52 protein-coding genes and 1 pseudogene (1 of these 53 cut by a window edge) are annotated in these 56,836 nt (G+C 72.4%); 16 read left to right on the top strand and 37 right to left on the bottom strand.

Going from position 1 to position 56,836, the window contains the following annotated elements; translation table 11 throughout:
* From ABZS42_RS24090 to ABZS42_RS24060, 7 genes and pseudogenes are all read right to left on the bottom strand, one after another.
* Positions 1-917 carry the 5' portion of a right-handed parallel beta-helix repeat-containing protein gene (locus ABZS42_RS24090; RefSeq protein ID WP_355148809.1) on the bottom strand. 757 nt of this gene lie to the left of the window's left edge, so only the first 917 of its 1,674 coding nucleotides appear in the window; it begins with the start codon at positions 915-917; its stop codon lies beyond the left edge, outside the window.
* A gap of 46 nt (positions 918-963) precedes the next feature.
* Positions 964-1,851, bottom strand: coding sequence for a DUF72 domain-containing protein (locus tag ABZS42_RS24085; protein WP_355148807.1), 888 nt, complete (start codon positions 1,849-1,851; stop codon positions 964-966).
* A 49-nt stretch (positions 1,852-1,900) separates the two neighbouring features.
* Positions 1,901-2,299, bottom strand: coding sequence for a TraR/DksA C4-type zinc finger protein (locus ABZS42_RS24080; RefSeq protein WP_355148805.1), 399 nt, complete (start codon positions 2,297-2,299; stop codon positions 1,901-1,903).
* Between the two features lie 180 nt (positions 2,300-2,479).
* A complete protein-coding gene (locus ABZS42_RS24075) occupies positions 2,480-3,154 on the bottom strand; it encodes a uridine kinase (RefSeq protein ID WP_355148803.1) in 675 nt (224 codons plus the stop codon).
* 30 nt (positions 3,155-3,184) lie between these two features.
* Positions 3,185-3,793 carry a winged helix-turn-helix domain-containing protein gene (locus ABZS42_RS24070; RefSeq protein ID WP_355148801.1) on the bottom strand — a complete coding sequence of 203 codons (609 nt, stop codon included), beginning with the start codon at positions 3,791-3,793 and terminating at the stop codon, positions 3,185-3,187.
* A 283-nt stretch (positions 3,794-4,076) separates the two neighbouring features.
* Positions 4,077-4,560 (bottom strand): annotated as a pseudogene (locus ABZS42_RS24065) (rhodanese-like domain-containing protein).
* Positions 4,561-4,752: 192 nt separating this feature from the next.
* Positions 4,753-5,130, bottom strand: a complete 378-nt coding sequence (locus ABZS42_RS24060; RefSeq protein ID WP_355148799.1) for a signal peptidase I — start codon at positions 5,128-5,130, stop codon at positions 4,753-4,755.
* A gap of 138 nt (positions 5,131-5,268) precedes the next feature.
* Here ABZS42_RS24060 and ABZS42_RS24055 point away from each other — a divergent pair, with 138 nt between their 5' ends.
* Positions 5,269-6,225, top strand: a complete 957-nt coding sequence (locus tag ABZS42_RS24055; protein WP_355148797.1) for a DUF3500 domain-containing protein — start codon at positions 5,269-5,271, stop codon at positions 6,223-6,225.
* A gap of 160 nt (positions 6,226-6,385) precedes the next feature.
* On the opposite strand, the gene ABZS42_RS24050 is transcribed toward ABZS42_RS24055, so the two are convergent.
* From ABZS42_RS24050 to ABZS42_RS24030, 5 genes are all read right to left on the bottom strand, one after another.
* Complete coding sequence (locus ABZS42_RS24050) at positions 6,386-6,880, bottom strand: DUF2231 domain-containing protein (protein ID WP_355148795.1); 495 nt, start codon at positions 6,878-6,880, stop codon at positions 6,386-6,388.
* A 96-nt stretch (positions 6,881-6,976) separates the two neighbouring features.
* Positions 6,977-7,717, bottom strand: coding sequence for a GAF and ANTAR domain-containing protein (locus tag ABZS42_RS24045; RefSeq protein ID WP_355148793.1), 741 nt, complete (start codon positions 7,715-7,717; stop codon positions 6,977-6,979).
* Between the two features lie 179 nt (positions 7,718-7,896).
* On the bottom strand, positions 7,897-10,188 hold the full coding sequence (gene secA2 / locus ABZS42_RS24040; RefSeq protein ID WP_355148791.1) for an accessory Sec system translocase SecA2: 2,292 nt from the start codon (positions 10,186-10,188) through the stop codon (positions 7,897-7,899).
* 80 nt (positions 10,189-10,268) lie between these two features.
* Entirely contained in the window at positions 10,269-11,357 is a 1,089-nt protein-coding gene (locus tag ABZS42_RS24035) for a zinc-binding dehydrogenase (protein WP_355148789.1), read from the bottom strand.
* Positions 11,350-12,360: a Gfo/Idh/MocA family oxidoreductase gene (locus ABZS42_RS24030; protein ID WP_355148787.1), complete on the bottom strand. Its 1,011-nt coding sequence runs from the start codon at positions 12,358-12,360 to the stop codon at positions 11,350-11,352. Before ABZS42_RS24030 ends, ABZS42_RS24035 begins: the two co-directional genes overlap by 8 nt.
* Positions 12,361-12,582: 222 nt before the next feature.
* Here ABZS42_RS24030 and ABZS42_RS24025 point away from each other — a divergent pair, with 222 nt between their 5' ends.
* The 5 genes from ABZS42_RS24025 (at position 12,583) to ctaD (ending at position 18,381) form a co-directional block, all read left to right on the top strand.
* Entirely contained in the window at positions 12,583-13,566 is a 984-nt protein-coding gene (locus ABZS42_RS24025; protein WP_355148833.1) for a glucosyl-3-phosphoglycerate synthase, read from the top strand.
* 106 nt (positions 13,567-13,672) lie between these two features.
* Positions 13,673-14,830, top strand: coding sequence for a glycosyltransferase (locus tag ABZS42_RS24020; RefSeq protein ID WP_355148785.1), 1,158 nt, complete (start codon positions 13,673-13,675; stop codon positions 14,828-14,830).
* 161 nt (positions 14,831-14,991) lie between these two features.
* The gene (locus ABZS42_RS24015; protein WP_355148783.1) at positions 14,992-15,453 is read left to right on the top strand and encodes a DUF4383 domain-containing protein; all 462 of its coding nucleotides are present in this window, start codon (positions 14,992-14,994) and stop codon (positions 15,451-15,453) included.
* Positions 15,454-15,535: 82 nt separating this feature from the next.
* Complete coding sequence (locus ABZS42_RS24010; RefSeq protein ID WP_355148781.1) at positions 15,536-16,264, top strand: ATP-binding protein; 729 nt, start codon at positions 15,536-15,538, stop codon at positions 16,262-16,264.
* A gap of 113 nt (positions 16,265-16,377) precedes the next feature.
* Positions 16,378-18,381 carry a cytochrome c oxidase subunit I gene (gene ctaD, locus ABZS42_RS24005; RefSeq protein WP_355148779.1) on the top strand — a complete coding sequence of 668 codons (2,004 nt, stop codon included), beginning with the start codon at positions 16,378-16,380 and terminating at the stop codon, positions 18,379-18,381.
* A gap of 100 nt (positions 18,382-18,481) precedes the next feature.
* Here the strand turns inward: ctaD and ABZS42_RS24000 are convergent, their stop codons facing one another.
* The 4 genes from ABZS42_RS24000 to ABZS42_RS23985 form a co-directional block, all read right to left on the bottom strand.
* The gene (locus tag ABZS42_RS24000; protein WP_076473059.1) at positions 18,482-19,618 is read right to left on the bottom strand and encodes a SigB/SigF/SigG family RNA polymerase sigma factor; all 1,137 of its coding nucleotides are present in this window, start codon (positions 19,616-19,618) and stop codon (positions 18,482-18,484) included.
* A 245-nt stretch (positions 19,619-19,863) separates the two neighbouring features.
* Positions 19,864-21,276 (bottom strand): hypothetical protein, encoded by a 1,413-nt coding sequence (locus ABZS42_RS23995; protein WP_355148777.1) that lies wholly within the window; start codon positions 21,274-21,276, stop codon positions 19,864-19,866.
* A 282-nt stretch (positions 21,277-21,558) separates the two neighbouring features.
* The gene (locus tag ABZS42_RS23990; RefSeq protein WP_355148775.1) at positions 21,559-23,319 is read right to left on the bottom strand and encodes a thiamine pyrophosphate-binding protein; all 1,761 of its coding nucleotides are present in this window, start codon (positions 23,317-23,319) and stop codon (positions 21,559-21,561) included.
* Positions 23,312-24,436 (bottom strand): Vms1/Ankzf1 family peptidyl-tRNA hydrolase, encoded by a 1,125-nt coding sequence (locus tag ABZS42_RS23985; protein ID WP_355148773.1) that lies wholly within the window; start codon positions 24,434-24,436, stop codon positions 23,312-23,314. The genes ABZS42_RS23990 and ABZS42_RS23985 overlap by 8 nt, the downstream gene beginning before the upstream one ends.
* Before the next feature lie 143 nt (positions 24,437-24,579).
* On the opposite strand from ABZS42_RS23985, the gene ABZS42_RS23980 reads away from it, so the two are divergent.
* Positions 24,580-25,128: a hypothetical protein gene (locus ABZS42_RS23980; RefSeq protein ID WP_355148831.1), complete on the top strand. Its 549-nt coding sequence runs from the start codon at positions 24,580-24,582 to the stop codon at positions 25,126-25,128.
* 69 nt (positions 25,129-25,197) lie between these two features.
* The gene (locus ABZS42_RS23975; protein ID WP_355148771.1) at positions 25,198-26,058 is read left to right on the top strand and encodes an alpha/beta hydrolase; all 861 of its coding nucleotides are present in this window, start codon (positions 25,198-25,200) and stop codon (positions 26,056-26,058) included.
* 20 nt (positions 26,059-26,078) lie between these two features.
* On the opposite strand, the gene ABZS42_RS23970 is transcribed toward ABZS42_RS23975, so the two are convergent.
* Complete coding sequence (locus ABZS42_RS23970; RefSeq protein ID WP_355148769.1) at positions 26,079-26,420, bottom strand: DUF3817 domain-containing protein; 342 nt, start codon at positions 26,418-26,420, stop codon at positions 26,079-26,081.
* Between the two features lie 184 nt (positions 26,421-26,604).
* On the opposite strand from ABZS42_RS23970, the gene ABZS42_RS23965 reads away from it, so the two are divergent.
* Entirely contained in the window at positions 26,605-28,083 is a 1,479-nt protein-coding gene (locus ABZS42_RS23965; RefSeq protein ID WP_355148829.1) for a glutamate--cysteine ligase, read from the top strand.
* A gap of 200 nt (positions 28,084-28,283) precedes the next feature.
* Here the strand turns inward: ABZS42_RS23965 and ABZS42_RS23960 are convergent, their stop codons facing one another.
* From ABZS42_RS23960 to ABZS42_RS23950, 3 genes are all read right to left on the bottom strand, one after another.
* Entirely contained in the window at positions 28,284-29,231 is a 948-nt protein-coding gene (locus tag ABZS42_RS23960) for an ion transporter (RefSeq protein WP_355148767.1), read from the bottom strand.
* Between the two features lie 124 nt (positions 29,232-29,355).
* A complete protein-coding gene (locus tag ABZS42_RS23955) occupies positions 29,356-30,528 on the bottom strand; it encodes a zinc-dependent alcohol dehydrogenase (protein WP_355148765.1) in 1,173 nt (390 codons plus the stop codon).
* Between the two features lie 28 nt (positions 30,529-30,556).
* Positions 30,557-31,513: an SRPBCC family protein gene (locus tag ABZS42_RS23950; RefSeq protein ID WP_355148763.1), complete on the bottom strand. Its 957-nt coding sequence runs from the start codon at positions 31,511-31,513 to the stop codon at positions 30,557-30,559.
* A gap of 292 nt (positions 31,514-31,805) precedes the next feature.
* Here ABZS42_RS23950 and ABZS42_RS23945 point away from each other — a divergent pair, with 292 nt between their 5' ends.
* Positions 31,806-32,534: a hypothetical protein gene (locus ABZS42_RS23945; RefSeq protein ID WP_355148761.1), complete on the top strand. Its 729-nt coding sequence runs from the start codon at positions 31,806-31,808 to the stop codon at positions 32,532-32,534.
* A 156-nt stretch (positions 32,535-32,690) separates the two neighbouring features.
* Here the strand turns inward: ABZS42_RS23945 and ABZS42_RS23940 are convergent, their stop codons facing one another.
* The 6 genes from ABZS42_RS23940 to glgX all read right to left on the bottom strand — a co-directional run bounded on the left by ABZS42_RS23940 (position 32,691) and on the right by glgX (position 39,861).
* Positions 32,691-33,884 carry a hypothetical protein gene (locus ABZS42_RS23940; RefSeq protein ID WP_355148759.1) on the bottom strand — a complete coding sequence of 398 codons (1,194 nt, stop codon included), beginning with the start codon at positions 33,882-33,884 and terminating at the stop codon, positions 32,691-32,693.
* Between the two features lie 189 nt (positions 33,885-34,073).
* Positions 34,074-35,084 (bottom strand): mechanosensitive ion channel domain-containing protein, encoded by a 1,011-nt coding sequence (locus ABZS42_RS23935; RefSeq protein ID WP_355148757.1) that lies wholly within the window; start codon positions 35,082-35,084, stop codon positions 34,074-34,076.
* 365 nt (positions 35,085-35,449) lie between these two features.
* Positions 35,450-37,192: a malto-oligosyltrehalose trehalohydrolase gene (gene treZ, locus ABZS42_RS23930; protein ID WP_355148755.1), complete on the bottom strand. Its 1,743-nt coding sequence runs from the start codon at positions 37,190-37,192 to the stop codon at positions 35,450-35,452.
* On the bottom strand, positions 37,189-37,512 hold the full coding sequence (locus ABZS42_RS23925; RefSeq protein ID WP_355148753.1) for a hypothetical protein: 324 nt from the start codon (positions 37,510-37,512) through the stop codon (positions 37,189-37,191). The genes treZ and ABZS42_RS23925 overlap by 4 nt, the downstream gene beginning before the upstream one ends.
* On the bottom strand, positions 37,479-37,673 hold the full coding sequence (locus ABZS42_RS23920; protein WP_355148751.1) for a hypothetical protein: 195 nt from the start codon (positions 37,671-37,673) through the stop codon (positions 37,479-37,481). The genes ABZS42_RS23925 and ABZS42_RS23920 overlap by 34 nt, the downstream gene beginning before the upstream one ends.
* A 70-nt stretch (positions 37,674-37,743) precedes the next feature.
* A complete protein-coding gene (gene glgX / locus ABZS42_RS23915) occupies positions 37,744-39,861 on the bottom strand; it encodes a glycogen debranching protein GlgX (protein WP_355148749.1) in 2,118 nt (705 codons plus the stop codon).
* A 323-nt stretch (positions 39,862-40,184) separates the two neighbouring features.
* Between glgX and ABZS42_RS23910 the strand changes: the two genes are divergently transcribed.
* A complete protein-coding gene (locus ABZS42_RS23910) occupies positions 40,185-41,582 on the top strand; it encodes a glycosyltransferase family 4 protein (protein WP_355148747.1) in 1,398 nt (465 codons plus the stop codon).
* A 341-nt stretch (positions 41,583-41,923) separates the two neighbouring features.
* Here the strand turns inward: ABZS42_RS23910 and ABZS42_RS23905 are convergent, their stop codons facing one another.
* From ABZS42_RS23905 to ABZS42_RS23890, 4 genes are all read right to left on the bottom strand, one after another.
* A complete protein-coding gene (locus tag ABZS42_RS23905; protein ID WP_355148745.1) occupies positions 41,924-43,207 on the bottom strand; it encodes a citrate synthase in 1,284 nt (427 codons plus the stop codon).
* A gap of 158 nt (positions 43,208-43,365) precedes the next feature.
* Positions 43,366-45,342: a sulfatase-like hydrolase/transferase gene (locus ABZS42_RS23900; RefSeq protein WP_355148827.1), complete on the bottom strand. Its 1,977-nt coding sequence runs from the start codon at positions 45,340-45,342 to the stop codon at positions 43,366-43,368.
* A gap of 166 nt (positions 45,343-45,508) precedes the next feature.
* Entirely contained in the window at positions 45,509-46,933 is a 1,425-nt protein-coding gene (locus ABZS42_RS23895) for a class I SAM-dependent methyltransferase (RefSeq protein WP_355148743.1), read from the bottom strand.
* 12 nt (positions 46,934-46,945) lie between these two features.
* On the bottom strand, positions 46,946-47,095 hold the full coding sequence (locus ABZS42_RS23890) for a hypothetical protein (RefSeq protein ID WP_175649291.1): 150 nt from the start codon (positions 47,093-47,095) through the stop codon (positions 46,946-46,948).
* A 187-nt stretch (positions 47,096-47,282) separates the two neighbouring features.
* Between ABZS42_RS23890 and ABZS42_RS23885 the strand changes: the two genes are divergently transcribed.
* Positions 47,283-47,684 (top strand): VOC family protein, encoded by a 402-nt coding sequence (locus ABZS42_RS23885; RefSeq protein ID WP_355148741.1) that lies wholly within the window; start codon positions 47,283-47,285, stop codon positions 47,682-47,684.
* Positions 47,685-47,706: 22 nt separating this feature from the next.
* Here the strand turns inward: ABZS42_RS23885 and ABZS42_RS23880 are convergent, their stop codons facing one another.
* The 4 genes from ABZS42_RS23880 to ABZS42_RS23865 all read right to left on the bottom strand — a co-directional run bounded on the left by ABZS42_RS23880 (position 47,707) and on the right by ABZS42_RS23865 (position 51,009).
* Positions 47,707-48,396, bottom strand: a complete 690-nt coding sequence (locus tag ABZS42_RS23880) for a helix-turn-helix transcriptional regulator (RefSeq protein WP_355148739.1) — start codon at positions 48,394-48,396, stop codon at positions 47,707-47,709.
* Between the two features lie 70 nt (positions 48,397-48,466).
* Positions 48,467-49,933 (bottom strand): HAMP domain-containing sensor histidine kinase, encoded by a 1,467-nt coding sequence (locus ABZS42_RS23875; RefSeq protein WP_355148825.1) that lies wholly within the window; start codon positions 49,931-49,933, stop codon positions 48,467-48,469.
* Positions 49,934-49,958: 25 nt separating this feature from the next.
* Entirely contained in the window at positions 49,959-50,699 is a 741-nt protein-coding gene (locus tag ABZS42_RS23870; RefSeq protein ID WP_355148823.1) for a response regulator transcription factor, read from the bottom strand.
* A gap of 79 nt (positions 50,700-50,778) precedes the next feature.
* Positions 50,779-51,009, bottom strand: a complete 231-nt coding sequence (locus ABZS42_RS23865; protein ID WP_355148737.1) for a hypothetical protein — start codon at positions 51,007-51,009, stop codon at positions 50,779-50,781.
* Positions 51,010-51,215: 206 nt separating this feature from the next.
* Here ABZS42_RS23865 and ABZS42_RS23860 point away from each other — a divergent pair, with 206 nt between their 5' ends.
* Together ABZS42_RS23860 and ABZS42_RS23855 are read left to right on the top strand one after the other, a co-directional pair.
* Positions 51,216-52,160 (top strand): serine/threonine-protein kinase, encoded by a 945-nt coding sequence (locus ABZS42_RS23860; protein ID WP_355148735.1) that lies wholly within the window; start codon positions 51,216-51,218, stop codon positions 52,158-52,160.
* A gap of 154 nt (positions 52,161-52,314) precedes the next feature.
* The gene (locus ABZS42_RS23855) at positions 52,315-52,740 is read left to right on the top strand and encodes an OsmC family protein (RefSeq protein ID WP_355148733.1); all 426 of its coding nucleotides are present in this window, start codon (positions 52,315-52,317) and stop codon (positions 52,738-52,740) included.
* 8 nt (positions 52,741-52,748) lie between these two features.
* Here ABZS42_RS23855 and ABZS42_RS23850 read toward each other — a convergent pair whose 3' ends face one another.
* Positions 52,749-53,612, bottom strand: coding sequence for an endonuclease/exonuclease/phosphatase family protein (locus ABZS42_RS23850; RefSeq protein ID WP_355148731.1), 864 nt, complete (start codon positions 53,610-53,612; stop codon positions 52,749-52,751).
* 381 nt (positions 53,613-53,993) lie between these two features.
* On the opposite strand from ABZS42_RS23850, the gene ABZS42_RS23845 reads away from it, so the two are divergent.
* Positions 53,994-54,845 (top strand): hypothetical protein, encoded by an 852-nt coding sequence (locus ABZS42_RS23845; RefSeq protein WP_355148729.1) that lies wholly within the window; start codon positions 53,994-53,996, stop codon positions 54,843-54,845.
* Positions 54,846-54,868: 23 nt separating this feature from the next.
* On the opposite strand, the gene ABZS42_RS23840 is transcribed toward ABZS42_RS23845, so the two are convergent.
* Both ABZS42_RS23840 and ABZS42_RS23835 read right to left on the bottom strand, forming a co-directional pair.
* Positions 54,869-55,393 (bottom strand): ATPase, encoded by a 525-nt coding sequence (locus ABZS42_RS23840; RefSeq protein ID WP_355148727.1) that lies wholly within the window; start codon positions 55,391-55,393, stop codon positions 54,869-54,871.
* A gap of 185 nt (positions 55,394-55,578) precedes the next feature.
* Positions 55,579-56,025, bottom strand: coding sequence for a response regulator (locus ABZS42_RS23835; protein ID WP_355148725.1), 447 nt, complete (start codon positions 56,023-56,025; stop codon positions 55,579-55,581).
* A 283-nt stretch (positions 56,026-56,308) separates the two neighbouring features.
* Here ABZS42_RS23835 and ABZS42_RS23830 point away from each other — a divergent pair, with 283 nt between their 5' ends.
* Positions 56,309-56,773, top strand: a complete 465-nt coding sequence (locus tag ABZS42_RS23830; RefSeq protein WP_355148723.1) for an STAS domain-containing protein — start codon at positions 56,309-56,311, stop codon at positions 56,771-56,773.
* Positions 56,774-56,836: the final 63 nt, after the last annotated feature.

Below are 56,836 nucleotides of genomic sequence, written 5' to 3'. Positions count from 1 at the left end.
ACCACCGAGATCGCGCCCTCCGCGGACATGTTCTTCGCCGAGATCTGGCCGTTCAGCACGGTGTTGTCGGCGATCACGACGTCCTGGCACGATTTCGCGGCGATCGCGGAGAACCCGCAGGCCTCGAAGTAGTTGCCGATGAATCGGGCGCCGAGGGTCATCGGATAGGTGTGCAGAGCGGCGATGTCGTTGTTCGCGCAGTGCTGCCCGATCCCCCAGAACCAGTTTCCGATCGCCTCGATGGTGGCGCCGGTGCCAAGTCCGTTCGGGTAGTCGGTGACCGGGGCGAAGAAGATGCCGCCGGGCGCGCCACCGGTCAGCGCCGGCGTGGTGGTGCCGATGAGGGTGTTGCGGTTGAACCGCATCATGCCCTTGCGGCCCGGCTGTGCGCCGTCGACGCAGACCGCGCACGTCCAGTGCTGGTACTCGCCGTCGTGCTCGGCCATGTCCGCGAACCTGCAGTCCGACACGTCCAGGTGGCCACCGAAGTTCCTCGCGTACACGGCGCACGCCTGCGATCCGGTGAACCGCACGTTTCGCACCCGGACCTCGCAGCCCGCCGGCAGATCGCAACGCAGCAGGTAGCGACGGTTTGCGCCCTGCCCGGCGTGGTTGCCGTCCACACTGCCGCCGGTGAGGGAGAAGTAGGGGCCACTGATCACGAACAGGTGGCTCGTCGAGCCGGTGCGGTGCTTGAGCGTCGCCCCGTCCTCCAGCACGATCCGCGTCGTGCCCGCAGCGGTCACCGTGTTCACCACGTAGGTGCCGGCCGGGACGAAGACCACTGACCCGGCCGCGGCGGCGAGCGCCGCCGTGAACGCCGCCGTGTCATCGGTGGTCCCGTCACCGACTGCGCCGTACGTACGCACGTCGACGCCGACCGAGCCGAGGATATCGAAGTCCGAATCAGCAGACATAGCCAGACCTTAATGGCTGCCGGCTGCGCCGTACACCGCCGCGACCTCAATTTCCGCCCGTGTTTGCACTGGTCAGCATACGTGCCAGGGATTCCGCGTTGCGTTGCGCATAGTCGCGGTAGCAGTTGTTCATGAGCACGTGGGTCTGCTGGGCGGAGTCGGCCAGCTCCCGCAGCTTCGGCGCCCAGTCACGCAACTCCCGTTCGGAGTAGCGGTAGCCGAACTTCTCGTGGATGTCGGTGCTCGTCCACTTGTCGCTGTGCCCGTGGAATCGCATCACGGCCAGGTCCGCGGTGGCCGCCAGCACCGGCGGCACCGACGAGCGGTGTCCCTGGGGCATGTCCACGCTGACGTACGGCAGGCGGTGCCGGCGAAGGAACTCCAACGTCTCGTCCCGGTTGTCCCCGTCGAACCAGGAGGCGTGCCGGAACTCGTACACCGGTCGCAGCGGCGCGCAGCGTTTCGCGACCTCCAGCAGGTACTGCTTGTTGTCCCGCTTGATGGTGAACCAGGGCGGGAACTGGAACAGTAGCGCACCGAGCTTGCCCGCGTCGACGAGCGGGTCGAGCGCCGAGAGGAACCGGGTCCACACCTCCTCGTACGCCTGCGGGGTCAGATCGTCGGGATACACGTTGCGCTTCGCGGTCTGCGGTCGCAGGTCCTTGTACAGGGCGCTGACCCTGGTCGGATGCCCGGTCAGCAGGCTGAACGCCTTGACGTTGAAGGTGAAGCCGGCCGGGGTGCGCTCGGCCCAGAGCCGGGCCGTCCGTTCGGCCGGCGGGGAGTAGTAGGTGGCGTCCACCTCGACCAGGGGAAACTGCCGGGCGTAGTACGCCAGCCGCTTCTCCGGCGTGTCGGCCGTCTGCGGGTACCAGCCGGAGTCCAACAGGGTCCGGTCGGTCCAGGAGGCGGTGCCCACCTTGATGTCACCCATGGGTGGAGTTCACCGCGCCTCGGACCGACCGGCAACCGTGAGGTCCTCGTCAGGCCGCCCGCCGCTCGCGGGTCTGCTTGCAGGAGACGCAGGTGGTGGCCGACGGGAAGATCTCCAACCGCTCCACCGGGATCGGCGACGTGCAACCCTCGCAGAAGCCGTAGGTGCCCTCCTCCAACCGGGCGAGCGCGTGCTCGTACTGGGCACGACGATCGAGGATGGTGCGCAGCAGCGACTGCGCGGTGTCCCGCTCGGCGGTCTTGGTGCCGCTGTCGGCCTGGTCGTCGCCGGCGGTGTCGCCCACCTCGACCAGCCGCAGCACCTGACTCTGCAGTACCGCCTGCTCGTACTCCGCGGTCAGCTCGTCGTAGCGCGATTGGAGGGACTGCCGGATCTGGCCGACCTCCGCCTCGGTCCGACCCGTTCCTACCGTGTCGTGGACGAGCATGGCTGCCCTGCCTTTCCTGGCCTCTGGTCAACCGGGGGCCCGGCGCACGGATGCCCCGGTCACGGTCGCGTCCGACGCACGGGCGATGACCCGTGCTCTGTGAGCCGGGCGAATACCCGCCGGATCAGGCGATCAAACCGGTGACTTACCGGACACCGGCGGCCGTTCGGGGCGCCGTCCTCAGCCGAGCTGGACGTCCTCGACGAGGGCTGGGTGGCGGGGGTCGTCGAGGCGTACCACGACGTCGGCGAAGGACGCCGGGTCGACCTCGGTCGCGTACCTGTCGAACGCCGGCAGCGTCCACAGCTGCTCGGCGTCGGTGCGCCGGCGCAGCGCCGCCGGGGAGAGCACCAGGTGGACGGTGACGTCGAAGGGCAGGCCGCCGCCGAGCAGCAGCGGACCGCTGACCAGCAGCACGCCGCCGGGCGGCAGTTCGACGTACGCCGCCCGGCTGGCTCGGTCGGCCGCCGCGTCCCAGAGCGACGGCAGTACCTGACCGCTGCCCCCGGTCCCGGCCGGGTCGAGCACCTCCCGGCGCAGGCCCGCCTCGTCCACCCAGCCCGCGTAGTAGGCGTCCGGGTTCGTACGGCCGTGTTCGAGCCGGACCGAGGCGGGGCGCAGGAAGTTCTCGGCACGTACGTGCAGCACCGGCCGGCCCCGGGCGCGCAGCGGGTCGACAAGCGCGGCGGCCAGTTCCTCCGGTCGCGCGGCGTCCGGGCCGTCGACACCTACCCGCAACCGGCCGGGTGGTACGGCGGCGGGCTGGTCGGCCGGTTCGAGACGGGCGGCCTGCTCGGCCAGCCGGTCGGTCAGCTCGGTGACGAGTCGCTCGGGCGAGATGGGGCGGATGCGCACGCCGACCATCCTGCCCGGTGGCCGGTGCGGTCAGCCGCTGCGGTCGAGGGTGACCCGGGCGTCGTCGGCGAGCCGGTAGCCGACCCCGTAGACCGTGGTGACCAGCGGCACGTCCACGCCGACCTTGCCGCGCAGCCGTCGGACGTGCACGTCGACGGTTCGTACGCCGGCGTGTTCGTAGCCCCATACGGCGTTGAGCAGTTGCAGCCGGGTGAAGACCCGCCGCGGGTGGGCGACGAGGTGCAGGAGCAGGTCGAACTCGAGGCGGGTCAGCGGCAGCGGCTCGCCGTCACGCAGCACCGAGCGCGACGAGGCGAGGATGTGCAGGGTCGGGACGGCCGCGGCGAGCGCCCGGGAGGCGGCACGGTCGGCCGGTACGTCGACCCGTCGATCGACGGCGGGGGCCGGGACGCTGGACACGGTGACCTCGCCCCGCTCGATGAGTTCGCGGGCGGCCTCGAGGAGCCGGCGAGCCGGCGGGGTCAGCGATTCCTCGCACGTCAGCGGGATGGAGAGGGTGACGGTGAGCACCGGCGCGGGGGTGTTCGCCGGGCGGCGCTGCCCGCCCGGGGGCCGGCCGGGAACCGCGGGTTGGGCCGTATGCCATCCGGCGCGCGACGAGGCGGGGCTGACCGACATGGTCCTCCTTGGCTGGTCGGGGATCTCCCCACGGCCCGGGACGCCGCCTTATCGATGCTTCCCGGCAGCCGTGCGAGGGTCAAGAGGCCGCTACGTTGCATGAATGTGACATTTGACGAACACATCGGAGCCGAATGCTCGCTCTGCGTACGAGGCTTGATGATTACAGCAGAGCCGTCCGGATGACCCGATACGGGGGGTGCCCGTCGGGTTCACATTCGACTTCCGCGCCGCGCCGGGCCGAGGAGTGCCGGCTTGGGCGCGTTCCCAAAGGGACCGACCGTCACGCCAGTGGGACAGTGGCGGTGATCGGTGGCCGAAGCGGCGACCGGGGCACCGGGGCCGGACCGAGGGCGGACAGACCGGCGAGACGCCAGGCGACGAACCCGCCGACGACGTCGGTGGCACGCCACAGCCCCAGGTCCTGCAGCGCGGCGGCCGCGAGCGACGAGGCCGAGCCCTCCTGACAGAGGATCACCACCGGCAGGTCGTAGCCGACCGCCTGGGGCAGCCGAGTGGCACAGCGTGGATCGAACCCCCACTCGAGGACGTTGCGTTCCACGACGAGCGAGCCCGGCATGGTGCCGTGCGCGCTGCGCGGCGGGCCGGATGTCGACCAGCAGGGCGCCTGCCCGGTACGCCAGGTGCGCCCGCTCCGGGTCGAGCCGATCCAGCCGAGCCCGGGCGGTGGCCAGGATCTCGTCGATGCTCCGGGCGCCGGGTGGCGGCACCGGGGTCGGACGGTCCGTGGCGTGGGGCTGGTGCATTCGGGCTCGTTCCGTTTGAGGACGGCTCCGCCGTACGGGAGGCGGAAGCGACGAACGGCCGGCCGAGGCCGCCGTGAGACCGAGCGGTCGGCGGCATCGAGGCACGGCGGCCACCGGACGACCGACCGGGTCGACCGCGCACCGGGCGGCGACGGTGAGCGGGTCGGGACAGGCGTCCGCAACCGCGGACGGTCAGCGCTGGACCGGCGACTCCACCCGGTAACCCGGCACCGACGGCCAGCGGACGGTGAGCACCACCGACTCCTGCTCGGCGTACCAGGAGTGGTCGACACCGGGACCCCACACCACGTAGTCGCCGGGCGAACCGAGCACCACCGTGCGGTCACGCAGCTCGACCCGGAACCGGCCACTGATCAACACCAGCAGGGCCGTACGCCGCTCTCCGGTCGCCCAACGGGCACGCGTCTCGCCCCGCGGGTGCACTCCCCACTTGACCTCGACGTCGGTGCTGTGCCGGACCTCGTCCGGCGGCATGAAGTGCCCGAGCAGCCAGCCACCGTTGGTGGCCCCGTCGACCCCGGCGTTACCCACGTAGACCGTCTCGTCCATCACCCTGTTCCCCCCACGCGCGCCGCAGACCGTATCAAGAGCGACGGCACCGACAACTGGGGCCGGTGCGACGGATGGACCGGCGAGCAGGCGGGGCATCCGCGAGCGAGCCGCGATCCGGCCGGGTATACATGGGCGGTGGAAGACCCGCTCCCCGAACAGATGCGTACGGCCGCCGGCGCGCTGCTGACCGCGCTCGACGAGCCGGCGAGGGCCGACGCCTCGTACCGCTTCGACGACACCGACGCCCGGCGCTGGCTGGAGTACCGCCCCCGGCCGCGGCCAGGCGTGTGCCTGGACGACCTGGACCGGTTGGGGCGCAAGGCCGCGCACCGGCTGCTGGCCACCGCTCTCAGCCCCGCCGCGTACGCGCAGGCGATGGCGATCGTCGCGCTGGAGGAGGTGCTGGACCGGGCCGAGGGGTGGAGCCGGGGCCGGCACAGCGGCGACTACTGGGTGGCCGTCTTCGGCGACCCGGCACGCGACGACCGCTGGGCCTGGCGGTTGGAGGGCCACCACCTGTCGGTCAGCATGACCGTGGTGGACGACCAGGTCTCCCCCGCCCCGATCTTCTTCGGCGCGAACCCGGCAGCCGTCCGCCACGCCGGGCACCCGGTCTCCCGCCCGCTCGGCGTCGAGGAGGACCTGGCTCGGGCGCTGCTGGACGCCGTGGGCCCGGCCGCGCGTGCGGCGGCGATCATCGCCGACGACGCGCCCGACGACATCATCAGCGCCACCCGTCCCCGGGTGGACGGCCAGTTGACGCCGCTGGGCGTACCGGCGGACCGGCTCGGCCCGACCGGCCGGGCACTGCTGGACCAACTGCTCGCGGTCTACCTGGATCGGCTCCCGCCGGAGCTGGCGATCCGCGAGGCACGCCGGCTCGACGGTCGCGAGCTGCACTTCGCCTGGGCCGGCCCGACCTGTCCCGGCCGACGACACTACTACCGGATCCAGGGCGACGACCTGCTGATCGAGTACGACAGCACCTCCGACGACGGCAACCACACGCACACCGTCCTGCGCCGCCCGGCCAGCGACTTCGGCCACGACGTGCTCGCCGCCCACCACGCCGACGCCCATTCACGAGGCTGACCACACGCCCGTCAGCGGGCGGGTCAGCCCCGGTGGGCCTCGATGAGGAGGCGGCGGGCGGGCGCGATGAACGGGCCGTCGTGCCGGATGCGGCGGTGCAGCGCGCAGCTCGTGGCGACGGTGCCGCCGGGCCGCCGGGCCGCCGGAGGACGATCCCGCGTCAGGGTCGGGGGCGAATGATCTCCGTGCCGGCCCCGGACACCCCGCCCAGGGCGTCGAAGGTCTTCGCCTCGGCCCGGCCCTCGTCGAACCGGCGCACCAGCCGGGCGCCGAGCCGTACCCCCACCGCGCCGATGGCGAGCGCCACCAGCTCGGTCCCGAGCAGCACGGGCGACGCGCCGTTCTGCGGGGCCCGGATCAGACAGGCGAGCAGGAACAGCCCGGCCATCGCCAGGTTCACCAGGTTGAAGGCGATCGCGGTGTGCCGGGTGCGATCACCGGGCACGTCCCACAGGTCGACCATGCCGGCCACCGCGGCCAGGGCGGCGGCGACCAGGGCGGCCACCACGCTCCAGTAGCCGACCTCGCCGAGGAACGCCGGGCCGCCGAGCACGTCGGCCAGGTCGAAGATGACGGCGCTCACGAAGAGCCCGTACGGGAACGTGACCAGCATCGGTTGGATCGGGTGCCCCTGGACCCGCAGCCGGCTCTGCATCGTCGCCTCCCCGGTCGGACGATTGGTGAGCCCAGGGTGCTACCCGGGCGCACGCGGGGTGAAACGACGCGAGACCGAGGAAAGGTACGAGGCCGCTCAGTTCTCCCGGGCCCGGGAGACCGTGCGGACCAGCCGCTCCGCCACCTCCCGCAGCGGTATGTCCAGCGAGGCGGCGGCGCTGCGCAGCACCTCGAGCGCCTCCTCCGCCGGACAGCCGCGCTGGGTCATGATCACTCCGATCGCCTGCCCGACCACTCCGCCGTCCAGCAGGGAGGCGTCCCGCTCGTCGGCGACCTCGATCTGCCGCGCCCGGTCCCGGACCGCGGCCAGCAGCAGGCCGGCGTGTTCCGCGAGCAGCATCGCGGTGAGCTGGTGCTGGGTGGTGAGCACGTCGGTGGCCCCGGCGTACAGGTTGATCGCGCCGAGCACCTGGTCGTCGACGTCGAGCGGGGCGGAGATCACGCCGTGTACCCCCAGGTCGACCGCGCGGGGCGTCCAGTCCGGCCAGCGCCGCTCGCGGCCGAGGTTCTCCGACAGCACCATCTCCCGGCGCCGGATCGCGTCCATCGACGGCGAGTCCGGGCCGTAGCGGAGGTCGTCCAGGCCGGCGAGCTGCGGGTCGGAGGCCGCCGCGCCAGCCGGCTGGCCGGCACGCAGCGCGGTGAACCCGCAGAAACTCACCCCGGCCACGGCGTCCCGGGTGATCCGGACGAGCGCGCCCAGAGCCTCATCGAAATCGGTCACGGCTATCAGGCCTGCGGTCAACTCCCGCAGCAGCGCGGCAGTCTCCAGCACGCCGACGGTGGGCACCGCCGGCTGGTCGGTGTCGAGGTTCACGGGCGTGCAGCCCCCGCCCCACGGCCTGTCACGGCACGCCCGGCCGGCGCCATCACCTGTGTCATGTCTGCTCACTCCCGAGTCATCGGACCCGCCCTACTACCCGGCGTTACCTGGGTCGAAACGGGCTGAAACGCAGGTCCGGCCGGCGATGTCGGCGCCGGCCGGACACCGCGGCGTCAGCGGGAAGCGCCGGTGAGCCGACGCCCGACGGAGGCGATCAGCCGGTCGAGTTCCGAGCCGAACGGGTTGTCGTGCACGAGGTACGTCCAGGTGGCGCTCGGCCGCATGAGCTCCGCCTCGTCCGGCTCCCAGTCCTCATCGAAATCGGTCTCGGTGAAGGTGGCGATCGTACGCGCCTCGATCTCCGGGACCAGCTCGTTGAACGCCGGCACGGCGGCCCGGTGGAACTCGTCCAGCGGGTCCAGCCGGCCCAGCGCTCGCAGGTGCACGCCCTCACGCACCTCGGACAGCTCGGCGAGATGTTCGGCCCAGAGCCGGTCGAGGTGGTAGAGCGCGATCGAGCGGGCCACCCGGGCGAGCAGGTCCTCGTCCATCTCGGCGGCCTTCTCGGGCACCTTGTCGAGCAGCATGAGGGCGGCCACGTCGGTGGTGAGCAGCCGCTCGCGCCGCTCGGCCAGGGCCTTGCGCTGCTGCTCGATCACCACGCTGTAGCGCCAGGTGTTGCGGTGGATCTCGTGGTTGACGCCTTCCGCGACCCGCTGGGCGTGCTCGACCGCGTAGTCGACCTGCTCGTCGGTGACCAGACCGTCGGCATTCATCCGCGGCGACGGCGGCACCGCGTCGGCGGCGTGCCGGACGACCAGGTCGTCCTCGAGGCTCACGAAGAACACCGAGCCGCCCGGGTCGCCCTGCCGGCCGGCCCGGCCGCGCAGCTGGTCGTCGACCCGGCGGCTGTCGTGCCGGCCACTGCCGATCACGTACAGGCCGTTCAGCTCGGCCACCCGCTCCTGGTCCGCCTGGTCGCTCCCGCCGAGGCGGATGTCCACGCCGCGGCCGGCCATCTGGGTGGAGACGGTCACCGCGCCGTAGGCACCGGCCTCGGCGATGATCGTCGCCTCCTCGTCGTCGTTCTTGGCGTTGAGCACCACACACGGCACGCCGGCGGCGTGCAGACCGGCGGCGAGCTGCTCGGACTCCTTGACGTCCAGGGTGCCGACCAGCACCGGCCGCCCGGCGGAGTGGCAACGCTTGATCTCGTCGATCAGCGCCTCCTCCTTCTCCGCCCGCGTGGCGTAGATCCGGTCCGGCTCGTCCTCGCGGATGCAGGGGGTGTTCGGCGGGATCACCGCCACCTCCAGGCCGAAGAACTCGCGCAGCTGGTCACCGACGAGCACCGCGGTCGCGGTCATGCCGCAGACCTTCGGGTAGAGGGCGATGTACGCCTGCACGGCGATGGTGCCCAGAACCTCACCCTCGGCGGTGGCGTCCAGCCCCTCCTTGGCCTCCACCGCGGCCTGGAGCCCGTCCGGCCAGCGGCGGCGCTGGGCCACCCGGCCGCGCATCTCGTCGATCAGCTCGACCGAACCGTCCCGGACGATGTAGTCCACGTCACGATGCAGCAGCGCGTGCGCGTGCAGTGCCACGTTCACGGCGGAGAGCTGCTCGACGTGCTCCTCGTCGTACAGGTCGATGCCGAGCTTCGCCTCCACGGCGGCCAGCCCGGCGGACGTGAACGCCACGCTGCGGCCGTCCTCGGCGACGGTGTAGTGCCTGCCCTTGCGCAGCCCGCGCACCAGCGCGGCGGCGGCGTGCACCGGGTCCTGTTCGCCGGGGACCGCGCCGGCGAGCACCATCGGCACCCGCGCCTCGTCGATCAGGATCGAGTCGGCCTCGTCGACGATGGCGGTGGACAGCGGCGGCTGGACCCGGTCGTCGATGTCGGTGACGAGCTGGTCGCGCAGGTAGTCGAAGCCCGCCTCGCTGACCGAGACGTACGTGACGTCACAGGCGTACGCCTCGCGGCGCTCCTGCGGCGTGGACGCCTCGCTGACCCAGCCCACGGTCAGGCCGAGCAGGGTGTAGACCGGCTCCATCCACTGGGCGTCACGACGGGCCAGGTAGTCGTTGACGGTGAGCACGTGCACCGGCCCGTTGCCCATCCGCACGTGCCCGTACGCGGCGACGGTGGCGGTGAGCGTCTTGCCCTCGCCGGTGGCCATCTCGGCGACCTTGCCGGAGAGCAGCGCCATCGCGCCGAGCAGCTGCACGTCGTAGGGCCGTTGGTCGAGCCCGCGGCGGGCCGCCTCCCGGCCGATCGCGCAGATCTCCTCGTAGCCCGTGGCCTGGCGGGCGGCCTCGGTGAGTTCGGCGTCGTCCAGCGCGCGGAGGCCCTCCTCCCGCGCCTCGATCGCCGGCAGCAGCTTCTCCAGCGGGGCAAGGTCAACCGTCGTCCCCGGGCGCTGGAGGAACCGCCGGAACTTGCTCTTGAACCGTTGCGACACACCCATGAGCGGCAACGGTACGCGAACCGGGGCGGCTTCCGCGTCCCGCCCGGGCGGCATGTCGGATCCGGGCGGTGACCAGCCGGTCACACCGCGAGGACGACCTGCAGCTCCTGCCTGCGACGCTCGGCGAGATCGGTCAACAGGACGGGAGCGTCCTCGAACGGCACCACCGCCGTGACGAGGTGCTTACGGACCAGATCGCCGTACGCGCGCAGCAGTTCGATCGTCTCGGCCGAGAGCCGCTCCCGGTCCCAGACCGGGACCAGCCCACGGGGAACCCGCCCGATCTGGGCGCACCGGACGGACAGCCCGTTGTGGTGGAATTCCTCGCCAAGCCGGACGGCGTCCGCTCCGGCCTGGTAGAAGGCCAGGTCGATCACCGTGCCCTGCGGACGAAGCAGGCGCAGGGCCAGGCGCAGCGCCCAGGCCTGACCCCGGCACTGGAACACGACGTCGGCGCCCCGGTCACCGGCCGTGTGCGCCCAGCGGGTCTTGAGCACCACGGCCGGCTCGTCCACGTCCGGGTCGAGGGTCTCCAGGCCGAGCGCCTCGGCGACCTGCCGGCGCTGCGGCGTCGGGTCGAGCACCACCACCGAGGCCGCGCCGTGCCGCCGGGCGAGGAGCGCGGTGAGCAGCGCCACCACGCCGCCGCCGACCACCGCGACCCGGCGCCCGCGCACCCCGTCACCGAGCGACCGCACGTCGGTGCCGTGCAGGTCGGCCGCGGCGTGCAGCAGCCCGTTGGCGCAGATCGGGCCCATGTGGGCGACGTAGACGCCGAGCAGCGGATCCAGGTCGTCGGGCAGCGGCACGAAGCGCTCGGCGACCGGATCGGCGACCCAGCCGGTGCGGTGGCCGTACGTCATCGCGCCCACGGCGCCCTCGGCGACGGCGGGGGTTGCGCTCTCCACCACCCGGGCCACCTGCATGTAGCCCAACCGCGTCACCGGGTACGGGGTGCTGGGCGTGCCGGGCCGGAACAGGCCGAGGTCGGCGTCCCAGGTGACGTGGAGGTAGGGGTTGGTGCCCTTGACGTAGCTGAGCTCCGTGCCCGCGGAGACGCCACTGAACAGGGTGCGCACCCGGAACGTGCCCGGGCGCAGCGGCGCAGGGTCCTGCTCGACCAGGCACACCCGGCCGGGCGCCTCCACCACGAGCACCCGCTCACGCATCGACGGTCACCCCGGCGCCGCCCAGCGCCACCGTGGCCGGGACGTCGAGTCGTACCGGCCGGCCGGTGCGGGCCGAGTCGGCCAGCGCCAGCGCGAGCCGGTGGGTGGCCAGCGCCTCCGCGTACGGGACGCGAACGTCCTGGTCGAGGCCGCGGACCGCGTCGACGAACGCCCGATCCACCGCCACCCGGGCGGTCTCCGGGTCTGCGGGCAGCCGCCGCTCCCCGTCGGCGTCGCAGACCTGCAAACCCTCCTCGGTCAGGGCCAGCGCCAGCCCGTCGGCGAGGATCTCCAGGCCGGCGCGGTGCTTCCAGCCGAGCACGCAGGCGGTGCTGAGGGTGCCCACGGCGCCACCGGCGAAGCGCAGGGCGGCGGCGGTCACCGAGTCGATGTCCGCCCCGTCGAGCGGTGGTGGGCTGCCGTCGCCGTAGGCGGTCACCTCGGTGGCCTCCCCGACGAGCACCCGGATCAGGTCCAACACGTGGGCGGCCTGCTCGACCACCGGGCCGCCGGAGTGGTCCCGTCGGCACCACCACTCGACCGGCGGCACCTTGTCCCACCAGGCACCCGAGACCATCCGGACGGTACGACCGGCGAGCAGGTCCCGCGCCTGCTGCACGACCGACAGGTACCGCCAGTGGTGGCCGACGGCGGTGAGCAGCCCGCGCCGGGCGACCAGGTCCGCGATCCGCTCGGCGGTGACCAGGTCCACGGCGACGGGTTTCTCCACGAACATCGGGACCCCGGCGGACACGACCGCCTCCTCGACCGGGCCGTGCGCGAAGGGCGGCAGGCAGACGTAGACCGCGTCGGGCCGGGCCGCGAGCAGGGTGTCGACGTCCGGGAACGTCCGGACACCGTGCATGCCGGCGAGTGCGGCGGCCGCGGCGGGCCGTACGTCGGTGACCCCGAGAAGTTCCGTGTCCTCGAACCCGGCCAGCACCCGGGCGTGGCGCTGCGCCACCCCACCAGCCCCGATCAGCCCCACCCGGCACCTGTCCATCGGCCCCGCCTCTCCGCCCGGCTCAGCTCGTGCGGCAAGCACTCCCCACCCGGGCGGCCAGCCAAACGTCCATCGGGTGCGGTCCCCGGCGGGAACGCCGCGATCAAGCCGTTAGGCATGATTGGTTAGCGCGAGGGTGGCGGTGGGAAAAACGACGTTCGTTCTCGGCCACGATCTGGGGGTGTGCCCGTGCGGGAAACTGATTCGAGCGTCTCACCGGTGGTGGAGGCCTGGGCCACCTACCGGACGACCTCGGCGGCCGACTGGAACGCCCGACGGCTGTTGCGCGCCAAGGGTGAGAGTCGGGTGAGCGTGGTGCTGCCCGCCCGCAACGAGGAGGCGACCGTCGGCGCGATCGTGGCGACGATCCGCGAACATCTGATGGACCGGGTCGCCCTGGTCAACGAACTCATCGTGGTGGACTCGCGGTCCACGGACCGGACCGCGCAGGTGGCCCGGGCCGCGGGCGCCGAGGTGGTCAGCCAGGACGCGATGACCCGCGGGCTGCCCCGGCTGGCCGGCAAGGGCGACGCGCTCTGGGCCGGTCTCGCCGCCGCCGAGGGGGACGTGGTGGCCTTCGTCGACGCCGATCTGCGGGAGTTCCGCCCGCACTTCGTGACCGGCCTGCTCGGCCCGCTGCTGACGGACCCGTCGGTCGATTTCGTCAAGGGGTTCTACCACCGGCCCCTGGTCGGTACGACGAGCGTCGAGCCGGACGGCGGCGGGCGGGTGACGGAGCTGATGGCCCGGCCGCTGTTGAATCTGTTCTGGCCCGAACTGGCGGGCTTCGTGCAGCCCCTCGCCGGTGAGTACGCCGGCCGGCGCGACGTGCTCGCCCAGGTGCCGTTCGTCTCCGGGTACGGAGTGGAGACGGCGATGCTCATCGACCTGCTGGAGCTGGTCGGGCTCGACGCGCTGGCCCAGGTCGACCTCGGTGAGCGCAAGCACCGGCATCAGGACACCGCGGCGTTGGGCCGGATGTCCGCGCAGATCCTGCTGACCGTCTGGTCCCGGCTGCAGCGGCGCGGCTGGGCGGCGCCGGGCTTCGACCCGACCCCGCTGCTGACCCAGTTCCGCCGGGGCGGCTCGGAGGGGCTGCCGAACCTGGAGCGGGAGATCGTGGTCAGCGACGTGTCCGTCCAGGAGCGGCCGCCCCTGGCGGAGCTGCGGCACCGGGTGCCGCGCCGGCGGGTGGCGGCGGCGTGAGCGCCCGGACGGCTCGGCGAGGCCACCGCGGGGCCGGCGGCCGCTGGCGCGGCCGCGTGAACGACAGGTCGGCCGGTGGCGCGGCCTGGGAGAGGAGCCGGGCCCGATGAGCCTCACCGTCCTGATGAACGCCGGTCCGTGGCTGTCCGTGCCGCCGCCCGGCTACGGCGGCATCGAGAACGTCATCGCGACCCTGGTGCCGGAGCTGCGCCGCCTCGGCGTCCGGGTGGTGCTCGCCTCCGTGGCCGACAGCGCCCTGCCGGTCGACGAGTTGGTGTCGGTCTTTCCCGACGGCCAGTTCGGCGCTCTGCAACGGCCGTACAACCAGGTGTGCGGGGTCGCCCAGGCGCACCTGGCCGGGGTGGTCCGGGAGCTGCACGCCCGTGACGACATCGACCTGGTGCACGACCACGTCGAGGCCGTCGGGCTGGCCACGCTCACCGCCATGGGTCCGGACGGGCCACCGGTGCTGCACACCCTGCACTGGGATCTGACCAAGCATCCCGCGCTCTACGGCGAGCTCGACGGCGGGGACCGGGTCCGGGTGAACGGGGTGTCCGCGTCGCAGCTGGCCCGCGCGCCGCGCGCGTTGCAGGACCACTCGGTGGGGCACGTGCACCTGTCCACCCCGCTCGCGGTGGGCGCCGACCGGCGGCCCCGGCCGGAGAAGGGCGAACACGTGGTCGTGCTCGGCCGGATCAACCCGGGCAAGGGGCAGGACGTGGGCGCCCGGCTCGCCCGGCAGGTGGGCTTCCCGCTGGTGCTGGCCGGGCCGGTCGGTCCGTACCACCGGCCGGAGGACCTCGCCGCGGCCGGCGAGGAGGCTCGACAGAACCCGGACGTCCGGTTCTTCTACGACGAGGTCGCGCCGCACCTGGACGGGGACCTGGTCCGCTGGGTCGGAACGGTCGCCGGACGGGAGCGCGACGAGCTGCTCGCCGGGGCACGCGCGGCACTGTTCCCGCTGCGCTGGGAGGAACCCGGCGGCACGGCCGTGGTCGAGGCGCTGGCGTTGGGCACCCCGGTGGTCGCCACCGCTCGCGGCTGCCTGCCCGAACTCGTCGAGCACGGCCGCACCGGCCTGCTCAGCACCGGCGAGGAGGAGCTGGGTGAGCTCGTGCTGGCCGCCGGCCTGCTCGACCCGGACGAGTGCCGCCGGGAGGCGGTGGCCCGCTTCACCCCGGCCGTGATGGCCGAGAAGTACCTCGCCCGCTACGAGCGCGTCCGTCAGCTGACTGCGGCGGCCGACCTGCAGGCGGCCTGATCCCGGCTCGGCAGGGGTCGGCGACACGTCCGGGGGCCTGCCGACGGGCGGGGCGCGGGCGACCGGCCCGGCGGCGACCACCGCGAGCGGTCGTCGCCGGTTTGCCGGGCCGGTCCACGGGTAGCCGCGCCTGGCCGAGGCCGCAGAGGGAGGAGACGTCGGTGATCGGACCGATGGCACACTCCCGGGCCCGACCCAATCCGGCCGACGGTAAGGCACCGGTACGGCGGGCCACCGGCGTCGTGGCGGTCGTCTTCCTCGTCATCGGGGTGCTCGGCTTCATCCCCGGGGTCACCAACCCCTACGACGATCTACGCTTCGCCGGCCACCACTCGGGGGCCGCGCTGTTCGACACGTTCCAGGTGTCGGTGCTGCACAACCTCGTCCATCTCGGGTTCGGGGTGGCCGGGCTGGCGCTGTCCCGGACGGTCACCAGCGCCCGGGCGTACCTCGTCGGGGGTGGCGCCGTCTATCTCGTGCTCTGGCTCTACGGCGTGGTGATGGACGCCGACAGCGGGGCGAACTTCCTCCCGCTCAACGGCGCCGACAACTGGCTGCACCTGGGCCTCGGCGCCGGCATGATCGCGCTCGGCCTGCTGACCGCACGGCGGACGGCTGGGTGAGGCCGGGCGTCGCGGTTTGGTCGATTCGCGCCGGGGGTAGTTCGAGGGTCCCACCGATGAGACGCGAGAGGGCCAGGGCGAGATGTCGAGCCGGATCACCTGCGAGGTGCGCGACGGGTCGCCGGTGACCGTCGTCCGGCTCGCCGGAATCCTCGACCTGGGCACGATGCGGTCGGTGCACCGGACGCTCGACACCTGCCTGGCCGCCCAGCCCGACGCCCTCGTGGTCGACCTGGGCGCGGTCGCCGTCGAGGACCGCCTGGCACTGGCCGTCTTCGCCGCCACGGCCCGCCGCGCCGAGGAGTGGCCGTCCGTGCCGGTCGTGCTCTGCGCCCCGCCGCCGACGGCCGCGCGCTGGCTGGCCGAGTCCACCGCGTGCCGGGTGGTGCCGGTGCGGCGGGACTGCGCCGAGGCGACCCGGGCGGCCGGAGCGGCTGCCGCACCTCGGCTGCGGGCCCGGCTCGAACCCGTCGCGGAGGCCTGCCGGCGGGCCCGTGAACTGGTGAGCGACGCGTGCGCCCGGTGGCAACTGCCGGAGGTGGCCGGTCCCGCCTCGGTGGTCCTCAGCGAACTGGTCGGCAACGTGGTCCGGCATGCCGGCACCCCGATGCAGGTCACGTTGACCCTGCGCCGGCCGTACCTGCACATCGCCGTCGTCGACGGCAGCCGCGAGGCCGTCCAGGCGCACACTCCTGACGTCCGCACCGAGGGGGGCCGGGGTCTGCTGCTCGTCCGCCAGCTGGCGCAGCGCTGGGGCAGCGTACCGGCCGGGAACGGGAAGGCGGTCTGGGCGATGGTGCCGGTGATCTGACCGAGTATCGCCCCGACACTGCGAATTGACCCGGTATACCCCTTCAGCCTGGTTTCATAGGGCAGGGGCCGGGTAGTCACGCCCGTCCTCTTACGCGACGACGGGGTGAAGCCATGCCCAAGCGGGTCACTACGGAGCCGGGCCGGGACAGAGGGCCGGCGATCCTCGCACCGGCGCAGTTCGGCGGCTATCCCGGCCCGTTCCGCGAGGTCGTCCCCGGCAGCACCATCGTCAAGCTGCTCGGCACCACCGACGCCAAGCTCATCGGCCTGATGTACCTCACCACGGCGTTCACCTTCTACGTGATCGGCGGGGTGATGGCGATGCTCATGCGGGGGGAGCTGGCCCGGCCCGGGCTGCAGTTCCTCTCCCCCGAGCAGTACAACCAGCTGTTCACCATGCACGGCACGGTGATGCTGCTGCTCTTCGCCACGCCGCTGGTGTTCGCGTTCGGCAACTACATCGTGCCGCTCCAGATCGGCGCCCCGGACGTCTCGTTCCCCCGCCTCAACGCGCTCGCGTACTGGCTCTACCTGTTCGGCGGAACAACCGTGATGAGCGGCTTCCTCGTGCCGGGCGGCGCGGCGGACTTCGGCTGGTTCGCGTTCACCCCGCTCTCCGACGTCGAAAACTCGCCCGGCGTCGGCGGCAACCTGTGGCTCATCGGCCTGGTCGTCTCCGGACTGGGGACGATCCTCGGCGCGGTCAACATGATCACCACGATCCTGACCCTGCGCGCACCCGGCATGACGATGTTCCGGATGCCGATCTTCACCTGGAACATCCTGCTCACCAGCGTGCTGGTGATCCTGGTCTTCCCGCTGCTCGCCGCGGCGCTGCTCGCGCTGGGCGCGGACCGGCTGCTGAACGCGCACGTGTTCGACGCGGCCACCGGCGGACCGATGCTCTGGCAGCACCTGTTCTGGTTCTTCGGCCATCCCGAGGTCTACATCGTGGCGCTGCCCTTCTTCGGCATCGTCACCGAAATCCTGCCCGTCTTCTCCCGTAAACCGATCTTCGGTTACCTGGGTCTGGTGCTCGCCACCCTCGCGATCACCGTGCTGTCGATGACGGTCTGGGCGCACCACCTGTTCGCCACCGGGCAGGTGCTGCTGCCGTTCTTCAGCATCCTGAGTTACCTCATCGCGGTGCCGACCGGGGTGAAGTTCTTCAACTGGATCGGCACCATGTGGAAGGGGCAGCTCACCTTCGAGACGCCGATGCTGTTCGCCATCGGTTTCCTGGTGACCTTCCTGCTGGGCGGGCTCACCGGGGTGCTGCTGGCCAGTCCGCCGGTCGACTTCCACGTCACGGACAGCTACTTCGTCGTCGCGCACTTCCACTACGTGCTCTTCGGCACGATCGTCTTCGCCGCCTTCGGCGGCGTGTACTTCTGGTTCCCGAAGATGACCGGCCGGTTGCTCGACGAACGCCTCGGCAAGGTCCACTTCTGGACGATGTTCCTGGGCTTCCACGCCACGTTCCTGGTGCAGCACTGGCTGGGCAGCGAGGGCATGCCGCGCCGCTACGTCGACTACCTGCCCAGCGACGGATTCACCATGCTGAACACGATCTCCACCCTCGGGTCGTTCGTGCTCGGCGCCTCCACCCTGTTCTTCATCTACAACGTCTGGAAGACCTGGCGGTACGGGGCGCAGGTGACGGTGGACGATCCCTGGGGCTTCGGCAACTCGCTGGAATGGGCCACCACGTGCCCGCCGCCGCTGCGCAACTTCGATCGGATGCCCCGCATCCGTTCCGAGCGGCCGGCCTTCGACGCCAAGTACGGCGCGGTCGTCTCCGACCTCGGCGGCGACCTGCCGCAGCGCACCACCCGGCCGCCGCAGGAGTTCCACGAGGAACTGCGGCACGTCAGGCAGGTACCCGAGTCGCCGTCCGCCGAGGGCGCGCACGGCCCCCGCGAGGCGGAGGAGTACGTGCCGGCGCCGCAGTCCGGCGCCCGTCCGGTGCGCGTGCCGGACCCGGAGCAGGTCCGTCGGCCGAGCTTCGAGGAGACCGACGAGCCGGAGGGCAACCCGCTCGGGGCGCGTCGCGCGCCGCAGGAGAACGACGAATGGAGCCACCCGCGCAGCCACGGCGACCAGCCGGAGGAGTGACGGGCACGCGGGCCGAACAAAGGAGAAGGGGCCCCCGTCGACGCCTGCCGGGCGTTGACGGGGGCCCCACACCGAGCCAGGGCCGGACGGGGCCGATCAGTCAGTCGCGGGCCGGTGGCAGGCCGGCGGCGGTCAGCGAGCGGCGCACCGCCGGCTGCACCCGGGTGAGCCGCATCGGTACGCCGGTGCGGGCGGCCGCCTCCCGGCCGGCCACAAGAGCGGCGATTCCACCGGCGTCGACCCCGCCCGCGCCGACCAGGTCGACCACGACCTCGCTCGGCTGGCCGGTGACCGCCTCCAGCATCGCTCGGCGCAGCTGGTCCGCGCCGTCCCGGTCGACGTCGCCGCCGACCTCGACCACCACCCGGTCACCGTTCTGCCGCACCGAGATGCGTGACTTGGTCGACTCGCTCTCGGCCGCACCGTTCTGCCACGGCGGCGGCGTGTCGGCGAGCATCGCCTGGCGCAGCCAGGTCAGCGCGCGCGACAGCAGCCGGGACACGTGCATCTGCGAGATGCCGAACCGGGCCGCGATCTCCGCCTGGGTCTGGTTGCCGTAGAAGCGCATGGCCAGGATCCGCCGCTCCCGCCAGGGCAGGCGGTGCAGCAGCCCGCTGACCGTGACCCGGTCGTCGACGGATTCCAGCGCGTTGTCGGACTCGCCGACCAGGTCACCGAACTCGGCCGAGCTCTCCCCACCGACCGGGGCGTTGAGCGAGGCCGGGCTGTAGCCGGCGGCCGACTCCAGCGCGGCGAGGATCTCCTCCTCCGGCGTCTCCAGCCGCTGAGCCAGTTCGGCCACCGTCGGCGCCCGGGACAGCTCGCTGGTCAGCGCCGCGGTGGCCTGCCCGACCTCGAGGATCAGATCGCGTAGCCGACGGGGTACGTGTACGCCCCACGTCCGGTCCCGGAAGTGCCGCTTGATCTCGCCCACGATAGTGATGGCCGCGTATGCGGTGAAGGAGCCCCGTTCCGGGTCGTACCGGTCGACAGCGTTCACCAGCCCCAGCCGGGCGACCTGCTCCAGGTCCTCCAGCGGTTCCCCCCGCCCCCGGTAGCGGCGGGCGAGCCGGCCGGCGAACGGCAGGGCGAACCGCACCAGGTCGTCGCGGGCCTCCTGCCGCCGTTCGGGCGGTAGCCCCTCGATCCGCGCCGCGTACGCCAATGCGGCCGCGTCGAGGTCCTCCAGGCCCCTCTCGGTCGGTGGTGGTGTGCTTGTGGCGGTCTTTCCGAACATCCGCGCCTCCCTCAGGAAGGTCCCCCGCCCGGATTGGGAAAGGCGGTCGTGCGCGTGGTCGGACCACGCACCGGGCCGGAAGTGGGTTACGTGACTGGGACGCCAGCGGGCGACGACACCACGCTGCGCAACGTGATCAGTCCATCGCAGCCAGCGATGTTCCCGCTCCGTAGGTACTCAATCACGGGATCCCGGGTTCGCGAGGATGTTTCGCTGGGCTCGCCTCAAGAGAGCTGGGCGTGCCCTCAGGAGACGAGCAACCCCTGGTGGGTGCCGCCGTCGCGGAACACGGCCAACGCCTCCGCCACGGTCAACGCGGGCGGCACCGGCAGGTCGTACGGCTGGGCCCGCAGCACCTCGGTGGCCCGGCGGGTGGGCACGGAGGCGACGGGATAGCCCCGCGCGGAGGTACGGTCCAGCGCCCGGCGGCGGCGGCCGAAGCCGGCCACCGCGAGCCACTGCGGCAGACCGGCGAGGGCGGGAGAACGTACCCCGGGCGGTTCGGGCAGCACGTCCACGGAGCTGTACGGCTCGCTGCCGGCGAGCCACCACTCGACCCCCTCCACGCTGCGCCGCGTCGCGTTCTCGCACCAGTACGGCACCAGTCCGGCCCGCAGCACCTGCCACGGGTCGAGCAGCCGCCCGCACTCCACCACCAGCCGGTCTCCGGTCTTGCCCGCCGCCCGCAGCCAGCGGCGGTAGAGGTCCGCGACGACGGCGCTGAGCCCCTCGGGCCGGGGGAAGAGCACCCGGTGCAGGATCCGTTCGTGCCGCCCGACCCAGTCCCGGGCGCTCAGTTCGAAACCGGACTCCACGCCGTGCTCGGCGTACCCGGACGGGGAGGAGACCTGCGGCGGCTCCCAGCGGGCGGCGTCGCCACCCGCGGAGCGGAGCACCTGACGCAGGGCGTGGCTGTCCGGATGGAAGTCGACGGGGTCCAGCCCGCTGGCCGGACAACCGACCTGGAAGCTGTGCCCCTGCCCCACCTCCACCACCGGCCAGGTCCGCGCGTCGCGCAGCAGCAGCACCGGCGCGCCCGGGGCCAGCCGCTCGGCCAGGAACCGCCGGTACGCGGCGGGCAGTGTCCGCCACCGGGCCGCGAGCATGATCGTGGCCCCGGCCAACGCGCCCCGGCTCGCCGGGCAGTGCACCTGCCGCACGTGCAGGTCGTCGTTGCCGGCGAGCAGTCGCGCGACGAGCGACGCCCCGTGGTCCAACGCGGCGCCGGGGCGGTCCACCGCGCCCTGCGCCCAGTGCACGGTCATCTCGAAGCCGGCGGGCAGCCAGGGCACCCCGAGGGCGACCGCCAGGTGCACGGCGGCGCCGTGCGGCGAGCCGATGACGACACCCGGGTAGCTGCGTCGGGGGTACTGGTCGACGAACCAGCGCGCCACCCGCTCCGCGTCGACGTCGGCGACCTGCGCGGGGGTGAGCGCGACCCGTCCGGCCGCCCGGGTGACCGCCGCCCGGCGGACGGGGTCGGGGGCGCCGGGGAACCGGGACGCCGCGCCCGGATGCCCCAGGTCGGCGCAGTCCGCGCCGCGCAGTGCACGGGCCGCGGCGGCGACCAGGACACGTGCCACGCTGCCGCCCGTGACGACCCGGTCGCCGGCCAGGCCGGCGTCCGCTGCCACGAGCCCCTCGTGCACCTTGTGCACCGGCCCCACCTTGCCTCGTTCGCTCACCACGCGGCCCGGCTTCCCGTCCCGATGCGGTTCAAACGGGTCCTCCGCCACCTGCCGGGTCCAATCCGCTGATCGGGGACACTTCGCCGATACCGGCCGGTTGGCGGTGTCCTGCCCGATCCGGGCCCGACCCGAAGGCGTGCCCCGACCCTGTCCCTCCCCCATGTCGATCATGAGGTTGTCACGCTCCGCCTGAACGTTTCGAGGCGACAACTTCATGATCGACGCAGGTCGGCGGTGGATCACGGCGGCTGCCTAGACGATGTCGTCGGCGGCCACCGAGATCTGCCGGTCCACCTGCTCGCGGATCCGGCGGGCGGCGTCGCCGTCGGCGAAGAGACCCCGTAGGTCGGCCAACGCCGGCTCGGGCGGCGCGAGCGGCACCGCGGCGTCGACCACCGCCTCCACGACGCAGGGACGGTCCGCGGCCAGCGCCTCGTCCCAGGCCGCCCCGACCAGTTCCGGACGGTCCACCCGCACGCCGTGCAGCCCGAGCAGCCGGGCCCAGCCGGCGTACGGCACGTCGGGGCGGCGCTGGGCCGGGTCGGTGACCGGCTGACCACCGGTACCCATGCCGGACTGGTCACGGTTGTTCAGCACCAGCACCACCAGCCGCGGATCCCGCCAACGTGGCCAGTGGTGGGCCACGGTGACCAGCTCGGCGAGACCGTTGAGCTGCATGGCGCCGTCGCCGAGCAGCGCGATCACCGGCTGGTCCGGTGCGGCGAGCTTGGCCGCGACCGCGTACGGCAGCGCGCACCCCATCGAACCGAGGGTGCCGCACAGCTGCGCGTTCACCCCGGGCTGCAACTCCAGGTGGCGCGCGTACCAGTAGATGACCGACCCGACATCCACAGCGACCGCGCCGGTGTGCGGCAGCCGCGCGGAGAGTTCCTGGAGCACCAGTTGCGGGTTCACCGGCTCGGCCGGTGCGCTCGCGCGGTCGACCAGCTCCCGCCGCCAACGGTCCACCGAGTTCTCCACCGTGGCCCGCCACTGCGGGCTGGGCCGGTCCGGCACCCGGGCCAGCAGCGCCCGCAGCGTCTCGGCCGCGTCACCGACCAGCGGGACGTCCACCGGGTAGCGGCTGCCGACCCGGCGTCCGTCGATGTCGATCTGCACCGTCCGCACCTGCCCAGGCATCGGCAGGTAGCTGGTCCACGGGTTGTTGGTACCCACCAGCAGCAGCGTGTCGCAGCCGCCCATCAGCTCGGCGGCGGCCCGCGTGCCCACCTCGCCGAGCACGCCGGCGTGGTACGGCAGCCGCTCGTCGAGCACCGGTTTGCCGAGCAGCGAGCAGGCCACCCCGGCGCCGAGCCGGTCGGCGAGCGCGACGACCTCGTCCTCCGCGTCCCGGGCCCCCTGCCCCACCACGATGGCCACCCGCTGGCCGGCGCCGAGTAGCTGCGCGGCGGCGGCCAGGTCCACGTCGTGCGGAAGCACCCGGGCCAACGGCTCACCGGGCGTCGCGGTGATCACGCCGATGCCGTACCCCTGAAGGTCGGGTACGGCCGCCTCCTGCACCTCTCGCGGCAGGACCACGCAGACCGGGCTGCGGGTCGCCGCGGCGGTGCGGAACGCCTGGTCGAGCAGGGTCGGCACCTGGGCGGCACTGCGCGCGTAGTGGACGAACTGGTTGCACACGTCGGCGAAGAGCCGGGTCAGCCCGATCTCCTGGTGTGCGCCGCCCAGCGGTCCGGAGACATCCTCACCGACGAGCGCCACGACCGGCTTGCTGTCCAGCTTGGCGTCGTAGAGGCCGTTGAGCAGCTGCACCGCGCTCGGCCCCTGGGTGGCGAGGCAGACCCCGATACCGTCGGTGAACTTCGCATGCCCGGTCGCCATGAAGGCGGCGGCCTCCTCGTGCCGCGCCGGCACGAACTCCGGGTCGCCGCCGGCGCGGTCCAACGCCGCGACGAGCGGGGCGATGGCCTCGCCCGGGTAGCCGAAGGCGCGCGGGACCCGCCAGGCGCGCAGCCGTTCGACCACCAGATCGGCGGCGATCCGGTCAGCCATTACCCCGCCCCGGGGTGCTCGCGTCCACGTACCGCAGCACCGCGCCGACCCCGTCGGTCAGCTCCGGCGCCTCGTCGGGGCCGAGCACGGTCAGCTCGGCGTCGGTGCCGACGAGCGCCCGTACCAGGGCCGCGTCGGCGCGCACCCGCTGCGGATCGTCGACCGATATGGCGTTCAGCTGCGCCGGGTCGACGGCGATCTCGGTCGGCTCCGGGCCGATCCACAGTTCGCCGTTGGCGGACGGGTCGTCCACGATCAGCATGTTGTCGACCTGGTTGCGTTGCAGTGCGGCGACCACGGCCGCGAGGCCGGCGCCGACGTCCTCCTGGGTGCCGAACCGGTCCAGGGCCGCGGTGATCCGCTGGTCGGCCACCTCGGCGATGGTCTGCACGGTCAGGTCGTCCAGGAGGGTCTGGTCGGCGCCACCGGCCCGAGAGCCGGCATCGGTGCGGACCACCAGATCCTGCCAGCGCACCGGCATCTGCGCGGCGATCATCCCGGTGGCCCGGATGTCCCCGGCGACCACCACCACGTCCGCGCCGACCTTCTCGGCCAGCTCGACCGTCGCGGCGGTCACGTCACCGGCGTTGTGATGCCACGCCTCCATGGCCGCGCGCTGGTAGCGCGACTGCGACCAGCCACCCGGCTGCACCCGGCGCAGCTGGAAGCTCTCGCGCCCGACGACGTGCGCCCGGCGTGGCACTCCCCCGGCGCTGACCGCCATCGCGTCCGCGCCGGTACGGTCCGCCAGCACCCGCACCCAGGCCACCTGCTCGCCCCGCTGGGCGAGCAGCGGCATCACGTGCGGCAGCGGCGCGTACGAGGCGAGGTCCCGCAGTGGTGGTGCGGAGAGGAACTCGGTGAGCACCACCCGGCCGCGAGTGGCGAAGGCGGCCAGGCCGTAGTCCCCCGGCATCGGGTCGTGCCCCCGGATCACCCGGTCCAGCGCGGCGACCGTCGGCTCGTCCGCACCCTGGTCGATCAGTTGGCCCTGTAGTGCCCGCCAGCGCAGGTCGAGCGCCGGGTGGGCGTCATGCGTATCGGCCGACGCGTCCAGGTACACCGAGCACCACGGCCCGGGGCGGTCGTAGAGCGGGCGCAGGAAGGACAGCTGCATGCTCGACCCCTTTCCAGCTCGGCCCTGCGCATACCCGTGCCGCCCGGAATGTCACCTGGCCGGACATGAGTGCGTGACCAGGTTTCATTCACGCCGTTCAACCCGCCACGCCGATACCATCAGTGAACAGATCAGGACTCTCGGTGGTGGTCATGGACAGCGGACTCGATACCCGGCGGATCGCACATCCGACGCAACGGATCTTCACCGGCCGGGTGGTCCGGTTCCTGGAGGGGTACACACGGGAGATCGCCGTCGGCAAGCCGACCCTGATCGCCGTGCTGGCGGCGGCCGGCGTGGGCGCGCTGCTGATGCTGGTGGTGCGCGCCGTCCTGCCCGGCAGCGGCGGCGGGACTCGGCGGCGCTGGAAGGACCTGACCAAGGGACCCGAATATCTGGTCACCCCGGTGCGGCTGCGCGACAACACCGGCGGGCTCCACGAGGTCGAGCTGCACGGACACCTGCCGCAGAGCGCGCTGCACCCGGCCGACCACGTCCAGCTGACCCTGCGACCGCAGCGCGACCCCGACCTGCCGCCGCGGATCGAGCGGATCGTCAACCTCACCACCGGGCAGTTGCTCACCCCGCGTACCGCGACGCTCTGGACGCACCTCGGCCCACCGCTGCTGCTACAGGCCATGCTCGGGGTGCTGCTGGTGCTCGGCGTCGCCGCCTGGGCGGCGCTGACCTGACGCCGCCTCCGGTCGTCCCCGACCCGACCGCAGGTTTCCGGGCACGACCGGCCGGGCACCACGGGCGCCATGTTCCCCGGCTTCACCCTGGATCACATCGACGTCGGCCCGGTACGGCTGCGGGTGCGCCACGGCGGTTCCGGTCCACCGGTCGTCCTGCTGCACGGGCACCCACGCACCCACGCCACCTGGCACCGGGTCGCGCCCCTGCTCGCCGAGGCGTTCACAGTCATCTGCCCCGACCTGCGCGGCTACGGCGGCTCGACCACGCCGCCGGACACCCCCGACCACTCGTCGTACGCCAAGCGGGCGATGGCCGCCGACGTGGTGGCGCTGCTCGACGCGCTGGGCCACGAGCGCGCCGCGGTGATCGGCCACGACCGGGGCTGTTACGTCGCGATGCGGACCGCGCTGGACCACCCGGACCGGGTCAGCCGCCTCGGCGTGCTCGACGGCGTGCCCATCGGCGAGGCGCTGGCCCGCGCCGATGCCCGGTTCGCCGCCCGCTGGTGGCACTGGTTCTTCCTCGGCCAGCTCGACAAACCCGCCGAGCGGATCATCAACGCCGACCCGGACGCCTGGTACGGCGGCTCACCGGAGCGGATGGGCGCCCAGGCGTACGCCGACTACCGGCGCGCGATCCACGACCCCGCCACGGTGCACGCGATGTGCGAGGACTACCGGGCCGGGCTGGGGCCGGACCGGGTGGCCGACGAGGCCGACCGTGCCGCCGGACGCCGGATCGGGTGCCCGGTGCTCTTCGTGTGGAGCGAGCGGGACGACCTGGTCGAGCTGTACGGCGACCCGGCGGCGATCTGGCGGGACTGGGCCGGCGACCTGCGGATCGCCTCGGTGGACTCCGGTCACCACATGGCCGAGGATGCTCCGGAGCAGCTGGCTGAGCTGCTGGCCGAATTCCTGTCCGGGTGATCCGCCGTCCGCCGGGCGGCCTAGCGGACCGCCGCGGGCTGCGGGGGCGCCGCGGCCTCCGTCGGGCCGAGCATCCCCCGGCGGTAGGCCCAGCGCTCGTAAACGATCGTCGCGAACGGAGGCACGGCGCAGGCCAGCGCCACACCGGTGGCCAGCAGGCTCCACCGGTGGCGCCGGGCCACGAGGAGCACCAGCAGCAGGTACCCGACGAAGAGCGCGCCGTGGATCGGCCCGAAGATCTTCACGCCCAGCTCGTTGCCGGGCGGGCCGTACTTGACCGCCATCCCGATCAGCAGACCGAGCCAGGAACACGCCTCGGCGATCGCCGCACCGACGAACAGCCTGGTCACCCTGTCGCGCATCGCCACCGCCACCACCCCTCGGCCGGCCATCGTAGCCGTGCCGGGGGACGGAGCCGGACACGACCGGCCGGACGCGACGGGAATCACCCGATCGGCGCACGGGTAGAGAAGGTGCCACAGGCTCTTCCCCCTCCCGCGCCTGAATGGGAGGTTAGGAGTACCAGCGGTGACTCGGGTGGTGACCATGGGCGAATTCGTCGGCACACGCACCTTCGGTCGGGAGGATCGGACACGCTACCGGGACAAGGTCCGCCGCTGCCTGGACGTCTTCGCCGAGATGCTGCGCGAGTCCCGCTTCGACGTGGACCGCCCGATGACCGGGCTGGAGATCGAGCTCAACCTGATCGACGGCGAGTCTCAACCGGCCATGCGCAACGGCGAGGTGCTGACCGCCATCGCCGACCCGAGCTTCCAGACCGAGCTCGGCCAGTTCAACCTGGAGATCAACGTCGAGCCGCGACGGCTGACCGGCACCGGCACCGCGCAGTTCGAGGAACATGTCCGGGCGAGCCTGAACGCCGCCGAGAAGAAGGCCCGGGCGCTGGGCGCGCACCTGGTGATGATCGGCATCCTGCCGACCCTGCTTCCCCGGCACCTGAACGCCCGGACGCTGTCGGCCAACCCCCGCTACGAACTGCTCAACGAGCAGATCTTCGCCGCGCGCGGCGAAGATCTGCGGATCGCCATCAACGGCGTGGAACGGCTGGCGGTCACCGCCGACACGATCACGCCGGAGGCGGCCTGCACCAGCACCCAGTTCCACCTCCAGGTGAGCCCGGCCCAGTTCGCCGACTACTGGAACGCCGCGCAGGCCGTCGCCGGGGTGCAGGTGGCGGTGGGCGCCAACTCGCCGCTGCTGTTCGGCCGGGAGCTGTGGCGGGAGACCCGGATCCCGTTGTTCCAGCAGGCCACCGACACCCGTCCGGAGGAGATCAAGGCGCAGGGCGTACGACCGCGCGTGTGGTTCGGCGAGCGTTGGATCACCAGCGTGTTCGACCTGTTCGAGGAAGACGTCCGCTACTTCCCGGCCCTGCTGCCGGTCTGCGACCCGGAGGACCCGGCCGAGACGCTCGCGGCGGGCGGGGTGCCGAAGCTCGCCGAGCTGCGCCTGCACAACGGCACCGTCTACCGGTGGAACCGCCCGGTCTACGACGTGCTGCGGGGCCGGCCGCACCTGCGGGTGGAGAACCGGGTGCTGCCCGCCGGGCCGACCGTGGTGGACACCATCGCCAACGGCGCCTTCTACTTCGGCCTGGTCCGTGCGCTGGCCGAATCCGACCGGCCACTGTGGTCGCAGATGTCGTTCAGCGCCGCCGAGGAGAACTTCGGCAACTGCGCCCGGCACGGCATCGACGCGCAGGTCTTCTGGCCGGGCCTGGGCTACCTGCCGGTGACCGAGCTGGTGCTGCGCCGGCTCCTGCCGTTGGCCCACCACGGGCTGGACCGCTGGGGGTTGGACCCGCAGGAACGGGACCGGCTGCTCGGCATCATCGAGCAGCGCTGCCTGACCGGGCGCAACGGTGCGAGCTGGCAGGTCGGCACGCTGCACCGGCTGGAGTCCGCCGACCACCTCGACCGGCCGGCGGCGCTGCGCGAAGTCGTCCGGCACTACGTCGACCTGATGCACGGCAACCGGCCGGTGCACGAGTGGCCGCTGCCCTGAGCATGCGGCTCCGGGAAGTGCGGGCAGAGCGACTCGCCGGACGGCGGCGGCAGGGCGACCGGCCGAGCAGGGCGACCGGCCGAGCAGGGCGATCGGCCGAGCAGGGCGAGGTCCGTTCGGCCGCCGGGCGCGGCCGGACGCCGGCGCCGCAGGTCTCGTCAGCGATGCCGGGTACGGGCACCGGCGGCCGGCCGGACGGGCTAACCGTCGGAGCGCCGGCCCGCCGGACCGTACCGCGCGTGCGCGTCGTCGCGGTCGATGCGCAGTTCGCGCTCCAGTTCGACGATGACGGCACGCAGGTCGTCCAGCCGCTGGGTCAGCGCGATGCGGTCCACCTCGTCGGGCACACCGTCGCCGTCCTCGTCGTACCCGGGGGCCAACCGCTCGGTCATCTCCAGCCGGCGCGCCTCCTCCATCGAGTTGACGATGACCGCGATCAGGATGTTGAGCAGCAGGTTCACCGTGATGATCACGTAGCTGACGTAGTAGAGCAGGGTCCACGAGGACACCGTCATGCCCTGTTCCATCAGGTCGGGCAGCGTCTCCAGGGACAGCAGCACGAACAGCGTCAGCAGCGAGCGTCCGATGTCGCCGTACTGCTCCGGGTAGGTGTCACCGAAGATCAGCCAGCCGGCCATGCCGTAGACGTACAGGGTCACCATGGCCAGCGCGAGGAAACCGGCGACGCCCGGCAGGCTGCGCAGCAGTGCCGCCAGGATCGTCCGCAGGCCCGGTGAGAACCGGACCAGCCGCAGCACCCGGGCCACCCGCAGTACGCGCAGCAGCGCCGAGTCGCCGTGCAGCCCGGGGACGAAGATCGCCAGGATGACCAGGAAGTCGAAGATGTTCCAGGCATGCCGGAAGAAGTCCTGCGGGCGTCGCTCGTAGGCGAGCACCCGGATGACGATCTCGGTGACGAACGCGGCCCGGAACGCCAGCTCCAACCAGCGCAGGACGGGCCCGGCCGCGCCCAGGTGCGGGAAGGTCTCGATGCCGAGGACGACCCCGTTGGCCACGATGAGGGCGATGATCACGATCTCGAACGGCCGGGACCGGACGGCGCGGGCACACCGGTGGGAGATCCGGGAGAAGGTGGACGGGGGCGCGGCGGCGACCCGCCGCTGGCCGGGCGGGTGGATGCGACTCACCGTCGAACAGGCCCCGCCGTCGACACCTCATGATCGGGTCTGTGGGTCGCGACGGGCATGCCGACACCCTATCGAGCCGGCGAGTCGGCGGACGCTCCCGTAGCGGCGGAACCGCCGGGAACCGTCACACGGTGAGCAGCACCTTGGTGCACTCGTCCCGCTTCTTCTGGAAGGTCTTGTAGCCCTTCGGCGCGTCCTTGAGCGGCATCCGGTGGCTGACGATGAAGCTCGGGTCGAGCTCGCCGCGTTGGATGCGCTCCAGCAGCGGCCGGGTGTAGCGCTGCACATGGCACTGTCCGGTGCGCATGGTCAGCGCCCGGTTCATGAACGCGCCCATCGGGAACTTGTCGATGAATCCCCCGTACGCGCCCACCACCGAGACCACCCCGCCGCTGCGGCAGGCCAGGATCGCCTGGCGCAACGCGAACGGGCGCTCGGTCTCCGCCCGCACCGCCTGCTTGGCCCGGTCGTACGCGTAGATGGCCGCGTTGCCGTGGTGCCCCTCCAGGCCCACGGCGTCGATGCACGCGTCCGGGCCCCGTCCGGCGGTCAGCTCGTTGAGCGCGTCCAGCACGTCGGTCTCTTCGTAGTTGATCGTCTCGGCGCCGGTGTGCTCGTGGGCGAGCCGCAGCCGGTACGGGTACCGGTCGATGACGAACACCCGCTCCGCGCCGAGTAGTTGGGCGCTGGCGGCGGCGAGCAGCCCGACCGGGCCGGCGCCCCAGACGGCCACCAGGTGCCCCGGCTTGATGTCGCACATCTCGGCACCCATGTAGCCGGTCGGGAAGACGTCGGCGAGCATCACCGCCTGCTCGTCGGGCACCTCGTCAGGCACTTTCAGCGGGCCGACGTCGGCGAACGGCACCCGCGCGTACTCGGCCTGGCCGCCGGCGTAGCCCCCGAGCAGGTGGGAGTAGCCGAAGATGCCCCCCGGCGAGTGCCCCATGATCTTCTCGGCGATGCCGGCGTTGGGATTGGAGTTCTCGCAGACCGAGTAGAGGCCGCGCTGACAGGACGTGCAGTGTCCACAGGCGATCGGGAAGGGCACCACCACCCGGTCGCCCGGGCGTAGGTTCCGCACCTGCGGACCGACCTCGACGACCTCGCCCATGAATTCGTGTCCGAGGATGTCGCCCTTGCGCATCGCCGGGATGTAGCCGTGGTAGAGATGCAGGTCGGAGCCGCAGATCGCGGTCGTGGTGATCCGTACGATCGCGTCCCGGGGACTCAGGATCGTCGGGTCCGGTACGTCGATGACCTTGACCTTGTCCTTGCCCATCCAGGCGGTGGCCCTCATCCTTGCTCCTCCTCGTGCGCCGCTCGGCTCAGGGCCGGATGCCACTGGGCATCGGTTGGGCGGGACGCTGCATGATCTGCTGCCGGGCGGAGGTGCCTTCCGGGCTGCCGTCCGAGCGGACCACGTCGCCGGTCTCGAGCACCTGCTTGAACCGGCGTAGATCGTCGCGGACCTGCTGCTCCGGCTCCTCGCCGAACATCTTGGCCACGGCGCGGCCCAGTGCTCCGGCCGGCGGCGCGTAACCCAGTTGGACGCGCACCTCGGTGCCCCGCTCGCCCGGGGCGGGCACGAACCGGACCCGACCGGCGTTGGGCACCCGGGTGCCGGGCAGCGACCGCCAGGCGATCGACCGGTTCGGCTGGTCGTCGACGATCTCCGCGTCCCATTCGATGTGGCGGCCGGCGGGCCCGCGCGCCGTCCAGTGCGACCGGCGCAGGTCGATCGCGCGGATCGACTCCACGTGCGACATGAACCGGGGCAGATTCTCCACGTCCCGCCAGTACCGGTACGCCTCGGCGGGGGTGCGGTTGACGGTCACCGCCATGTCGATGCGGATCTTCCGGCCGTGGGCCCGGCGGGCGCGCGCCGTACCGAACGCGGCGAGCAGGTCGAGGGCGGTGATGCCGGCCACCACGGCCGTGGTCAGCGCGAGCCGCCGGCGCCGCTCACCACACCGGTCGACCATCGCCTGCCCGAGCAGGCCCAGGTCCATGGCGTCGCCGGCCACCCGCGTCCACGTCCAGGCGGGTAGGTGGCGCCCGGCGACGAGGCCGAGCCCGTGCCCCAGTTCGCGGGCGCCGACGGCCGGGATGACCGTACGGGCCATCGGCGAGTCGTCCACGCCGGTGAGCCGGGCGAGCCGACCGGGCACGGCCACGGCGGTGGCCCCGAGGGCGAGGCTGAGCCAGCCGAGGACACGGGGAAGCCGGGGGTCGCGGACGGGTGAGTCCAGTTCGGGCAGGAGCACTCCGTCGATACGGTTCACGTTGGTCCCTCCCGGGGCGTGGCCGCCGGCCGGCGGCGTGGCGGGTAGCACCCGCCACCGTGACGCTATGCGGTACGGCGGTCGTATGTGCCCGGTTCCGGGGAGAACGTCCGCTATCCAAGATCGCCCGGATCGCGGTCGGTTCGAACGCCTTGAAGTCATCCGCCGGCCCGGACACCCCGACTTCAAGGAAGCCCAGTCGATCAAGGTTCCGGACGCTACTCTTCGCGAAGATGTTACTGATTCATCCAGGATTCGGCGGTTTCGAGCCGTTCCAGCCGTGGAGGGCCAGATGGTACGGACACGAGCACTTCGTAGCTTGGCCTCGGCGGGCGCCATCGGCGCGCTGGCCCTCACCCTGATCGCGCCCGGTCCGGTCGACGATCCGCAGCCGTCCCGCCCGACCCCGGCCGCCGACGTCACGCCGGTCGGACCACCCGTCTTCGAGGAGCCCCGCCCCCCGCTGCTGCCGGCCGACTTCCGGGGGGAGGGCCGCTACATCGTTCGCGACCTCGGCATCGACGTGCCCTTCACCTGGCAGGGCCGAGGCGGCGACAGCCAGATGACCGCCGGCGGCCCGGAGTACCCGATCTGGTTCACGAACCTGATCTACCGCAACACGCTCTACACGCTCACCTACAAGTGGCCGGGCATCTCGCCGGACCCGCCCCGCCAGTGCGACCGGGTCGGGTTCTTCAACCGCCAGATCTTCAACGACCTGCTGAAGACCGCTCGCTTCGTGGGGCCGGAGACTCTCCAGGGGACGAAGGACCGGCGCGTCGATCACTGGCGGCTCGGCGTGGTCGGGGGTTCGACCCAGCCGGGAGAGAACCTCCGGTTCCCGATCGCGCTCGGGGACGTCTACGTCGACCAGCGGAACCCGAGCCAGTGGTGGCAGGTGCTGCAGTTCGGCTTCCAGAACCTCTTCGATCCCGCACTCGACGAGTGGTTCACGATGACCACGTTCAGCCACCAGCCGGGGCAGGTCACCCTCCCCGACCTGTGCCCGCCCCCGCTGTGAGCCACTCCTGCGTCCGGCCGGCGACGGCCGCGGCCCGGATCGCGGTATCGCCCACCGCACGGAATTGCGACCCAACCGACGACATCGCCCTGCTGGCGATCCGCGCCACTGAGGCAACGCCACGACCTGCCCTGATCACAGCGCCAACCAGCGCGGTCAGCCCGCCTCGTGGTTCCGGCCCGGCTCAGCCCTGCCTCTGCGCGGCGACCCGGACTCGCCGCTCGGTCCCGGTCCTGCCCCGCCGGAGAGGTCCGGCTCACCCTGCTCGCCGGTCAGCTCCGTATCGGGCTGATAGCGGTACGCCGCCTCCCGTACCGCCGAGTCCGACTCCAGTCCGGCGCCGAGCGCGCCGCCGACCGTCGCCAGCGAGCTGACCAGCCAGCCCAGCTGGACCTGATGGGCGACGCCGGCCGGTCGGCCGATGGATTCACCAAGCAGGTCCCCGGGGACGAGGGCGATCGCCCCGATGATGGCCAGCACGGCGAGCGCCACGTAGAGCGCGAGGACGCCGATCACCACCGTGAGCACGGTGACCACGTTGAACAGGACGACCTGCTCACGGGCGCCCGAATCGCGCGGAACCCGCTCCCAAAGGCGCGCGCCGAGCAACATGGTCAGCACCACCGCCAGGACGGAGCCACCCGCGAGCAGGCCGAGCCGGAGGTTGCCCAAGGCCGCCGACAGCTGCCAGATGTCGGCGCTCACCAGGGAGAGGACGGCGGTCGCGACGGCACCGACGAGCAGCCGGGAAAGCCGGACGGCCAGCCGCCACGGCCGGTTCGCCCGGAGCATACCGAGCAGCAGCCGCAGGTTGCCGCCGATCACCCCGGCCAGCAGACCGATGCCGGACGCCTGGTGGCTCACGTGTGCGCCGAGTTCCCGGGCCCGCCGCCCGGTGGCCAGGCGCCGGCGTCGGGGCCCGGCCCGTACCGGTTCGCCGACTGCCTCGGTATCGCCGAGCAGTGCCGCGAGGAGCCGGTCTCCGGCCTCGGCCATCCGCCGAGCCACGGCGACGGGGCCCAGCGCAGGCACGGAAAGCACCGCGACGCCATGGGTGGTGCTGGCGTGCGCGACCACGGGCCGCCGCGCGGTCTGCAATGGCAGGTCTGTCACGCAGAGGACCAGACTCCAGCCCTCGGCCAGCATCCGGCGCCGGGTCGCCTCGATGAGCTGGCTGAGGTCGGCCGGCCCTTCGACGAGCCGCGCCACCTGGAGGCGTACCGCCCAGTCGACCTCCGGGAAGCGGTTGCGGATCCGGGAGGCGAGCTCCGGGATGGCCCCGCGCGCCAGGTCGGCCGCGGCCCCGGGGGCGGCCACGACGCCCACGACGACGGACCCGCGCCCGGTCACCACACTCCCGGAGTCCGCGCGGCCGGTCGCCGGGGCGCGGCACCCCCCACCTCGGTGCAGTCCCGGTCGACGCCCATCGCAGCCTCCCGCCCTTCGGCGTAGGCCGTGTCCTGTCGACAGGGCCTGGTCCAGCTAGTGCCCGATGGGCGCCGACTCATTCATCGGCCGGCGGTGACGCCGAATCGGTGGTCAGGGCTGGTACTGGCTGCGGGTGCGGGGCAGCCACTGGGGGTGCTGGTCGCGCAGGTAGCGGACCAGTCCCTCGCGCAGGTCGCAGCGCAGGTCCCAGGCGCTGGCGCCGTCCGCGGCCGAGGCCTGCACCTGGATGACCACGGTCTGCGGGGTGGCGTCGACCATCTGGAGCACCCACTGGTCTCGATCCCACAGCGGTGAGGACTCGACCAGTCGGCGTGCCTCCCGGCGCAGGTCGTCCAGGTCGGCGGTATGGTCGACATGTAACTGGATCTTGCCGACCACCCGAAACTCGTTCCGGGTCCAGTTCTGGAACGGCTGCTCGGTGAAGTACGTGGTCGGCAGGATGAGCACCCGCTCGTCCCAGAGCCGGATCACCACGTTGGTCAGCTTCACCTCCTCCACCCGACCCCATTCGCCGTCCACCACCAGCACGTCGCCGACGTGCATCCCGTCGGCGAAGGCGACCTGGATGCCGGCGAACGCGTTGCCGAGCGCGGTTCGGGCGGAGAGGCCGATCACCGCGCCGACCACCCCGGCCGAGGTCAGAACGGAGACGCCGAAGAGGCGTACCGGCCGGAAGGTGATCAGGATCAGGCCGACCGCGACGACCGTGACAATGGCCACCGTGAGCCGCCGCACCGGACGGATCTGGGTACGGGCCCGCCGGACCCGCCGGCTCGTGACCGGATCGCTCGGCAGCCGGCTGAACGCGACCGCCTCGGCGACGTGCAATGCCTTGATCACCAGCCACGCACAGACGGTGACCAGGACCAGCAGGATGGCGTGCCGCGAATAACGCTGCCACGCGTCCGGTCCGGGCGGCAGCGCGTAGAACAGCGTTGCGGCCAGCAGGACCGCGGCCGCCGGGCGACGGCAGGCGAGCCGCAGCGGCTCCAGCAGCCAGCTATAGCGGCCACGGGCAACCCGGCGGACCAACACGCCGGAGACCAGGTCCACGACCACGGCCGCCGCCAGTGCGGCCAACACGATCAACGCGGTACGCATCAGAAGCCGTTCACCCTGATCCCGATGCCGCCTCTCCCGGGTTCGCGACCGCACTCACCGCGATCAGGGTGCCATCAGATCCGTTGGCAAGCGGCGGATATCGAGAATGTCAGACGGCCGTGGCCGGCGTCGGGCTGCTGCCGAACGAGACGGTCGGCCGCCCCCTTGAGCGTGCCGGGACCTGCGGCTCGGTGCCGCACCCCGGCGCTGCGCGCGGCCGAACGCCGGCCGGCCGGGGCAGGCGACGGGCAGCTGGCGGCGCATTTCGCGGACAGGCCAACGCCCCGCCGAGACACCGCACGACGAGCATTGGTCATTCGGTCGACTCGCACTGCTGGCTCCTGCCATGCACGCCGGCATCAACTTCAGAGCGCCACTATCGCGGCCGTCTCCGCCGGCAACTGGATCCGGTCCCGCATGACCGTGACGCCCTCGCCCGTCGCGAGGAGCACCTGCCGTGCCACGCCGGGCAGCGAGATCCCCTGCGCCCGGGCCGCCAGGTTCGCCGCCACCAGCGTGTTTCCCCGGCGCATCACCAGGAACTGATCACCGTGCTGCACGCTCACCGCGGTCAGCCGCGGGTCGGACAGGTCGGGCCGGCTCTTGCGCAGCGCGATGAGCCGCCGGCAGAAGTCCAGCATCTCCCGGTGCTCCGGCTTGTCCAGCTCGGCCCAGTCCAGCCGGGACCGGACGAACGTCTGCGGGTCCTGCGGGTCCGGCACCTCCCCCTCGGGCCACCCGTGCGAGGCGAACCCCCGCCGCCGCCCGGTCACCACCGCGGCCGCCAACTCCGGCTCCGGCTGCGAGGTGAAGAACTGCCACGGGGTGGTGGCCGCCCACTCCTCCCCCATGAACAGCATCGGCGTGAACGGCGCGGTCATCAGCAACGTCGCGCCGACCCGCAACAGGCTCGGCGACAGCGAGGCGGAGATCCGGTCACCGGTGGCCCGGTTGCCGATCTGGTCGTGGTTCTGCAGGTACGCGACGAACCGGCGCCCAGGCGTACGCTGCCGGTCGACCGGCCGGCCGTGGTGGCGCTGGCGGAAGCTGGACCAGGTGCCGGCGTGAAAGAACGCACCGGTCAGCACGTCGGTGAGCGCCTCCAGCGACCCGAAGTCGGCGTGGTACCCCTGCCGCTCACCCGTGAGCAGCGTGTGCAGCGCGTGGTGGGCGTCGTCGTTCCACTGGGCGTGCAGGCCGTACCCGCCCGCATCGCGCGGGGTGATGAGCCGTGGGTCGTTCAGATCCGACTCCGCGATCAGCGACAACGGCCGCCCCAGCTGCGTCGACAGCGCCTTCATCTCGACCGCGATCTCCTCCAGCAGGTGCACCGCGCGGGAGTCGGGCATCGCGTGCACCGCGTCCAGGCGCAGGCCGTCGATGTGGTAGTCGCGCAGCCACATCAGGACGCTGTCGATGATGCAGCGGCGGACGCCGTCGGAGTGCGGGCCGTCGAGGTTGACCATGCGTCCCCAGGGGTTGCTCTGTTCGCTGAGGTACGGCGCGAAGAGCGGCGCGTAGGCCCCGGAGTGCCCGGAGGGCCCGAAATGGTTGTAGACGACATCGAGGATCACCCCCAGTCCCTTGCCGTGGGCCGCGTCCACCAGGCGTTTCAGCCCGTCCGGACCGCCGTACGGCTGGTGCGGCGCGTACCAGCAGACGCCGTCGTAGCCCCAGTTGTGCTCACCGTTGAACGCGTTGACCGGCAGCAGCTCGATCAGGTCCACACCGAGCGCGACCAGGTGGTCGAGACGCTCGATGGCCGACTCGAAGGTGCCCTCCGGGGTGAACGTGCCGACGTGCAGCTCGTAGAGGACGCTGCCGGGCAGCTGCCGGCCGGCCCAGGAGTCGTCGGTCCAGGCGAACGCGTCGTGGGAGTAGACCCGGCTCGGGCCGTGCACACCGTCGGGCTGCCACGGTGAGCGCGGATCGGGCAGCGCGAAGTCGTCGTCGTCGAGGAGGAAGGCGTAGTCGGTGCCGGGCCCGACGTCGGGCACGCCGACCCGCCACCACCCGCCGGCCTCGGCGCGCATCTCGTGGTCGGTGCCGCCGAACAGGCGCAGCCGGACCCGGGCGGCCTCGGGCGCCCACACCGTGAACTCGGTCATGCGGCAGCCTCCACGAGATCGACGGGAGCGAGGAGGGCGACGGGATAGGTGCTCAACAGATCTTGTAGGAGCAGCTCAGACCCACTGTAGACCCGCCCGGTGAACACGTCGGTCACGTTGTGTCGGCGAAGCGACAGAAGCGTGTCGCGCCGTGCGCCGCAACCGGGCGGTCGCCGGTGAACAGGTCGGGACGGGGCGGCGCAGCCGCAGCGTGCGGCGAGCTGCACGAACTTCTGCCCCAGCGAGTCCGACCAGCCGGGCGGGGTGATGTCGGCGGCGAACGCGGTCAGCTCGGCGCGCAGCTGCGGGTCGTCGTACATCCGGTCGACCGCCGCGTGCAGCGCCCGCTCGAAGGCTCGTGGTAGCGCAGCTCACCGTCGACGATCTTCAGACCGTCGAGGGCGTCGGCCGTGTCCGCCAGCACCGGCAGCAGCAGCCGGCCGCGCTCCCAGTCGATGTCGAACCCGGGGCGTACCTGCACCCGGTAGGTGGCGCCGATCCGCGCGGTCGACGGGGTGTTCGTCTCGTCCGTTCGGGGGCGACGGACATCGTCAGACCGTCCTCTCCAGCACTACCAGGGAGCGGTCCGGCACCCGGATGGTGCCCCCCGCGCTGATCACGGTGACCCCGTCCGGGTCCGGCTCGGCGGTACTGATGACCCGCTCCCACTTCTGCCCGAACTCGCTGCCGGGCAGGGTGAAGTCCAACGGCGCGTCGTGGGCGTTGAAGCAGAGCAGGAACGAGCTGTCGTGGTGCCGCTGGCCGTACTGGCCGCGCTCGCGGATGCCCTCACCGTTGACGAAGAGCGCGACGGAGCGTCCGAAGTCGTTGCCCCAGTCGTCGCCGGTCATCTCCCGGCCGTCCAGGGTGTACCAGGCCAGGTCCGGCAACGGGGCGTCGGCCTCCCGGCCGCCGACGGTCAGACCGGTGAAGAAGCGGCGGCGGCGGAACACCTGGTGCCGGCGGCGGAACGCGACCAACGTTCGGACGAAGTCCAGCAACTGCTCGTCGGCGTTGTCCCAGTCCACCCAGGAGAGCTCGCCGTCCTGGCAGTACGCGTTGTTGTTGCCCTGCTGGGTGCGGCCCAGCTCGTCACCGTGCCCGATCATCGGCACGCCCTGGGAGAGCATCAGCGTGGCGAGGAAGTTGCGCCGCTGCCGGGCGCGTAGGGCCAGCACCGCGTCGTCGTCGGTCGGCCCCTCGACACCGCAGTTCCACGACCGGTTGTGGCTCTCCCCGTCCCGGTTCTCCTCACCGTTGGCCTCGTTGTGCTTGTCGTTGTACGACACGAGGTCGGTGAGGGTGAACCCGTCGTGGCAGGTGACGAAGTTGATGCTGTGGAACGGGCGGCGCCCGTCGTCCTGGTAGAGGTCGGCGGAGCCGGAGATCCGGGAGGCGAACTCGGCCAGGGTCGCCGGCTCACCACGCCAGAAGTCCCGCACGGTGTCCCGGTACTTGCCGTTCCACTCCGTCCACTCCGGTGGGAAGTTGCCCACCTGGTAGCCGCCGGGGCCGACGTCCCACGGCTCGGCGATCAGCTTGACCTGGCTCACCACCGGGTCCTGCTGCACCACCTCGAAGAACGTGGAGAGGCGGTCGACCTCATAGAACTCCCGGGCCAGCGTGGCGGCGAGGTCGAAGCGGAACCCGTCGACGTGCATCTCGGTGACCCAGTACCGCAACGAATCCATGATCAGTTGAAGGGAGTGGGGGCTGCGTACGTTGAGGCTGTTGCCCGTGCCGGTGTAGTCCACGAAGTACCGCCGATCCTCCTCGGACAGGCGGTAGTAGCTCGGTGTGTCGATGCCCTTGAAGCTCAGCGACGGGCCGAGGTGGTTGCCTTCCGCGGTGTGGTTGTAGACCACGTCGAGGATCACCTCGATGCCGGCGGAGTGCAGCGCCCGCACCATGCCGCGGAACTCCTGCACCTGCTGGCCGAGGTGGCCGGTCGCCGAGTAGCCGTGGTGCGGGGCGAAGAAGCCGATGGTGTTGTAGCCCCAGTAGTTGCGCAGTCCCAGGTCGGCGAGGCGGTGGTCGTGCACGAACTGGTGCACCGGCATCAGCTCGATCGCGGTCACCCCGAGCCGGGTCAGATGCTCGATCATGGGCGGTGTGGCGATGCCGGCGTACGTGCCGCGCAGTTCCTCCGGGATGTCGGGGTGGCGCATGGTCAGCCCGCGTACGTGCGCCTCGTAGATGACCGAGTGGTGGTACGGGGTGCGCGGCGGCTTGTCGTTGCCCCAGTCGAAGTAGGGGTTCACCACCACGGACCTCGGCATGAAGGGCGCCGAGTCGACCTCGGACCTCCGATCCGGGTCGGCCTGGTCGTAGTCGTAGACCGCGGGATCCCATGTGACGTCGCCGTCGATCGCCTTGGCGTACGGGTCGAGCAGCAGCTTGTGCGGGTTGCAGCGCAGCCCGTTCGCCGGGTCGTACGGGCCGTGGACGCGGTAGCCGTACCGCTGCCCGGGCTCGACGCCCGGCAGGTACGCGTGCCAGACGTACGCGTCCACCTCGCGCAGCTCGACGCGAGCCTCGGCGCCGGTGTCCCGCTCGTCGAAGAGGCAGAGTTCGATCCTCTCGGCGACCTGGGAGAAGATCGCGAAGTTGGTGCCCATCCCGTCGTACGTGGCGCCGAGGGGGTACCGCTCACCCGGCCAGACCTGCATGTCGCTCCTTCGGTTCCGATCATGAGCGAACCGCGTCATGAGCGCACCGCACGGCGGGCCGCACGATGCGTACGGCGGTAATGCCCCACGCCCGGTTCGGCCAATCCGTCCTTTCAGCCGATGGGCGAAATGCGTCCGGCTCGAACAGGCGGTCGCTTCAGGTGTCGTCCATCACCTTTGGCCTTTTTCGGGATGCGAGCCACGGCCGGATGGCTTTTCCTGGTTCAGGGACCCGCACGCACCCGCGCCTCGATCCCGCCCAACACCTTGCCTACGCCGCCATCGCCGCCGGCGCGTACGCCTCTGCCTGGACGGAGACAGATGTGACGACCCTGCGGGTCGGCGAGCAGCTCGCCATCGCCCCGGACCGAACCTGCCGGCCCACCCTGACCCGGTCCCAGATCCCGCAGCCCGGCGGTCCCGGAATGCCGCCACCGACGCGACGCATCCTGATGCTGTCCTGGGAGTACCCGCCGGTGCTCGTCGGCGGCCTCGGCCGGCACGTCCACGCCCTCTCCGTCGCCCTCGCCGCCGCCGGCCACGACGTCACAGTCGTCACCCGCCACAGCGACGGCGCCCCACTCGAGGAGTACGCCGACGGCGTCCGCATCATCCGCGCACCCGAAGACCCCGTCACCTTCCCCCTGGCCACCAACAGCCTCCTGGCCTGGACCATGGCCTTCAACCACACCCTCACCCGCGCCGCCCTACGCGCCACCGAAGCCGACGACTACGACGTCATCCACGCCCACGACTGGCTCGTCGCCCACACCGCGATGACGTTGCGCGAGCACCTCGACATCCCGCTCGTCACGACCATCCACGCCACCGAGGCCGGCCGGCACCAGGGCTGGCTGCCCGAGGAGATGAACCGCACCATCCACGGCGTCGAACACTGGCTCAGCAACTCCTCCACACGGGTCATCGCCTGCTCGGGCTACATGCGCGACCAGGTGACCGGGCTGTTCGCAGTTCCCTCCACCCGGGTCGACGTGGTGCCCAACGGTGTCGAGGCGCACCGTTGGGCGGCACCCCGGGCCGCGGTCTCCGCCGCCCGGGCGCGGTTCGCCGGGGACGGCCCGCTCGTCACCTTCGCCGGCCGGTTGGTGTACGAGAAGGGCGTGCAGGACCTGCTCGCCGGGGTTCCCCGGCTGCGGGAGCTGCACCCGCAGCTGCGGGTGGTGATCGCCGGGGACGGCCCCTACCGGGGTGAACTGGAGGCCGACGTACACCGGCTGGGGCTCGGCGATGTGGTCGACATGCCCGGCTTCCTCGGCGGCGAGCTGCCCGCGCTGATGGCCGCGTCGGACTGCTTCGTCGTACCGAGCATCTACGAGCCGTTCGGAATGGTGGCCCTGGAGGGTGCGGCGGCCGGGGCGCCGCTCGCGGTCGCGGCGACCGGCGGGCTCGCCGAAATCGTCGAGCCGGGCGTCACCGGTATGACGTTCCGGCCGCAGGACCCGGACGGGCTGGCCGAGGCCGTCCACGCGCTGCTCGCCGACCGGGACCGGGCGCGCGCCCTGGCCCGGCGGGCCCGCGCGATGGTGCACGAGCAGTACGGCTGGTCGGCGATCGCCCGACGCACCGCCAGCTCGTACGTGGCCGCCATCGCCGGCGGCCCCGCGTTCGCGGCGGAGCGTACGGCCCAACGCATGACGGCGGGCCGAACACTGCCGCCCGTACCCGCCCGCAACCTGCTCGCCGCCGCCGGCCTGCGCTGAGGCCCCCGCCCGACGCCCCGACGCCGCACCCGGTCGCGGCCCCGGCACCGGACGGGGTGCGGCGTTGGGCGCGGGGCGTGGGGCGCGCGGCGTGCCTCCCGGGGCCTCGATACCGCTGCGTGGCGCCTTTGGAGCTGAATCGCCTACGACATCATCGCCGATCCGTTTACGACATCAGCTCCAAAGGTTGCCGACCCCGAAGACCGCCGGCCCCGAACCCCGAACCCTGAGCCCCGAACACGACAGTTCAGCGCCGAGGCGGCGCCCGAATCCGGTACGACAGGCGACAGGCCGCCGACCCTCGCTGGGTCGGCGGCCTGTCGATGGTGCCGGAAGGCGGATCAGCGCTCGGCGAGCGGCAGGAACGCGCGCTCCGGAGAGCCGGTGTAGACCTGCCGCGGGCGGCCGATCTTCGTCTCCGGGTCGTTGATCATCTCGCGCCACTGGGCGATCCAGCCGGGGAGGCGGCCCAGGGCGAAGAGCACCGTGAACATCTTGGTCGGGAAACCCATGGCCTTGTAGATCAGGCCGGTGTAGAAGTCCACGTTCGGGTAGAGCCGGCGGGACACGAAGAAGTCGTCGGCGAGGGCGATCTCCTCCAGCTGCATCGCGATGTCCAGCAGCGGGTCCGGCTTGGCCATCCGGCCGAGCACGTCCTGGGCGGCCTTCTTCACGATGGCGGCGCGCGGGTCGTAGTTCTTGTAGACCCGGTGGCCGAAGCCCATCAGCTTCACGCCGTCCTGCTTGTCCTTGACCTTCTGCACGAAGCTGCGGACGTCGCCACCGTCGGCCTTGATGTGCTGCAGCATCTCCAGCACGGCCTGGTTGGCGCCGCCGTGCAGCGGGCCGAAGAGCGCGTTCACGCCGGCCGAGACCGAGGCGAACAGGTTCGCGTTGCTGGAACCCACCAGCCGGACCGTAGAGGTCGAGCAGTTCTGCTCGTGGTCGGCGTGCAGGATGAACAGCATGTCCAGCACCTTGGCGACCACCGGGTCGACCTCGTACGGCTCGGCCGGAACGCCGAAGGTCAGCCGCAGGAAGTTCTCCACGTAGCCCAGGGAGTTGTCCGGGTAGAGCAGCGGCTGCCCGATCGACTTCTTGTAGGCGTACGAGGCGATGGTGGGCACCTTCGCCATCAGCCGGACCGTGGAGATCTCCACGTGCTCCGAGTCGAACGGGTCCAGGCTGTCCTGGTAGAAGGTCGAGATCGCGCTGACCGCGGAGGAGAGCACCGCCATCGGGTGCGCCTCACGCGGGAAGCCGTCGAAGAACCGACGCATCTCCTCGTGCAGCAGCGAGTGGCGCCGAATCCACTCGGTGAACTCGGTCAGCTGCTGCTCGGTCGGCAGCTCACCGTAGATGAGCAGGTACGAGACCTCCAGGAAGGAGGACTTCTCGGCCAGCTGCTCGATCGGATAACCGCGGTAACGCAGGATCCCCGCGTCGCCGTCGATGTAGGTGATCGCGGACGAGCAGGCCGCGGTGTTCACGAAACCGGGGTCGTACGTGGTCATCCCGGTTTCTTTCAACAGCTTGCTCACCCCGATACCGGCGGGCCCTTCGACCGCGGTGCGCACCGGCATCGACAGCTGGCCGCCGGGGTGATCGAGCTTGACTTCCGTCATCTGGTTCCTCGCTTCGCCGGCATATCTTCATTGAATTGCCTTCGCTTTTACCGTAATCGCGGTTCCGGGGACACCACCTACGGTGGTTCCGGGGTGAGGTATGCGTCACCCGATTCCCGACCGTCCGGATCGGGAAACCGACGAAGCGAGCGGACGGATCAGGAGAGGGCGAGCAGGCGCAACCCGCCGTCGGCGGCGATCTGGTAGACATCGAGGCGGTTCTGCCCGGCGCGGAAGAGCTGGTCGTCGGCGAGCAGGGCGGCGAACCGGCGGCCACCCGGATCGGAGGGCACCACCGGCACGACCGCGCCGACGCGCCCGTTGACCGCCACCGCGAGCAGCGTGCCGTCGGGGACGGTGTCCGGGACGGTCCCCCAGATCAGCGCCGGCAGCGTTCCGGTGTCGGGGTCGACGGAGCGGAATCCGGCCAGGTCCGCGACTCGGGCCGAGCCGCCACCCGGCGGGTGCTCCGCCACGGTCGTACCGACCAGCGGGTGTACGGCCGGCAACGGCGGTGGCTTCGGCACCCCGTCCGGGATGGGTGTCGGCTCGCCCGGACGGTCGTAGAAGTGCTTCTGCCCGGCCGGTCGCGGGGTGGCCCGGGCGGAGCGTCCGTCGACCCGCCACGGGATCCGGACACCCGCCTCGTCCGCCATCGTCGGTAGCAGGTCGACGTGCTCCCAGTTGCGGTCGTCGATCCGGCCGGTGCGTTGGCCGGGCTCCTTCACGAACAGCGGCACCCAGGCGACCTCGCCGGGCGCCGCCTTGATGGCGTCCATGCCACGGCCCTGGAACCCCTGGGTGAAGCTCACCCCGTGGTCGGCGGTCACCACCACCATCGCCTGGTCGTAGAGACCGGTGGCGCGCAGCGTGCGCAGCGTCTCCCCGATCAGCCGGTCGGTGTAGCCGAGCTGGGCCAGGTGCCGCTGCCGGGCCAGCTCCACCCAGCCGGCGCCCTCGTTCGGCAGGTCCTCCGGCCCGTCGTAGCGGGCCCCGGAGGGCAGGAACGCCCACGGCGAGTGCGGCATCAGCAGGTGCAGGAAGTGCAGCGTGGGGCGGGGTGACGGCTTCAGGCCGGCCAGGAAGCTGGTGAACCGGGCGGGCTGGTTGTCGTCGAGGCTGTCCCACCGGAACTTCGGGTCGTCGGGGATCAGCTCCGCCGCGTCCAGCCCGGCCTCGGCCGCGGTCTGTTCCCGGTAGGAGTCCTCCGGATCGATACGGCTGTCCCGCGGCGCGGTGATCTGGCCGAGCAGCTTGCCGGTCTCCCGCACCAGCACACCGAGTCCCTGCTCGGGCGCGACCGGCTGCTCGCAGCGGCTGGGCGGGCAGAGCCGGGTGATGCTCTCCTCGGCGCGGATGTCGTACAGGCCGCCGAAGGCGGTGAAGAGGTTCTCCGGGTACTGCGAGTAGTGCGGTGCGGCGTCGTGCGCCGGATAGCGACCGGTGAGCATGGCCGGCAGCGCGTACGGCGTCCACCCGCTGACGCCCGTGGCGTCGCGGTACCAGGTGGATCCCGCGGCCAGCTCCGCGAAGTGCGGGAACCGCTTCGCGTCGACCCGGCCGTCCGGGCCCAGCAGCGAGACCAACGGCAGTTCGTCGAGGACCAGCATCACGACCGGCGGGTGCACGGAGGTGGCCGCGGTGCCGGTCGCGCCGTCGGCCGAACGCGGCAGCACCAGCACCGAGGTGGGTGAGACGAGCAGGAACAGCCCCACGAACGCCAGCGGTCCGGCGGCTGCCACCCGCAGTACCCGGCCCGGCGCCCGCCACCGCCGGTGCGCCGCCGCGCCGGCGACCCCGACCGCCGCGGCCACCAGGAGCAGCGGTACGCCTCGCAGCGGCAGGACGTGCCGCCCGACCTGCACGGCGAGCGCGGCGACCAGCAGCCCGACGAGCAGCGTGTGCGTCACCGAACGGGCGACCCGTCCGGCCAGCCGGGTGAGCGCGCCGAGCAGCGCCAGCGGCACGGTGGGCGCCACCGCGATCAGCGCGACCAGCAGCAGCACCTGCACCCGGTCGGCCCGGTGGAACAGGAAGAAGTCGGGGCTGCGACCGAGCACGTCCAGCAACGGCTGGGTCACCACCAGCCCGACCAGCGCCACGATCTCCAGCAACCGGCCCAGCTCGGAGCGCAGTCCGGCCGCCCAGCGACCACGACGGGCGCCCGCCGCGTCGCCATCGGCCGGTTCCGGCCCGGCCGCCGGGGTGCGGTCCCCATCGGCCGCGATGCTCGCCGGCGCTGCCACAGTAGGCGGCTCGGGGTCGCCGTCGGGCCCGGGCCGGGATGCGGTTGTGGGCGGCTCAGCCACCCACGACCGCCGTGTAGAGCGTGCGGGTGCCTGAGGGCAGCTCCTCCCGCCGGGCGATGTGGCAGCGCTGCGCGAGCAACCGCTCGAACTCCGCCCGCCGGTAGTCGGGGAACAGCCCCTCGGGCTTGTTGGCCAGCAGCCGCCGGGCCATCGGGTCCTCGGGATGAACGAACTCCACGACGATCCGCGCGCCGGGGGCGCACAGGTCGGCGAGCCATGCCACCACCTCGGGCAGCGGCACGTTCCGCCCGATCGCCAGGTGGTGCACCACAGCCAGCGCGAGCACCACGTCGGCGCTCGCCCGATCGGCGAAGGAGGCCCGTTCCACACCGCGCCACCCGCCACCCGGCGACGGATCGGCGAGGTCCATCACCAGCGGCAGAATCCGCCGCTCCCCCTCCGCCCGCAGCGCCCGGTAGAGCGTGTCCACCACGGCCGGGTCCTGTTCGACGGCGACCACCTGGTCGGCGTAACGGGCGGCGAGGCGTGCGTACCGGCCGTCGTTGGCACCGAGATCGAGCACGAGACGCGGGCGGGGCCCGTCGGCGAGCGCCACGGTCACGAACCGCTCCTTGCCGGCCCGATCCTGCTCGGAGTAGCCGCAGGTGCGCTGGTAGTCGACCCAGTGGCTGGCCGCCGGAGGGCGGTCGAGCCGGCGTACCAGCTTCTCGATGCCGCGTACGGTGGCGAGCGCGAGCTCTCGGGAGTATCCGGCGGCGCGCAGCTGGGCGCGGACGTCGGTGGTGGTGGCCTCCGCATGCCGGTTCTGCATCGCGGCGTGCAGGTGCAGGTGGGTCGGCACGCCGGGCAGCAGCCGCCGGAACCCGCGGAACAGCGGCCGCACCGCCTCGGCCTCGATGCCGTCCACCCGGGCCCGCAGCCAGGGTTGGAAGTCCACGCCGAGGTGCGCGGTGAGCAGCAGCGGGTAGAGCATGGTCTGGCAGAACTGCCGATAGCCCGCCCAGGGTTCTCCGTCGCGGACCGGCTCGAACGAGCCGACATCGATGAAGACCGGCTCGCTGCCGCGCCACTGGAGGTTGTACGCCGACCCGTCCTTCGTCGTGAATCCGGCGGGCAGCGCCGCGCGCAGGATCTCGAGGTGCAGCAGCGCGGCGTCGCGCAGCATGGCGAAGGACCACTCGTAGGGGTGCGAGACGAACGGGATGCGTTCGTGTCGCAGCACGGTGGCCCAGCGCATGTCGCCGGGCACCCGGGCCGGCTCGACCGGCTCGGTGCCGCAGACCTTGCCGGCGGTGAGCAGGGCGGTGAAGAACTCGGTGCCGGCCAACGCCCGCCAGTGCTCGGCCGCCTGCGCGTCGAGACCGCGAAGCACGTCGTCACCGACGTGGAAGACCCGGTTGGCCGGGTCACGGAACGAGCCGGGTTCGGGCCGTACGCCCGCCGGGGAGATCGCCATGTCCGGCCCGGATCAGCGGTGGTCGGTGGGCTGCCGCCGGAACCGGTCGACGAGTCTGCGCCAGTACAGCTTGGCGGCCACCGCGGCGCCGGCCACGCCGCCGACCACCGCCTGCACGATGAGGCTGCCGGATCCCGCGTCCAGATAGGCCAGATGGGACACCAACCGCTCCTTTTCCTCGCCGTCACGACCGGCGTCCCGGAAAGGCAACGCTCGGGGCATTTGATCCGGAAGGCCGCTTTCCTGTCACCGTACGCCGATCACCGTCCTCGTGCGGCCACACCGGCCACCCCGGGCGCGTCCGTTTCGTTCAAGACACCCGACGGGGGGACTTCCTATCGTCGGGGCCATGACACCTCGATTCGACCTGATCGGCCTGGTCACCACCGACATGGCCCGGACGCTGGACTTCTACCGCCGCCTCGGCCTGGACATCCCGGCCGGCGCCGAAACCGAACCGCACGTGGAGGTGGCCCTGCCGGGCGGCCTCCGGATCGCCTGGGACGACGTGACGACGGTTCGCTCGTTCGACCCGGACTGGACGCCGCCGATCGGCAGCCCCCGGATCAACCTCGCCTTCCGCTGCGCCGACCCGGCGGAGGTGGACCGCTGGTACACCGAGCTGACCGAGCTCGGCCACCACGGTCGGCTGAGGCCGTGGGACGCCTTCTGGGGGCAGCGGTACGCCGTGCTGCACGACCCGGACGGCAACGGCGTCGACCTCTTCGCCCCGCTGCCCGCTGCCGGTTGACCCTACGACGTGGACGGGCCGGTCAGCCGGCGGCGAGCAGGGCGGCCGGCGGCGCCCCGGCCAGCTCCCGCACGTCCCGGGTCAGGTGCGCCTGGTCGGCGTAGCCGCACCGCGCGGCCACCTCGGCCAGCGGCGTACCGGACCGGGCCACGGCCAGCGCCCGGCGCATCCGCAGGATCCGGGCGAGGGTCTTCGGGCCGTACCCGAACAGCTGCCGGCTGCGGCGGTGCAGGGCGCGGGGGCCGAGCCCGACCTCGGCGGCGATCGCGGCCACCGGCAGGCCGGCCGCCGCGGCGGCGGCGACCCGGGCGCCGAGCGGATCAGGTCCACCGGCGGCGCGCAGCCGCCGCGCCACGAGCTCCAGCAGCACCGACGCCGCGTCGGCGGACGCCCGCTCGGTCAGGCCGGCGACCACCCGCTCTCCCCACAACGCGGCGAGCGGCACCCGGGCGTCGCGCAGCTCGTCGGCGGGCACACCGAGCACGGCGGGACCGACGCCGGGCGGCAGACGCAGTCCCGTCCACCGCTCCCCCGGGGCGCTGACGCTCAGGAACGCCGTCCGGTCCGGACCGGCCACGAGCAGCCCGGCGCGGCTGGACCAGAGCAGGTCCACGCAGCCGTCCGGCAGTACCCGGCTCTCCCGGGCGTCGCCCCGGTCGGCGCTGGTCCAGAGGATGCTGCCCGCGATGCCGGCCGGACGTTCCCGGTACATGCCTGCCAGGCTGCCACGTCGGGCCGCCGGCGGCGAACCGCCCCCCCGTCCGAGCGACGCCGTACGCGGGCTACCCGTCGGCCGTGCGGTTCGGCAGGCGCACGGTGAAGACCGTACGGCCGGGACGGCTCCGCACGCTGACCGTGCCGTGGTGCGCCTCCACGACGGCAGCCACGATGGCCAGGCCAAGGCCGGTGCTGCCGTTGCCGCGCGACCGGGAGCTGTCGCCGCGGGCGAACCGCTCGAAGATCTCCGCCTGCAACGATTCGGGGATGCCGGGTCCGTCGTCGGCCACGCCGAACACCGCCGCGTCCGGCTCGGCGCGCAGGGTGGTGGTGACCGTGGTGCCCGGCGGCGTGTGTACCCGCGCGTTGGCCAGCAGGTTCGCCACCACCTGGTGCAGCCGGGCGGTATCGCCGGAGATGGTCAGCGGCTCGTCGGGCAGATCGAGCTGCCACCGATGCTCCGGCCCGGCCACATGCGCGTCGCTGACCGCGTCCACAACGAGCGCCGTGAGGTCCACCGGCTCGGCGACGAGGGGCCGCCCGGAATCGAGCCGGGCCAGCAGCAACAGGTCGTCGACGAGGCTGGTCATGCGTGCGCTCTCCGACTCGACCCGGCGCAACGCGTGGGCCACGTCGGGCGGTACCTGGTCGTGGCCCCGCCGGGCCACCTCGGCATATCCCCGGATCGCCGCGAGCGGGGTACGCAGCTCGTGGCTGGCGTCGGCGACGAACTGCCGGACCCGGGTCTCGCTGGCCTGCCGGGCGGTGAGGGCCGCGGCGACGTGGCCGAGCATCCGGTTCAGCGCGGCACCCACCTGGCCCACCTCGGTACGCGGATCGGTGTCCCCGCCGGGCACCCGCACCCACAGCGCGACCTCTCCCCGGTCCAGCGGCAGCTCGGTGACCCGGGCGGCGGTGGCGGCGACCCGGTTCAGTGGGCGCAGGGCCGCCCGGACGATGAGCGCGCCGAGACCAGCGGCGATCAGCAGCCCGACGGTCACCACCCCGGCCTGGGCGACGACCATCCACATGACCGTCTCCTCGACCCGGGTGAGCGGGATGGCCACCGCGAGCACATGCCCGCCGGTCACCTGCCGAGCCACCGCCCGGTAGTCACCGCGGGCGCCGAGGTCGACCGTGTGCGGACCGTCGCCGGCGCGCAACCGCGTCAGCGGACCCACGTCCGAGGCGGGAACCGCTTCGACGCGGCCGCTCTGCGCCTGGGTGCCCGCCGTCGCGACGCCGTCGACCACACACACCGCCAGGGACCCCGGCGGGAATCCGCGCGGTGGCTCCGGGACGCGTGCCGCGGGGCCGCACTGCGCTCCCGGCCACGGTGGCTGGGAGCCCTCACGGAACCAGGGCGACGCCCCGCCCGGGCGGCGGTCGCTCATGGCGAGTTGGCTGTCCACCTGGCCGATCAGGAAGTGGCGCAGCGCCAGCGTGGTCAGGCTGCCGATGCCGATGCTGACCAGGGCGAGCAACGCCACCACGGAGACCACCAGCCGGCGACGCAACGGCCAGCCGGCCAGCCGGCCGGCGAGCCGCCGGCGCGGATCAGTCCGCCGGCCGGAGGACATACCCCGCGCCGCGCAGCGTGTGGATCATCGGCTGCCGACCGACGTCGATCTTCTTGCGCAGGTACGAGATGTAGAGCTCGACGACGTTGGCCTGCCCGCCGAAGTCGTAGTTCCAGACCCGGTCGAGAATCTGCGCCTTGCTCAGCACCCGGCGCGGATTCCGCATGAGGTAGCGCAGGAGTTCGAACTCGGTAGCGGTGAGTGTGATCGACTGGTCGCCCCGGCGTACCTCGTGGCTGTCCTCGTCCAACGTGAGATCGCCGACGGTGAGCACTGCGGCTTCCCGGACGGCGACGGCGAGGCCGGATCGGCGCAGCAGCGCCCGCAGCCGGGCGATCACCTCTTCCAGGCTGAACGGTTTGGTGACGTAGTCGTCCCCGCCGACGGTCAGGCCGGCGATCCGTTCCTCGACGGCGTCGCGAGCGGTGAGGAAGAGCACCGGGACGGTGGGTGCGTGCTCCCGCAACCGACGGAGCACCTGGAAGCCGTCCAGGTCGGGCAGCATCACGTCGAGCACCACCGCGTCCGGCTCGAACTGCCGGGCGGTGGTCACCGCCGCCATCCCGTTGTTCGCACTACGTACCTGCCAGCCCTCGTAGCGCAGCGCCATCCCGAGCAGGTCGGTCAGCGTCGGTTCGTCGTCGACCACCAGCACCCGGACCGGTTCGCCGTCCGGGCGGTGCAGCTCGATGCGGCCAGCGGCCGCGTGCCCTTCCATGACCATGCCCCCCATCGTGGGCGGCGTTCCTGAGTCCATCTTCTGCGGAACCTGTGTGCCAGCTGTGGGCGGCGGGCCGTCACTCGCTGACACCGAGGGGGTCGGTACGCACGTAGCGCATGGTCCAGGCACCGGCAGCGTCCGGTTGTTCACGTTCGTAGAGATGCTCCGCGACAGCTCCGACCGGTTCGTCGCCGCGCGGATGACGCATGATCCACCGCGGGGGCGGACCGCCGTCCGGCCCGGCCGGCAGCGCGCGCACCAGGTCGTGGGCGGGTCCGCCGATGAACCGTACGCTCACCTCGCCCATCGCCGCCCCCTCGGTGACCGCGCCGGCACGCAGGGTGAAGCCGGCTCCGGCTCGGAAGCTACCGCACTTCTCGCGGCGACCGCAGCCGGCCCGCGGCGACGATCCCGAACCGCTCCGGCACCGGCCCCGGTTTGCGCTGTTCGGCGGTCGGGTACCGCGACCGGAGGCGCCCACTGGCGGGCGACCACGGAGACGAGGAGCCGCCGATGCGCACGCTGGACGGGCGGTACGAGCTCGAACAGCGCATCGGCGTAGGCGGGATGTCGGAGGTGTGGCGCGCCCACGACGTGGTCCTGGACCGGCCGGTCGCGGTGAAGGTGATGTCGCCGGGCCAGGACGCCTCGGTGGAGCGGATCCGCGCGGAGGCCCGGTCGGCGGCCCGGCTGGTCCACCCGAACGTGGCGAGCGTGCACGACTTCGGCACCTGCGTGACGGCACCCGGCCGGCAGACGCCGTACATCGTGATGGAGCTGGCGGAGGGCGAGACGCTCGCCGTGCACCTGAGCGCCGGACCGCTGGACTGGCGGATCGCGGTACGGGTCTGCGCGGAGGTCTGCGCCGCCCTGGCTGCGGCACACGCCCACGGCATCGTGCACCGCGACGTGAAGCCGGCGAACGTCATCCTCACCCCGGCCGGCGCGAAGGTGCTCGACTTCGGCATCGCCACCTCGACCGGCGCCGTCGACCCGACACCGGACGGGATGCTGGTGGGTACCCCCGCGTACCTCGCCCCGGAGCAGCTGGACCGGGTGCCGGCCACCCCGGCGGCCGACATGTACGCCCTCGGCGTCCTGCTCTACTACTGCCTCAGCGGGCGGTTGCCGTACGAGGCGGACAGCGCCACGCAACTGCTCGACCCACGCCGGCGGGAATCGCCGCGGCCGCTGCCGGAGATCGCGGGACTGCCACCGGAGGTGGCGGAGCTGTGCCACCGCTGCCTGACCGAGGAGCCGGGCGCGCGGCCGAGCAGCCTCGTCGCCGCGCTGCTGCTGGCCGAGGCGGTGGACGCTCGGGTGTACGCGCCGTTGCAGCTGTCCCCGGCCCCCCGGCGCAGCCCTGCGACGGTGTCCCCGTGGAGCGAACGGGCCGCCGCGCAGGTGACCGAGGCCGCCCTGGCCGTCGGGCGGTCCGGCCAGCTCGCCGAGCGCTGAGACTCCCGTACGCCCGGTCGGCGGCTCGCCCGCCGGCGCGCGAGCCCGGCCGACCGGCACGCCGAGGGGCTCACGGCGCGGCGGTCGGCGTGTCAGCGACGGTTTCACCGGTCGAGGGTCGGGTAGCCGGGCGCTGAGGAACGGGAGGAACGCCATGCCGGACCCAAGTTCATGGCTGCATGAGGCCGCCGCGACCGCCGAGGGCGGCCACGTACGCACCGACGACGGGGGGCTCTCCACCGCACTGGCGTCCCCACTGGCCGCGCACTGCACGGGGCTGCGTCCCGAGCAGCTGCTGGCCGCGGCGTTCGCGTCCTGCCTGCACCACGCGGCGGTGGAGGCGGCCGGCCGGATCACCGACGAGGCGCACACCGTGCAGGTGCGGGCCGAGGCGAAGCTCGGACGCGACGACGACGGGCGCTACCGGGCGGACGTCCACGCGTCGATCTCCTCGGCGGGGCTGACCCGGCAGCAGTTGGCCGACCTGGTGGAGCACGCCGACGAGCTCTGGCCGTTCTCCAGCGGAGACAACAGCCGGCACCGGCTCACCGTCAGCCCTGCGGAGAACGGCCGCCGTTGAGCAGTCCGCTACCAGCGGAAGCCCGCGGTCACCGCGCGGTGGTCGCTGTCGGGCGTGCGCAGCACCCCGGCCGAGGTCGCGGTCAGGCCCCGGTAGAGGACATGGTCCGGGCGGGTCACCGGGACGGCGGCGGGCCAGGTGAAGCCGAACCCGCGACCGGCGTCGGCCTGCGCGTCGTCGAGCAGCCGGGCGAGCGGGAGGAACATCCGGTCGGTGCTGGCCGTGTTCAGGTCGCCCAGGACGATCAGACGCCGGGCCGGGTCCGCGCGCAACCGGTCCGCCAGGGCGTCGAGTGTCTGGTCCCGGGTGGTGGTGTCGCCGGCCCGCGCCGAGCCGAGGTGCACCACGTACACCGTCAGTTCGCCGCCCGGCGCGGCGACCACGGCCCGTAGCGCCCTGGTCCAGCCCAGGCCGGTGTCGACCCCGGCCCGATCACGGATCGGGTAGCGGCTGTAGAGCGAGACCGTGGAGACGGTCGCCCGGTGCGGGTAGTCGTGACCCAGGACGGCGTCCACCCGGTCGTCCCCGGTCACCTCCTGCAGGGCGATCAGATCGGCGCCGGACGAAGCGAGGGTACGTATGGTGGCCGCCGGGTCCGGGTTGCCGGCCCGCAGGTTCTGGCTGGCGACGCGCAGCGCCGCGGCACCCTGCGCCGGGGTGGAGCGGAGCCAGGCGCCCGCGTAGAGCGCCGCCCAGACCGTGGCGGGCAGCAGCACGGCGACCAGAGCGAGGCGGGAGCGGCGCAGCAGGGCGGCGAGGGCGAGCAGTGGGACGCCCACGCCGAGCAGTGGGGTGACGCTGTCGACGAGGCTGCCGAGGCCCTGGACGTTCGGTATCGCGCGGTGTCCGGCCAGCACGGCGGCGAGGAGCACGGCGGCGCCGGCGAGGAACCGGCCGCGCCGGCCGCCGCGGGGTGCGACCCTCCACCGCCGGCCGCGGTTCGACCCCGAGGCGCGGGAGGCATCGACCGCTGCCGCGGGTGGCCCGCTAGACCCATCACTTGACTGGCTGTTCGGCCTATCAGCGGATCGGCTGTTCAGTGGAGGTGAAGTGTGGTCCCGCCCCACTTTGCCAAGATCACCCATCTGCCCTGCTCATGTCGTCATTACGGTCATGGCAGGAATACCCGGAACGAACGTTTCGTCACCTTCTTGGCCGCTCGACCACAATGACCACTCGGATAGTGGCAAATTGTGGCGCATGCCACCAACCAGGCAGGTGGCAGGCGACGCTCGAGTTTCTAGCCTCGGCGGGTGCATCCCGACGACCCCTCCGCCCAGGAATTGACCAACCGCGACACGGCGACCTGTCCGACCGATAGTGCATCCTCCGAACGGATGAACGGGCGACATCGCGTGCCGGAAACGCCCCGCCGCACCGTGCGCACACTGCTGACCTCGACGCCCATGCGGATCGCCCTCGCCACCGGTGTCACCTGCTGCCTCGGCCTCGCCACCTACGCCGGCACCCGCAGCGACACGGACGACCGGAGCGAGCCGTCGGCCGAGGCGGTGGCGGAGCGGGCGGCGTTGGCCGACGAGCGCGCCTCCCGGTCCCTGGAGCGCACCGCCCCCTCCGCCCCGGCCAGCCCCAGCCCCAGCCCGAGCGCGACACCCAGCCCCACGGTGACGATCAAGAAGGCGGTGAAGAAGCCGAAGAAGCCGGCGAAGCCACGACCCGTTGCCGGGCTCACGCAGGCACAGATGGACAACGCGAAGATCATCGTCGACGTCGGCCGCCAGCTCCACGTCCCCAAGCGGGGTCTGATCGTCGCCCTGGCCACGGCGATGCAGGAGAGCAACCTCTACAACTACGCCAGCGGCGTGCTGCCCGAGTCCCAGAACTACCCGCACCAGGCCATCGGCTGGGACCACGACTCCGTCGGGCTGTTCCAGCAGCGGCCCAGCAGCGGCTGGGGCACCGTACGGGACCTGATGCGTCCGGCGTACGCGGCGAAGGTGTTCTACCTCGCCCTGCTCGAGGTGCCCGGCTGGCAGGACATGGCCCTCACCTACGCAGCCCAGTCCGTGCAGATCTCCGCGTTCCCCGAGGCGTACGCCCAGCACGAGGAGCGCGCGACCACCGTCGTCGACGCGCTCACCTGACGGCGTCGGCGCGCCGGGCCCCGTCAACGCCCGCCCGGCGGCTCGGTCACACCCGCCACCCCCGCCCGGGTCGCGGGCACCCCTGGACCGGTCGCCCCTGCGGCCGCGGTAGGCGTATCGGCGGGCACCGGCTCGACGCTCACCCCGCCGAGCAACTCGTCCACCCGCGTCACACGCCGTCGGCGGGCGTGCAGTGCCGCCTCGAACTCCCGGCGCGCCTGAACCGCCTCGGCGTACGCCCGCTCGCGCACCCGCTGTGCCTCCTCACGCGCCGCGTCGAGTTCGAACCGTGCCCGCGCCAGGATCTCGGCCGCCTCCCGCTGCACCTGCCCGACGGCGAGTCCCACCACCGCGGCGTCGTCCGGGTCGAGCCGGCGCAGCAGGCCGCAGAGCCCCGTCGCCTCCTGCCGGATCCGGTCCCACTCCCGGCCGGCCCCGGCGGCGCTCTCCGCCCACGCCGCGAGCCGGGTCAACCGGACCGCCAGCTCATCGAGGCAGGCGTCCACCTGCCGCTGGTCGTAGCCGATCTCAACGACGGAGAACCTCATGCTGTCGCCCCCACGCAGCCGGAAACCCTTCCCCTTCTGGATCCTCGGCCGTGCCACGTGCCACCGCCGGGCTTCGGGAAAATTGTTCAGCATGCGAGCGCCGCCGTGGACCGCGGTGACACGCACGGCGAAGGCGCGCGGGCGAGGGACGCGGCGTGGACGAGGCGAGGCGACCCGGACCGCCGTCAGGGGCGCTTGGGCAGCACCACCACGCGCCCGAAGAACTCGTCGATGCGGTGCACCACGTCGTTGAAGTCGTCGAGGTCGATCGGCTTGGTGACGTACGCGTTGGCCTGCAGCGTGTAGCTGCCGATCACGTCCGTGTCCGCGTTGGAGGTGGTCAGCACCACGACCGGGATGGTGCGCAGATCCTCGTCCTGTTTCACCGCGCCGAGCACCTGCCGCCCGTCCATCCGGGGCATGTTCAGGTCGAGCAGGATGACGTCCGGACGCACGGCCCCGGTGTGCCGGCCTTCCCCCCGGAGGAACTCCATCGCCTCCTGGCCGTCGCTGACCACGTCGATGACCTTCTCGACCTCGGACTCCTGGAGAGCCTCCTCGATCATGAGGACGTCGCCCGGGTCGTCGTCCACCACGAGGATGCGGACCGGGTTCGGGCTGTCTACGCCCATGAGCAACCTGCCTCTGGTCTGACGGGAACGGGACTTCACGGTCACGTCCTGGCGGGGAAATCTAGCGGATCACGGGGCGATCCATGACAGCCGGGTCGATCGGTTCCGGCGGACAGGGGCGCAACGCTTGCAGCGAGGCAAGTATAGGCACCGGTGATCAGGTGACTGATCGCGTCAGCCCCACTCCCCCGAGTTGACGAGACCGTCGGCTGCTGCCGGGCGGTGGCTCCGACCGGTTGTTACGATCGCCTCGATCCGGCCGACCGGCAGCCTGTGGAAAGGCGTGAACGTGGTACTCCACGGGCGGACACCCGAGACGACACCCCTGAGCCTGACCGTCGACCGCTCGAACCCGGCGGCGCCGCTGATCCGGGTCGGTGGGGATCTCGCGTACACCACCGCGGGACCGCTCCGCGAGGAGATCGATCGGCTGCTCGCCGGCGCCCCGCCCGCCGTCGTCCTGGACTTCGCCGACCTGCTCTTCATCGACAGCACCGGGCTGGCCGTGATCGTGCACGCCTGGCGGCAGGGCCAGGAGGCCGGCACCGCGCTCGAACTACACACGGTTCCCCGGTTCCTGGGCACGATCCTGGACATGACCGGCGTCACCGGCCTGCTGGGCCGGCCGGCACCACAGCGCCGCCCATCGGCACAGAGCCGACCGTCAGCGCAGACCCAACCATCGGCGCAGAGCCGGCCGTCAGCGCCTGGCCGGCCGGAGAGTGGCCGGCCCACGGCCACCGCCTGAGCGCGAAACGCACGGCGGCACCGAATCCGGGACCCCGGCGCCGGGCCGCCCCGGTGGAGGGGC

The organism is Micromonospora sp. NPDC005367 (assembly GCF_040606825.1).
Classification (GTDB): Bacteria; Actinomycetota; Actinomycetes; order Mycobacteriales; family Micromonosporaceae; genus Micromonospora.
The sequence above is the reverse complement of the archived record's forward strand: the minus strand, read 5'-3'. Positions and strand labels throughout refer to the sequence as shown.

Coding starts and splice junctions, on each gene's coding strand:
- ABZS42_RS24085 (WP_355148807.1), bottom strand. CDS start 1,851: ATGGGTGACATCAAGGTGGGCACCGCCTCCTGGACCGACCGGACCCTG.
- ABZS42_RS24080 (WP_355148805.1), bottom strand. CDS start 2,299: ATGCTCGTCCACGACACGGTAGGAACGGGTCGGACCGAGGCGGAGGTC.
- ABZS42_RS24070 (WP_355148801.1), bottom strand. CDS start 3,793: ATGTCGGTCAGCCCCGCCTCGTCGCGCGCCGGATGGCATACGGCCCAA.
- ABZS42_RS24060 (WP_355148799.1), bottom strand. CDS start 5,130: ATGGACGAGACGGTCTACGTGGGTAACGCCGGGGTCGACGGGGCCACC.
- ABZS42_RS24050 (WP_355148795.1), bottom strand. CDS start 6,880: ATGCAGAGCCGGCTGCGGGTCCAGGGGCACCCGATCCAACCGATGCTG.
- secA2 (WP_355148791.1), bottom strand. CDS start 10,188: ATGGGTGTGTCGCAACGGTTCAAGAGCAAGTTCCGGCGGTTCCTCCAG.
- ABZS42_RS24035 (WP_355148789.1), bottom strand. CDS start 11,357: ATGCGTGAGCGGGTGCTCGTGGTGGAGGCGCCCGGCCGGGTGTGCCTG.
- ABZS42_RS24030 (WP_355148787.1), bottom strand. CDS start 12,360: ATGGACAGGTGCCGGGTGGGGCTGATCGGGGCTGGTGGGGTGGCGCAG.
- ABZS42_RS24020 (WP_355148785.1), top strand. CDS start 13,673: ATGAGCCTCACCGTCCTGATGAACGCCGGTCCGTGGCTGTCCGTGCCG.
- ABZS42_RS24010 (WP_355148781.1), top strand. CDS start 15,536: ATGTCGAGCCGGATCACCTGCGAGGTGCGCGACGGGTCGCCGGTGACC.
- ctaD (WP_355148779.1), top strand. CDS start 16,378: ATGCCCAAGCGGGTCACTACGGAGCCGGGCCGGGACAGAGGGCCGGCG.
- ABZS42_RS24000 (WP_076473059.1), bottom strand. CDS start 19,618: ATGTTCGGAAAGACCGCCACAAGCACACCACCACCGACCGAGAGGGGC.
- ABZS42_RS23990 (WP_355148775.1), bottom strand. CDS start 23,319: ATGGCTGACCGGATCGCCGCCGATCTGGTGGTCGAACGGCTGCGCGCC.
- ABZS42_RS23985 (WP_355148773.1), bottom strand. CDS start 24,436: ATGCAGCTGTCCTTCCTGCGCCCGCTCTACGACCGCCCCGGGCCGTGG.
- ABZS42_RS23975 (WP_355148771.1), top strand. CDS start 25,198: ATGTTCCCCGGCTTCACCCTGGATCACATCGACGTCGGCCCGGTACGG.
- ABZS42_RS23970 (WP_355148769.1), bottom strand. CDS start 26,420: ATGCGCGACAGGGTGACCAGGCTGTTCGTCGGTGCGGCGATCGCCGAG.
- ABZS42_RS23965 (WP_355148829.1), top strand. CDS start 26,605: ATGGGCGAATTCGTCGGCACACGCACCTTCGGTCGGGAGGATCGGACA.
- ABZS42_RS23955 (WP_355148765.1), bottom strand. CDS start 30,528: ATGAGGGCCACCGCCTGGATGGGCAAGGACAAGGTCAAGGTCATCGAC.
- ABZS42_RS23945 (WP_355148761.1), top strand. CDS start 31,806: ATGGTACGGACACGAGCACTTCGTAGCTTGGCCTCGGCGGGCGCCATC.
- ABZS42_RS23935 (WP_355148757.1), bottom strand. CDS start 35,084: ATGCGTACCGCGTTGATCGTGTTGGCCGCACTGGCGGCGGCCGTGGTC.
- treZ (WP_355148755.1), bottom strand. CDS start 37,192: ATGACCGAGTTCACGGTGTGGGCGCCCGAGGCCGCCCGGGTCCGGCTG.
- ABZS42_RS23925 (WP_355148753.1), bottom strand. CDS start 37,512: ATGTACGACGACCCGCAGCTGCGCGCCGAGCTGACCGCGTTCGCCGCC.
- glgX (WP_355148749.1), bottom strand. CDS start 39,861: ATGCAGGTCTGGCCGGGTGAGCGGTACCCCCTCGGCGCCACGTACGAC.
- ABZS42_RS23905 (WP_355148745.1), bottom strand. CDS start 43,207: ATGACGGAAGTCAAGCTCGATCACCCCGGCGGCCAGCTGTCGATGCCG.
- ABZS42_RS23895 (WP_355148743.1), bottom strand. CDS start 46,933: ATGGCGATCTCCCCGGCGGGCGTACGGCCCGAACCCGGCTCGTTCCGT.
- ABZS42_RS23885 (WP_355148741.1), top strand. CDS start 47,283: ATGACACCTCGATTCGACCTGATCGGCCTGGTCACCACCGACATGGCC.
- ABZS42_RS23880 (WP_355148739.1), bottom strand. CDS start 48,396: ATGTACCGGGAACGTCCGGCCGGCATCGCGGGCAGCATCCTCTGGACC.
- ABZS42_RS23870 (WP_355148823.1), bottom strand. CDS start 50,699: ATGGAAGGGCACGCGGCCGCTGGCCGCATCGAGCTGCACCGCCCGGAC.
- ABZS42_RS23865 (WP_355148737.1), bottom strand. CDS start 51,009: ATGGGCGAGGTGAGCGTACGGTTCATCGGCGGACCCGCCCACGACCTG.
- ABZS42_RS23860 (WP_355148735.1), top strand. CDS start 51,216: ATGCGCACGCTGGACGGGCGGTACGAGCTCGAACAGCGCATCGGCGTA.
- ABZS42_RS23855 (WP_355148733.1), top strand. CDS start 52,315: ATGCCGGACCCAAGTTCATGGCTGCATGAGGCCGCCGCGACCGCCGAG.
- ABZS42_RS23840 (WP_355148727.1), bottom strand. CDS start 55,393: ATGAGGTTCTCCGTCGTTGAGATCGGCTACGACCAGCGGCAGGTGGAC.
- ABZS42_RS23835 (WP_355148725.1), bottom strand. CDS start 56,025: ATGGGCGTAGACAGCCCGAACCCGGTCCGCATCCTCGTGGTGGACGAC.